This is a genomic window from Glycomyces sp. NPDC050141, from assembly GCF_055586545.1.
The window spans coordinates 1-51,209 of the sequence record NZ_JBVJHZ010000043.1; the positions used below are offsets into that span (position 1 = coordinate 1).

The following is a 51,209-nucleotide window of genomic DNA, read 5'->3' on the forward strand; positions in this document are numbered from 1 at the left end:
CCCCCCCCCCCCCCCCCCCCCCCCCCCCCCCCCCCCCCCCCCCCCCCCCCCCCCCCCCCCCCCCCCCCCCCCCCCCCCCCCCCCCCCCCACTGCCGTGTCCGCGTCCGTCTCCGTTACCGGATCGCGCTGCAACCCCAGGCGCACCACAGGCGTGATGGGAATGCCCATCGCGAATCCGGCACATTCGTTTCCATTTGGCAGACGGAAAACGGAGCACTTCCCCGTGGAACTCAAGCAATCCTTCAAGCAGGCGGGCCTCTTCGGCCTCGCCACGACCGCGGGCCTCCTCGGCTCGCTCGCGATCGCCTCGGCCGCGCAGGCCGCGATCGCCACGATCCCGATCAACGGCGGCAACGTGCCCACGACCGCCGAGGACTTCCAGAACTCCTGCGAGAACCTGCCCGGCGACATCGCGTCCGATGTCGACGGCTGGGTCTTCGTGCTCCCGGCCTCCGCCGGGGTCGAGGAGAACTTCATCTCCGTGACCGCGACCTTCGAGGACGGCAACGGCGACGAGCAGGTCCTCAGCACTGACGGCGACGGCGCGATCGTCTCCGGCTCGGGCGACAACAAGGCCTACATCCTCACTCCCGCGGGCTGGACCCTGCTGGACGCCGAGGCCGAGGTCGAGGACCCCGCCGAGGGCGCGTTCTTCAACCTCACCCACACCTGCCCGGGCACGCCGGGCGAGGAGGAGACCACCCCGGCCGAGGAGCCGTCCTCGCCCGGCGAGGAGTCCTCGACCCCGGGTTCGGAGTCCCCGAGCGAGAGCGGCACGCCCGGCGAGGCCTCGACCTCCCCGGTCGGCTCGAACCTGCCCGTCACCGGCACCCCGCTGACGATCGCCCTGGTCTCGGCCGCGGCGCTCGCCGCGGGCGGTGCCGCGCTGGTCATGTTCCTGCGCCGCCGCCGCGAGGCCCAGGACTGGTAGTCCGCTGAGGCGACCGGGAACCCACGCCCCGGTCGCAGCACCGATCCCTCGATACGACGCCCCCCGGTTCCCGGACCGGGGGGCGTCGTCGTGTTCGCCCGATACGGCAGGGGTTCGTGGCGCAGTTTCGCAGGTCAGCCTTTCGGTCGAGTGGGCAGTCAGCCGAAAAGGATGCAACGCGGCGGCCCTGACCTGCGTGAAGTGAACGCCCATCATCGAATACGGCTCCGCCGTAGGCGAAACGGTTGAAACCGGCGCGTTCGACCGTTCTGCCCGCTCGCATCATCGGAGAGACCCTTGAAATTCACACGCCGCCACAAGACCCTCGCCGCCGCAGCGGGCGCAGGTCTGGCGGGAGCCGTCGCGCTCGCGTTCGCGTTGCCCGCCCTTGCTACTGACTACGACACCATCCCGATCAACCAGGGCAACGTGCCTACGACCGCCGCAGGGTTCGAGAACCAGAGCTGCGACCAGGTCCCCGAGGACACCGCCGACTGGCTCGACGGCTGGGTGTTCGTGCTGCCCGGCAACAACGGCGCCTTCATCTCGGTGACCGCGACCTTCGAGGACGAAGCCGAAGTCGAGCACGTCGAACAGGGCACCGTCGTCACCAACGGAAACAGCGGCAACTACAAGCACGCCTACATCGTCACGCCTGCAGGCTGGACCCTCGTCGGCGCCGAAGCCGAGGTGGACTTCGGGGAAGGTAAGGGGACGGGGAAGTTCAACCTGACCCACACCTGCCCGGCCACTGAGGACGAGCCCGACGAGGAGACCACGAGCGCTGAGGAGACCACCTCGGCTGCGGAGGAGACGACTTCCGCAGAGGAGACGCCGAGCGAGGAGCCCACCACTTCCGCCGAGGAGACCACCTCCGCTGAGGAGACGCCGAGCGAGGAGCCCACCACTTCCGCCGAGGAGACCACCTCCGCTGAGGAGACCCCGAGCGAGGAGCCCACCACCTCTGAGGCGGCGACCACCTCGCCCGCCGTCGAGACCACTTCGCCCGGCGAAGCGTCCTCGAGCCCGGTGGACGAGTCGTCCAGCCCCGCTGAGGAATCGTCGAGCCCGGCCGAGTCGCCGTCCGAGTCCGCGCCGACCACGTCGAGCGCCGCACCGAGCGCGGCCGCGACCACCCCGGCCGGTTCCACGCTGCCGACCACCGGTTCCCCGCTCGTCTGGGTCCTGGCCGCGGCAGGGGTGCTGCTGGTGGCAGGTGCGGTGGTCCTCGTCCTCATCAGCCGCCGCAGCGGAGCCGAAGAGGCCTAGGGCCCGTTACCGAACTGTTATGCAACCGGCCGAGCGGCCGTCGCGTTTAGCAGTTGTCTCAGGGCAGGAAGCCCGATTCGTCGGGAAGAGACGTTGAACTACCGCCCGCTGCTTGACGGTGCGGTCCTTGTCGAGCCCCCGGAATCCTGCCACCGGGGGCTCGACCCTAAGTCGACGCCCCGGAGCCGTCCCCCCCTTGGCTCCGGGGCGTCGCTTGTTTTCCAGGTCATATCGTGCGCGTAAAACTCACATTCGCGGGACCCGAAGACTTTCTTAACCCCGGCGGACCCGGTACATTACCCGCAGGTTCAGTACCTGCCCCGTTACCCTGTTTCCCGAGGTGCCAGCTGCCCGGCATCGCACCACGCCCGCACAGGAGTGCCCGCCACATGGCAACTGACGCCACAGAAGAGAAGAAGGACGCGCCGCAGCCCGGCCGCCTCGACCAGTTCTTCGGGATGACCGAGAACAAGACCAACTGGAAGCGCGAGGTCCTCGCCGGGACCACGACCTTCCTCGCGATGGCGTACATCCTCGCCGTCAACCCCGGCATCCTCAGCTTCGCGCTGTCCGGTGCGGGCTTCGACGCGCCGAACCCGGGCGCGGTGTTCACCGCGACCGCGCTCGCCTCCGCGCTCGGCTGCCTCGTCATGGGCCTGTGGGCCCGCTACCCGATCGCGACCGCGCCGGGCATGGGCCTGAACGCGTTCTTCGCGTTCACCGTGGTCATGACGCTCGGCATCCCGTGGCAGACCGCGCTGACCGGCACGCTCGTCTCGGGCGTGCTGTTCTTCGTCCTCGCCGTCACCGGTGCGCGCGAGGCGATCGTGAACGCGATCCCGGCGCAGCTGAAGCTCGCGGTCGGCGCGGGCATCGGCCTGTTCATCGCGTTCATCGGCCTCAAGGGCGGCGGCCTCGTGGTCGCCAACCCCGACACGTTCGTGAGCATCGGCGACTTCTCCGACGGGGCCGTGCTGCTCACCGTGTTCGGCCTCATCGTGACCGCCGTGTTCATGGTCCTGGGCTGGAAGGGCGGCGTGTTCTACGGCATGCTCGCCACGCTGCTGGTCGGCGTCCTCACCGGCGTCATCGACTTCGAGCTCGCCGAGGGCTTCAGCCCGAACCTCGACTCGTTCGGCGCGGCCTTCACCGGCTTCGAGGACGCCTTCACCGTCCACATGATCGCGGTCATCCTGACCATGCTGTTCGTGGACTTCTTCGACACCGCCGGGACGCTGTTCGCCGTCGCGGGCCAGGCCGGTCTCGTCAAGGAGGACGGCAAGCTGCCGCGCGCGGGCCGCGCCCTCGCCACCGACTCGATCGCGACCACCGCCGGTGCCGTGTTCGGCACCTCGACGACGACCGCGTACATCGAGTCCACCGCGGGCGTCTCGGTCGGCGGCCGCACCGGCCTCACCGCCGTGACCACGGGCTTCTGGTTCCTCGTGTCGCTCGTGGCGTTCCCGGTGTTCGGCCTGGTGGCCAACAACCCCGAGGTTACCGCGCCCGCGCTCATCGTCGTGGGCGTGCTCATGGCGAAGGCGCTCGGCCAGATCGTGTGGGACAAGCTCGAGTACGCGATCCCCGCGTTCCTCATCGTGGCCGTGATGCCGCTGACCTACTCGATCTCGAACGGCATCGCGATGGGCCTGGTGTTCTTCCCGGTCATGATGGCCGCCAAGGGCCGCTGGAAGGAAGTGCACCCGATCGCCTGGGTGCTCATGCTCGCCTCGGTGGGCTACTTCCTGTTTTTGACTGAGTAGCGCTTGACTGAGTAAGCAGGACAAGCAGAAGGGCCCGGGATCGCCTCCCGGGCCCTTTCGCGTATCCGCTTACGCCGCGCGGCGCAGCGCCTCCGTCAGCTTCAGGCGCGAACCGGTGTAGAGCACTGAGCGCTTGTACAGCTGCGCGCCGAGCGCGAGGGCCCCGGCGGCGGCGAGCACGAGGAGCGCGATCGAGAGGGCGATCTCCCAGGCCGGGACCGTGCTGATCGCCATGCGGGTGGGCATGCAGATCGCCGAGAACGGCGGCACGATCGACAGGACCTGGGCGAGGGTGCTGCTGGGCGCGTTGAGCAGGAAGATCGACCCGACGTAGCTCAAGGTGAGCGACATGATGAGCGGGGTCAGGACCGATCCGGCCTCTTCTTGGCGGGAGACGAGCGAGCCGACGCCGCCCGCGAGCGTCCCGAAGAGGACGAGCGCGATGAGCCACCAGCCGATCGTGGAGACCGCCGCGGAGGCGGTGCCCGGCGGCAGGTCGCTGAGGACGCCGGTGGAGGCGGAGACGGCGAGGCCGACGCCGACCATCGCGACGAGGTTCACGAGCGAGATCACGCCGAGGCCGATGACCTTGCCGCCCAGGAGCTGCCAGGGCTTGAGGCTGGTCAGCAGGATCTCGACGATGCGGCTGGACTTCTCCTCGACGACGCCCATGGCGATGTACTGCACCGGGGTCATGAGCATCATGAACATGATGATGGAGATGACCAGGCCCGTGAGGTAGCTCGTGCCCTGGTCGACGTCGCCTTCGAGCGACACGGCCTCGAGCGGCTTCGTGGTGAGCGCGGTCGCGATCTCGGCGTCGCTGAGCCCGGCCGCCGAGAGGTTGGTCTGGATCGTCGCGGCCTGCCAGGCGGCGTCGAGCTGGCTTTCGAGCGAGGTGTCGACGGCGTCCTCGCTGTAGAGCGTGCCGTCGGCGACGGCCGCGTCCACGTCGCCGTCCTTGACGCCGGCCTCGGCTTCCGCGGCCGTGTCGTACATGGTGATGTCGAAGCCGCCCATGGCTTTCAGCTGGGCTTCCATGGCGGGCGCGGCGGTCCCGGCGAGGCCGATCTTCTCGTCGCTGCTGCCGCCGCCGAAGCTGTTGAGGATGGTCGGCAGGGCCGCGAGCGCGCCGACGATGACGACGGTGACGATGAGGCTGATGATGTTCGACTTCGCGAGGCCGCGCACGCGGATCTCGCGTCCGGCCACGAGCATGAGCCCGCGCATGCGGGAGGCCTCGGGGATCTGGGCGCTCATCGGGTCACGGCCTCTCGGAAGATCTCGGCGATGGTGGGCTGGTCGTACGCGAAGTGGGTGACGCGCCCGGCGGCGGCGGCGATGCGCAGCACCTCCTGGTCGTCGCCGTCTTCCACGAGGTAGTCGTCGCCGTCGCGGGTGACGGTGCCGGGCAGCGCCTCCGTGAGGTCCTGGGCGGTCTGGACGCTCACGCGCAACTGCTTGACCTCCTTGGCCTTCAGCTCGTCGACCGATCCGGCGGCGATGATCGTGCCGTTGCCGATGATGACGACGGAGTCGCAGAGCCGCTCGATGAGGTCGAGCTGGTGGCTGGAGAAGATGACGGGCGCGCCGTCGGCGGCGCGGTCCTTCAGTGCGGTGCCCATGACGTCGACGGCGAGCGGGTCGAGGCCGGAGAACGGCTCGTCGAGGATGAGCGCTTCGGGGTCGTGCACGAGGGAGACGGCGAGCTGGACGCGCTGCTGGTTGCCCAGGGACAGGTCCTGTACGAAGTCGCCGGAGCGCTCGGTGAGGTTCAGCTGCTCCAGCAGTGCGGCCGCGGAGCGTTTGGCTTCGGCGCGGGTCATGCCGTGCAGTTCGCCGAAGTACGCGATCTGCTCGCCGGTCTTCATCTTCGGGTACAGGCCTCTTTCCGAAGGCATGTAGCCGAACCGGCGGCGGGCCTCGACGTCAAGCGGCGCTCCGTTGTAGACGATCTGTCCGCTGTCGGCGGCGAGGACGCCCATGGCGATCCGCATGGTGGTGGTCTTCCCGGCGCCGTTCGCGCCGACGAACCCGACGACTTCACCGGGGGCGGCGGTGAGCGAGACCCCGTCGAGCGCAACGGTGTCGCCGAACCGCTTGTGCAGGTCCTTGATTTCGAGCATGCCCCCACCCTAGGACGCGGAGCGGGCCGGTTCCTCCGTCTTGAGAGGGATTCCGGCCCGGCCGCGTTCATTCGCGAGGACTAATCAGGTCGGCTTCGGGACGTTCCGGAACGCCTTGAACGTGAACAGCCCGACCAGGACCGCCGTGACGGCGAGCAGCAGCAGGCCGATCGTGTAGTCCCCGTTGGCCTGGTAGTTCGCGCCCATGATGAGCGGCGGGAAGTAGCCGCCGAGGCCGCCCGCCGCGCCGACGATCCCGGTGACGCCGCCGACGCGGGCCGGGTCGACGAGCTCGGCGACGAGCGCGAACACGCCGCCGGTGCCCAGGCCCAGGAACAGGGCCATGAGGACGAACGAGGTCCCGGCCGGGACCTCAAGGGGCGGTTCGAAAGACAGGAGCACGGCCATGACCGCCGCCCCGAAGAACGAGGTGAGGCAGACCTTGAGCGGCCCGACCTTGTCCGAGAGGATGCCGCCCGCCGGGCGGGCGATGACGGCGGCGAGGCTGAACCCGGCCGTGCGCAGGCCCGCGTCGGTCTGCGAGAGGCCGTACTCGGCCACGAGCATCGTCGGCAGGTAGGTCGAGAACGCGACGAAGCCGCCGAACGCGATCGCGTACAGCAGCGACATCTGCCACGTGACCTTGAGTTTCATGACGGCTTTCAGGCGCGGCAGGGCAGGGTCGCGGGCGGGCCGCCACTGCGGGGCGTTGCGCGCGAACGTCCACGTGACCACGCCCATCACGGCCAGCGCGCCGCACATGAGCAGGTGGGTCGGCAAGAGCCCCATGCCTTCGACGAGCCGGGGCGTGAAGAACGCCGAGAGCGCGGTGCCGCCCATGCCCGCGCCGAAGATCCCGGTCGCGAAGCCGCGCTTCGCGGGCGGGTACCAGGCGTTGACGAACGGGATGCCGACCGCGAACGAGGTGCCTGCGATACCGAGCAGGAACCCCGAGACCAGCAGGGCCGCATACGAGTTGCCGGATAGCCCCACCAGGAGCACGGGGACGATCGCGATGAAGCAGGAGGCGGTGAGCATGACGCGGCCGCCGAGCTTGTCGGTGAGGATGCCGGCCGGGATGCGCCCGACGGCGCCCACGAGCACGGGGAACGCGACGAGGACCGAGACCTGCGTCGGGTCGAGGTCGAGCCGGTCGCCGTAGGTCTTCGACAGCGGCCCGATGAGGTTCCACGCCCAGAACGTCAGCGCGAACGCGGCGGTCGCGAGCGCCAGGTTCCTCCCGGCGCCGCGCTGCACGTCGGTCTGCTGCGCGGCGGTTGCGGCACTGGTCATCGCGGTTCCCTCCCCGTTCAGGGCCTCGGCCGGGCCCGTGCACAGTATGCCGATTCGTCCTCTTCGGAGGCGTGAAAGCGCCTAATCTGGGCCCGGACCGCACCCCGACCCGAGGAGCAGCGATGGCACAGCACCGAGCGGCGGCGCCTGAGCGCGCGGCCGGGAACCTGCTCCTGCGCACGGGCGTCCACCTCACCCGCTCGAAGTCCACTGAGGACATGCGGGCGGTGTTCAAGGAGGGCGGCCGCGAAGGGGACGTGTTCTACCGCGACCGCTGGAGCCACGACAAGGTCGTGCGCTCCACACACGGCGTCAACTGCACCGGCTCGTGCTCGTGGAACGTGTACGTCAAGGACGGCATCATCACCTGGGAGACCCAGGCGACCGACTACCCCTCGGTCGGCCCCGACCGCCCCGAGTACGAGCCGCGCGGCTGCCCGCGCGGGGCCGCGTTCTCCTGGTACACCTACTCGCCCACGCGCGTGCGCTACCCGTACGGGCGCGGCGTCCTCGTCGAGATGTTCCGCGAAGCCAAAGCGCGCCTTGGCGATCCGGTCGCGGCCTGGGCCGAGATCACCACCGACCCCGAGAAGCGCCGCCGCTACCAGTCCGCGCGCGGCAAGGGCGGGCTCGTGCGCATCACCTGGGACGAGGCGGTCGAGATCGCGGCCGCCGCGCACGTCCACACGATCGGCGCGTACGGCCCCGACCGGGTCGCCGGGTTCAGTCCGATCCCGGCGATGTCGCAGGTCTCGCACGGCGTGGGCGCCCGCTTCGTGAACCTCCTCGGCGGCTCGATGCTGTCCTTCTACGACTGGTACGCCGACCTTCCCGTGGCGTCGCCGCAGGTCTTCGGCGACCAGACCGACGTGCCGGAGTCGGGGGACTGGTGGGACGCGGCGTACCTGATGCTGTGGGGCTCGAACGTTCCCGTGACGCGGACCCCGGACGCGCACTGGATGGCCGAGGCCCGCTACCGGGGCCAGAAGGTCGTCACCGTCGCCCCCGACTACAACGACGCCGCGAAGTTCGCCGACGAGTGGCTCAATCCGCACCCGGGCACCGACGGCGCTTTGGCGATGGCGATGGGCCACGTGATCCTCAAGGAGTTCTTCGTCGATCAGCGCACGGAGGCCTTCGACGCCTACGTGCGCAAGTACACCGACCTGCCGTTCCTGGTCGAGCTCGTCGAGCGCGACGGCCGCCTCGTCCCCGGCAAGTTCCTGCGCCGCGACGCCCTGCCCGGCGAGGAGCCGTACGCGGAGTGGAAGCCGGTCTTCATCGACGAGCGCTTCGGGGACCCGCGCGCCCCGCACGGCACCCTCGGCCACCGCTGGGACGAGGAGCGGCCGGGCAAGTGGAACCTCGCCCTGGAGGGCGCCGAGCCGCTGCTGAGCTGCTACGAGGAAGGAGGCGAGACGGCCGCGATCGCGTTGCCGCGCTTCGACGGCAACGGCACCACGACGATGCGCGGGGTCCCGGTCCGGCGGGTCGCGGGCCGCCTGGTCACCACCGTCTTCGACCTGCTGCTGGCCCAGTACGGCGTCGCGCGTCCGGGCCTGCCCGGGCTGTGGCCGTCGGGCTACGACGACGCGTCGCAGCCGTGCACGCCCGCCTGGTCGGAGTCGATCACCTCCGTGCGGGCCGACCGCACCATCCGCATCGCCCGCGAGTTCGCCGCCACCGCAAGGGATTCGGGCGGCCGGGCGATGATCGTGCTCGGCGCGGGCACGAACCAGTGGTTCCACGGCGACACGATGTACCGCGCGTTCCTCACCCTGCTGCTGCTCACCGGCTGCCAGGGCAAGAACGGCGGCGGCTGGGCCCACTATGTCGGCCAGGAGAAGTGCCGGACCCTGACCGGTTGGGCCGCATACGCATCGGCGATGGACTGGACGCGCCCCGCGCGGTTCATGGCCGCGACCCCGTACTGGTACCTGCACACCGACCAGTGGCGGTACGACACCTACAAGTCGGACGCGCTGACTTCGGCTACAGGCCCTGGCCGCCTGGCAGGCACCCACACGGCCGACCTCGTCGCGGCCTCGGCCCGCATGGGCTGGATGCCGTCGTATCCCACGTTCAACCGCAACCCGCTGCTCCTCACCCAGGAGGCCCGCGAGGCCGGGCTCGAACCGGCCGCCTACATCGCCCGCGAGCTCGCCTCCGGCGACCTGCGCTTCGCGTGCGAGGACCCTGACGCGCCCGAGAACTGGCCGCGCGTCCTCACTGTGTGGCGCGCGAACCTGTTCGGCTCCAGCGCGAAAGGCGACGAGTACTTCCTCAAGCACCTGCTCGGCACCCAGGACTCCGTGCAGGGCAGGGAAGCGGGCCCGGCCGACCGCCCCGACGACGTCGTCTGGCACGGGCAAGCGCCCCAAGGGAAACTCGACCTGCTGCTCTCCATGGACTTCCGCATGACGAGCACGACGCTGCTCTCCGACATCGTGCTCCCGGCCGCCACCTGGTACGAGAAGCATGATCTGTCCACAACAGACATGCATCCGTTCGTGCACGCGTTCTCGCCCGCGATCGACCCGCCCTGGCAGGCCCGCACCGACTTCGAGTCGTTCCACGCGCTCGCCCGCCGCTTCTCCGAACTCGCCGAGACCCACCTCGGCACCGCCACCGACCTCGTCGCCGCCCCGCACCAGCACGACACGCCAGGGGAACTCGCCCAGCCCGGCGGCATCGCCCCCGACTGGAAGGCCGCAGGCGTCCCGCCCGTCCCCGGCAAGACGATGCCCGCGATCATCAGCGTCGAACGCGACTACCCGGCCGTCGCCGAGAAGATGGCCGCGCTCGGGCCCCTCGTCAAGACCCTCGGCCTGCCCGTCAAAGGCGTCACCTTCACTCCCGACAAGGAAGTGGACTGGCTGGCCGCCCGCAACATGACCGTCGCCGTCGGCCCCGCCGCGGGCCGACCGCGCCTCGACACCGACGTCAAGGTCTGCGAGACCATCCTGGCGCTCTCCGGCACCAGCAACGGACGCCTTGCCGCCCAGGGCTTCGAACGCCTCGCCGCCCGCGTCGGCACCGACTTCGACGAGTTGATCCACGGCTCCGCCGAGCGCCGCGTCGTCTTCTCCGACACCCAGCACGGGCCCACGCCCGTCGGGTCAAGCCCCGAATGGTCCGGCAAGGAGGCGCACGACCGCCGCTACTCGCCCTTCACCATCAACGTCGAGCACGACAAGCCCTGGCACACCCTCACCGGCCGCCAGCACTTCTTCCTCGACCACGACTGGATGCACGAGTTCGGCGAGGCCCTGCCCGTCTACCGGCCGCCGCTCAACATGGCCGCGCTCTTCGGAGAGCCCGAGATCGGCCCGACAGGGGAGAAGGCCGTCGCCGTCCGGTACCTCACCCCGCACTCCAAGTGGTCCATCCACTCCGAGTACCAGGACAACCTGCTCATGCTCACGCTCTCGCGCGGCGGCCCCAACATCTGGATGAGCCCGCAGGACGCCGAAGCCATCGGCGCCAAGGACAACGACTGGGTCGAAGCGGTCAACCGCAACGGCGTGGTCGCCGCCCGCCTCGTCGTCTCCCACCGGATGCCGCAAGGGACGGTGTACATGTACCACGCGCAGGAACGAGTGGTCGACGTCCCGAAAACGGAAACGACCGGCAAACGCGGCGGCATCCACAACTCCCTCACCCGCCTCCTCGTCAAACCCACCCACCTCATCGGCGGGTACGCGCAGTTCTCCTACGCGTTCAACTACATCGGCCCCACCGGCAACCAGCGCGACGAGGTCACCGTCGTCCGCAAGCGCACCACGGAGGTCCAGTACTGATGGCACAGCGCATCGGCAAAGTCATGGCGCAGGTCGCCATGGTCATGAACCTCGACAAGTGCATCGGCTGCCACACTTGCTCCGTCACCTGCAAGCAGGCCTGGACCAACCGCGGCGGCGTCGAGTACGTCTGGTTCAACAACGTCGAGACCCGCCCCGGCCAGGGCTACCCGCGCCGCCACGAGGACCAGGACCGCTGGCAGGGCGGCTGGAAGCGAACGGCCGCAGGCAGACTCAAGCCCCGCGCCGGAGGCCGCCTCAAGAAGCTCGCGACGATCTTCGCCAACCCGAAGATGCCGTCCATCCAGGACTACTACGAGCCCTGGACGTACGACTACGAGCACCTCGTCTCCGCCCCGCTCGGCGACGACATCCCCGGCGCGCGGCCCCGCTCGCTCCTCACCGGCGACCCGATGCAGATCAAATGGTCCGCGAACTGGGACGACGACCTCGCCGGCGGCGAAGAGCTCGGCTCGCAGGACCCGATCGTGCAGAAGATCGGCGACAAGGTCAAGTTCGAGTACGAGCAGAGCTTCATGTTCTACCTGCCGCGCATCTGCGAGCACTGCCTCAACCCCAGCTGCGTCGCGTCCTGCCCGTCCGGCGCGATGTACAAGCGCGCCGAGGACGGCATCGTCCTCGTGGACCAGGACAAGTGCCGCGGCTGGCGCATGTGCGTCACCGGCTGCCCCTACAAGAAGGTCTACTTCAACCACAAGACCGGCAAGGCCGAGAAGTGCACGCTCTGCTACCCGCGCGTCGAGGTCGGCATGCCCACGGTCTGCTCCGAGACCTGCGTCGGGCGCCTGCGCTACCTCGGCGTCGTCCTCTACGACGTCGAACGCGTCGGCAAAGCGGCCGCTGTGAAGGACGAGCAGGACCTCTACCCGGCCCAGCTCGACGTCTTCCTCGACCCCGACGACCCCGAAGTGCAGGCAGCCGCCCTGCGCGACGGCATCCCGCAGCGCTGGATCGACTCGGCCCGCCGCTCACCGGTGTACATGCTGGCCAAGCGGTTCCGCGTCGCCCTGCCGCTCCATCCGGAGTACCGGACGATGCCGATGGTCTGGTACATCCCGCCGCTCTCGCCCGTCGTCGACGCCCTGAGCGAGACCGGCCACGACGGCGAGGACGCGGCCAACCTCTTCGCCGCCGTCGACACGCTGCGCATCCCGGTCGAGTACCTGGCTGAGCTGTTCACCGCAGGCGACGTCGAACCCGTGAAATCGGTGCTGAACAAACTGGCGGCGATGCGCGCGTACATGCGCCGCCTCAACCTCGGCGAGCAGCCCGACGAGACCATCGCCGAAGCGGTCGACCTCACGGGCAAGGACATCGAGGAGATGTACCGCCTCCTCGCCATCGCCAAATACGACGACCGGTACGTCATCCCCACCGCCTACGGCGTGGACGAGGGCGACCGCGGCGTCATCGACGAGATCGGCTGCTCCCTCGACTTCGAGGGCGGCCCCGGCATGGGCGGCCCCTTCGGCGAGGCCTCCGGCACGCCGCAGCCCGCGAGCGTCGAGACGTTCCACGCCCTGCGCGACCGCCAGACCAGCGACGACTCCGCAGGCGCGGCCCGCCGCTTCAACCTCCTCAACTGGGACGGCAACGGCAGACCACCGGGATTGTTCCCGGAACGGGACCAGAAGCGCCGCCCCGACCGCGACCGCCAGGACCAGAACGAGGAGGCGAAGTGAACGAGGCCGTGATCCGCCAGGCCGCCGCGATGCTCCTGTGCTACCCGGACCAGCAGTTCTACAGACACCTCGACCTAGTCGAAAACGCACTGGCAGAACAAGAACCAACGAGCCTCGACGCATTCTGCAAGCACGCCAGGCGAACCGGCGAACTCGACCTCGGCGCCGAATACGTCAGGACCTTCGACCTGAAGCGCCGCAGGGCGCTCCACCTCACCTACTACACCGACGGCGACACACGACGACGCGGCCACGCGCTGGCCCGGATCAAGGAGACCTATGCGGCCTGCGGATGGCACCTCGACCCCGGCGAACTCCCCGACCACCTGGCGGTGGTCCTTGAATTCGCGGCCAGAGGCGATGCCGTCCAAGGACTGCGGCTGCTCCAGTCCTTCCAGCCCGCCGTCGAACTGCTGCGCGCCGCCCTCCACGACTCCGGCAGCGCTTACGCCGCTGTCCTCGATGCCGTGGCCGCAACCCTCCCGCCCTCCGACGAAGCCCGCCGCGAGGCCACGCGAATGGCCGCCGCAGGACCCCCGGTCGAGGACGTAGGGCTCGACCCTTACGGCAGCAAGGTCTCACTCGGTATGCCCGTGGCGATGGGAGCCAAGCGATGAGCGACCCGAAGACCCTCGACTACCTGCTCTGGGGCGCGCTGCCCTACGTCGTGCTCGCGGTCCTGATCGGCGGCACGCTCTGGCGCTACCGCTACGACCGCTTCGGCTGGACCACCCGCTCCTCGCAGCTCTACGAGTCCCGCATCCTGAGGATCGCCAGCCCGGTATTCCACTTCGGACTGCTCGTGGTCATCATCGGCCACGTAGTAGGCCTGCTCATCCCGGAAACCTGGACCGACGCCGTGGGTGTCACCAAGGACATGTACCACTTGACCGCCCTTTCCCTGGGCGCCATCGCAGGCGTGACCACCCTCGGCGGCATCGCCCTCCTCATCTGGCGCCGCCGCACCAACGGCCCGGTCTTCAGTGCCACCACCGTCAACGACAAGGTCATGTACCTCGTCCTCGTCGCCGTGATCCTCGCGGGACTGTCGACAACCCTCCTCTCAGCGGTAGCAGGTCTCAACGGCACCCACGAGGTCGACTACCGCGAGACCGTCTCCCCCTGGTTCCGCAGCATCTTCATCCTCCGACCCGACGTCACCGCCATGACCGCCGCTTCCGGAGCCTTCAAACTCCACGCCCTCATCGGCCTGACCCTGTTCGCGCTCTTCCCCTTCACACGCCTCGTCCACGCCTTCAGCGCCCCCGTCTGGTACCTCTTCCGCCCCTACGTCGTCTACCGCACCCGGGGCAAGGAGCCCACCCCTGCGACCCGCCCCGTCCGCAGGGGCTGGACCTAGCCCGCTACGTTCAACCCCATGCACCGCAACGAACCCGAGCTCTTGCGCCACGTGTACTGGATCGGAGGCGGCAGCGGCGCAGGCAAGTCGACCGTCGCCGCGGCACTCGCCGAACAGTACGGTCTGCGGCTCTACGGGACCGACGAGTCGATGCGGGACCACACCCTGAGGACCACCGCCGCCGAAGCGCCCCGCCTCCACGAGTTCGCGGGCATGACCATGGACGAGCGCTGGCTGGACCGTTCGCCCGAAGTCATGTTCGAGACGTTCCACTGGTTCCGGGGCGAGGCCTTCCACCTGATCGTCGAGGACCTGCTGGCGATGCCGACCGACCGGGGGATCGTCGTCGAAGGCTTCCGGCTCCTGCCGCACCTGGTCGCGCCGCTGCTCGCCGACCCGCGCCGGGCCGTGTGGCTGCTGCCGAGCCCCGAATTCCGCGCCTTCGCGGTCGACAAGCGGTCCAACGAAAACGGACGACCGCGGTTCATCGACCAGACCAGCGATCCCGAACGCGCGGGCCGGAACCTCGCCGAGCGCGAGCGCCTGTTCGCCGACCGGCTGCGGGCCGAGACCCGCGACCTCGGGCTGCAGACCATCACCGTCGACGCGGCTGTGCCCGAAAGCGAATCGGTCCGCCGCACGGCCGCGCTCCTCGGCCTCGCCTGACCCCTTGGAAGGAACCCCATGCCCCAGGTCGTGATCGTCGACATCGACGGGACCGTCGCCCTCCGCCTCGGCGAGAACCCCCGGAAGCCCTACGCGTTCAACAGGGTCGGCGAGGACGCACCGAACCCTGCGGTCATCGCGGTCGTGCAGGCGCTGGCCCAAGCCGGGCACAAGATCGTCTTCCTCTCAGGCCGCGACGAGGTGTGCCGCGCCGACACCCTCACCTGGCTCAAACGGCACATGGCCCTGACCGACATCGAGCTGTACATGCGCAAATCGGGCGACAGCCGCCGCGACGCCACCGTCAAACGCGAGCTCTACGACGCCCACCTCGCCCACCGCGACATCCTCTGCGTCCTCGACGACCGCGACCAGGTCGTCCGCATGTGGCGCGAAGACCTGAACCTCACCTGCCTCCAAGTCGCCTACGGCGATTTCTGACCGCCGCGCTGCCGAATCCGCGAGTGGATTCGGGCCTGGTGGGAATCCGGGTGGGAGGTCCTCGGACGCGGGAGAATGGGGCCGAGTTGCGGGAGGTTGTCGTGGGAAGTGCGCCGTATGTGATCGTCGGGGGCGGCCTGGCCGCGTCGAGGGCTGCGCAGACGCTGCGTGACGAGGGGTTCGAGGGCGGGCTCGTGGTCGTCACGGGGGAGGCGCACCGGCCGTACGAGCGGCCGCCGCTGTCGAAGGACTATCTGCGGGGCGAGGCGGACCGGTCGGCGGTGTTCACCGTTGACGAGAGCTGGTACGAGCAGAACGCCGAGCTGCGGACCGGGGAGCCCGCGACCGGGTTGAACGCCGGGGCGAAGCGGCTGGCGCTGGCGGACGGGTCGACCGTCGACTACGGGAAGCTCTTGATCGCGACCGGGTCGAGCCCGAGGCCGCTGCCGATTCCCGGCGCGGACCTGCAGGGGGTGCACCTGCTTCGCACCGTGGAGCAGTCGGACCTGCTGCACGCCGCGATCAAGGACGCCGAGCGCGTCGCGATCGTCGGCGACGGCTGGATCGGCCTGGAGGTCGCCGCCTCAGCCAGGCAGCTCGGCCGCGAGGTCACCTTGTTCGGGCTCGGCGCGCAGCCGCTCGAACGCGTGCTCGGCCCCGAGATGGGTATGGTCTTCGGCCGCCTGCACACCGATCACGGCGTGGAGCTGCTGCGGCGCACGCAGGTCGCGAAGATCCTCGGCGAGGACGGGAAAGCGGTCGGCGTCGAGACCGAGTCCGGGCGGCGCGTCGCCGCCGACGTCGTGCTCCTGGCGGTCGGCGCGACGCCGAACACCGGCCTGGCCGTCGAGGCCGGGATCAACCTGCGTCCCAACGCACTCGGCGGCGGCATCGCCGTCGACGGGACGCTGCGCACGAGCGCCCCGGCGGTGTGGGCCGCCGGTGACGTCGCGAGCATCCCGTCCGTCCGCTACGGGCGGCCGATCCGCGTGGAGCACTGGCAGACCGCTCTCGACACCGGCCCGCACGCCGCGAAGGCGATGCTCGGCGACGAGACTCCGTACGACAAGTTGCCGTACTTCTACACCGACCAGTACGACCTCGGCATGGAGTACCTCGGGTTCGTGTCCGGCCCCGACGCGTACGACGAGGTCGTGGTGTCCGGTTCGCTCGAGGACCTGGAGTTCGTGGCGTTCTGGACCAAGGGCGGCCGCGTGCTCGCGGGCATGGCCGTGAACACCTGGGACCGGGTCGCCGAGATCGAAGCGCTCATCCGCGGCGGCGAAGCCGACACGGCGGCGCTCGAGTCGTTCCGCTGAAGAACGGCGCATCCGGGCCGTTCGCGGACCGATCCCCGGGCGGGCGGTTAGCCCGCGCCGCCGCAGGGAATCCCACGGTTGCGCGCGGACCACGGGGGTGCGCGCGGCGATGCGAGGGGGATCAGCGATGACACAGTTGCCGGTACGGAGGAGCGCGCTGGAACGGGCCGACCCGATGAGCCTGATAGACGACTTCTCCGCCTACATGAGCCGCATGATGGGCCCGCACTTCTCGCCGCTCGACACCGGCGAGGGAGCCTGGACGCCGCTGGCGGACGTGAGCGAGAACGCCGAGGCGTACCACGTCGACGTCGAGCTGCCGGGTGTCGCCCGCGAGGACATCATGGTCGACATCGAGGGCCAGGAGCTCACGGTGACCGGCGAGTTCCACCGGGAGGACCACGGTGACGGCACCGGCCGCCGCTCGTCGCGGCGCGAGGGCCGCTTCGAGTTCGGGCTGCGCATGCCGCACGCGGTCGACGCCGCGAGGTGCGAGGCCGAGCTGACGGACGGGGTCCTGTGCCTGACGGTCCCGAAGACCGCGTCCGAGGGGCACCGGAAGATCGAGATCAAATGAGTATGCGGGCCGCCCCGGGTGGGGCGGCCCTTTCACGCTTACCCGATCGAGAGCTTGTCGATCGCGGTGAGCTCGTCTTCGCTGAAGCCGAGGCCCTTGATCGCGTCCACGTTGTCTTCGAGCTGCTTGACGCTGCTGGCGCCGATGATGACGCTGGTCATGCGCGCGTCGCGCAGGGCCCAGGCGAGGGCGGTCTGGGCGAGGGTCTGGCCGCGTTCGGCGGCGATCGCGTTGAGGCCGGTGACGCGGTCGAGCGTGGCCTGGTCGAGGCGGTCCTCGTTGAGGAAGTGGCTGGTGGCCATGCGCGAGTCCCCGGGGATGCCCTTGAGGTACCGGTCGGTGAGCAGGCCCTGTTCGAGGGGGCTGAAGACGATGCAGCCCGCGCCGACCTCTTCGAGCGCGTCGAGCAGGTGGTCGTCCTCGATGCGGCGGTCGAACATCGAGTAGCGCGGCTGGTCGATCAGGAGCGGCGTGCCGAGGTCCCTCAGGATCGCGGCGGCGGCCCTGACCTGCTCGGACGTGTAGTTCGAGACGCCCACGTAGAGGGCCTTGCCGGAGCGCACGATCGCGTCGAGCGCGCCCATGGTCTCCTCGAGCGGGGTGTCGGGGTCGGGCCGGTGGTGGTAGAACACGTCCACATAGTCCAGTCCGAGGCGCCCGAGCGACTGGTCGAGCGAGGCGATGAGGTTCTTGCGCGAGCCCCATTCGCCGTACGGGCCCGGCCACATGTAGTACCCGGCCTTGGAGGACACCACGATCTCGTCGCGGTAGGCCTTGAAGTCCTGCGCGAAGATCCGCCCGAAGTTCTCCTCGGCGCTCCCGGCGGGCGGGCCGTAGTTGTTCGCGAGGTCGAAGTGCGTGACGCCGAGGTCGAAGGCGCGGCGCAGGATCGCGCGCTGCGTCTCGATCGGCCGGGTGTGGCCGAAGTTGTGCCACAGGCCGAGGGAGATCGCGGGGAGCTTCAGGCCGCTGCGTCCCGAGCGGCGGTAGGGCATGGTCTCGTAGCGGTCGTCCGCGGCAAGGTAAGTCACGAGTGCAGCCTAACCCGTCTGGAAAGCGGTCTCATACCCTCGGCGACGCTTGCGAGCCGTAAATTTGCAGGGCCTCGGCGAAGGGTGAACGCCGGGTGCCGGGCCAAGGTGAACGCGAGGTGTCTAGGCGTGCGGGTCGAACTTGTAGCCGAGGCCGCGCACGGTGACGAGATGGCGTGGTTTGCCCGGTTCGGGCTCGATCTTGGAGCGCAGGCGCTTGACGTGGACGTCGAGGGTCTTGGTGTCGCCCACGTAGTTCGCGCCCCAGACGCGGTCGATGAGCTGGCCGCGGGTGAGCACGCGCCCGGCGTTGCGCAGCAGCATCTCCAGCAGTTCGAACTCCTTGAGCGGCAGCTGCACGTCGCCGCTGTTCACGGTGACGGTGTGGCGGTCGACGTCCATGCGGACCGGCCCGGCCTCCAGGACGGTGACGATCGGGTCGTCGGGCTCGGCCGAGCGGCGCAGGACCGCGCGGATGCGGGCCACGAGCTCGCGGGACGAGTAGGGCTTGGTGATGTAGTCGTCCGCGCCCAGCTCCAGGCCCACCACCTTGTCTACTTCGGAGTCGCGGGCGGTGACCATGATGATCGGGACGTTCGAGTGCGCCCGCAGCTCGCGGCACACTTCGGTGCCCGACTTCTCCGGCAGCATCAGGTCGAGCAGGACCACGTCGGCCCCGGCGCGCTCGTACTCCTTGATGGCGGCGTCGCCGTCGGCGGCCACGGCCACCTCGAAGCCCTCCTTGCGGAGCATGTAGGAGAGGGCATCGGAGAACGATTCCTCGTCTTCAACTACGAGCACGCGGGTCACGAGTGAACCTTTCTACAGGCCGGCTTGCTGGGTGTTTCCGATTGCATCCGATTCCGGTGCCGTGGCGTCGGACGGAAGGGAACGAGCAGGCAACATCAAGGTAAACACTGATCCGGCTTCGGGCATACTGGACACTTCGACCCTACCTCCGTGATTGACCGCCACGTGCTTGACGATCGCCAGGCCGAGGCCGGTGCCGCCGGTCGAACGCGACCGGGCCGCGTCCACCCGGTAGAACCGCTCGAAGATCCGGTCCAGCTCCTCGGCGGGGATGCCGATCCCCTGGTCGCGTACGGCGATGCACACCATCTTGACACCCGCCAGGTGCCCCGTCGGGGAGGCGATCGAGGTGGACACCTCGACCGTGGTGTCCTCAGGTGAATAGGAGATGGCGTTGCCCACGAGGTTCTTCACCGCGGTGACGAGCTGCGGCTCCGAACCGAGCACTTCCGCGCCCCGAACGCCCGAGTAGGTGAGCTCGATGCCCTTCTCCTCGGCCGAGATGCGGGTCTGGTCGAAGGCCTCGGCGACGATCCGGTCGACCTCCACGGGCTCCGGGTCGGGCAGCTTCTCCGCGCCCTGCAGCCGCGACAGCTCCAGCAGGTCCGTGACCAGGTGGTTCATGCGCTTCGACTCGGACTGGATGCGGGCGGCGAACCGCGCGGACGCGTCCGGGTCCTCCGCGGCGTCCTTCAGCGCCTCGGCGAGGATCTGCATCGCGCCCACCGGGGTCTTCAGCTCGTGGCTGATGTTCGCGACGAAGTCGCGGCGCACCCGCTCGACGCGGTGCAGCTCGGAGATGTCCTGGAACTCGGCCACCGAGACGCCGTCGGGCAGCGGCGTGATCCGCACGCTCACCGCGCTCGGCTCGCCCATGACCTGCTTCGGGACCTCGATCTCGGCGTCCCGGTACCGCCCGGAGCGGCGGGCCTGCGCGAGCAGCGCCCGCAGCGTCAGCGAGACGATCTCGTGGTCGTCCACCAGGCCCAGGTCGCGGGCGGCCCGGTTCGTGTAGAGGACGCGGTTGTGGTCGTCGACCAGGCACACGCCGGTGCGCAGCAGGTCGGTCGCGGCCTCCCACGGGCGGGAGTCGGCGACGGGGGCGGGGCGGACTTCGGGGCGGGGAGTGCCGCGGTGCCGGGTGCGCAGGAGCGCGGAGGCGGCGGCGCCGAAAGCGGCTCCCGCGGCCAGACCGGTGAGGACGCGACCTGCGCTTCTGCGCAGACTGTCCAGCGGCGGCGACGAATCGTTGTGGGCCACGCCCCCAGCGTAAGACCGAAACGGCCCGGCGTCGAACGCCGGGCCGTAACGAATGTCACCCCTTGTTAACGCAGGGTGCACGTTTTGACTTATTTCTTGCCTTGTGCGGCCACCGCGGCCGCCGCTTCGGCCGCGGCCTCGGGGTCGAGGTACTCCCCGCCCTTGACCGTCGGCTTCAGGGTGGTCTCGTCCAGCTCGTACCGCAGCGGCATACCCGTGGGGATGTTCAGCTTCACGACGGCCTCGTCGCTCATGCCGTCCAGGTGCTTCACGAGCGCCCGCAGCGAGTTGCCGTGCGCGGCGACCAGCACGGTCTTCCCGGCGCGCAGGTCCGGGACGATCCCGTCGTACCAGTAGGGGAGCATCCGCTCGAGGACGTCCTTCAGGCACTCGGTGCCCGGCAGGATCTCGGGCGCCAGGTCCGCGTACCGCGCGTCGCCGTCCTGCGCGAACTCCGAACCGGCCTCGATCACGGGCGGCGGCACGTCGTACGAGCGGCGCCAGGTCATGAACTGCTCCTCGCCGTACTCGGCGAGCGTCGCGGCCTTGTCCTTGCCCTGGAGCGCACCGTAGTGGCGCTCGTTCAGGCGCCAGGAGCGCTTCACGGGAATCCAGGAGCGCCCGGCCTCGGCCAGCGCCAGCTCGGAGGTGTTGATGGCGCGGCGCAGCAGCGAGGTGTGCACGACGTCGGGGAGCAGGTCGGCCTCGGCGAGCAGCCGCCCGCCGCGGCGGGCCTCGTCCTCGCCCGACGCCGACAGCTTCACGTCGACCCAGCCGGTGAACAGGTTCTTGGCGTTCCATTCGCTTTCGCCGTGGCGAAGCAGCACGAGAGTAGCGGTCATGCCCCCTATCCTGCCGTGCCGCGCCCTGCCCTGCCGCCCGGTCGGCGCACAGGTGTGGCGGGCGTCGCCCGGTGCCGTTTCGGGCGCCTGCTGCTCCGGTGGCTGTCCGACCGCTCGGTGTCCTTGATCTGACGCCCGCGGCTCGTTCCCCGGTTCCTTTGCGGCGCTTAAAGTCGAGCTGTCGGTCATGTGAGCGTGCCGGAGGAGCGATGCCCATGCGGGAGTTGCGCGGATTCGCGCGGGAGACCTATCAGGGCCTGTTCACGACGCTGCCGTTCCTTCCGGCGAGATGGTCGAGCTACCGGCGGGTCGGGCCGCGCTCCGCTGCGCCGGGGCTCGAACGCCACCTTGCGGCGCTGCGGCGCGACGGGGCGGTGCTGATCCCCGGTTTCCTGCCGCAGGAGACGGTCGCCGCGATGCGCCGGGCGGTTCCCGAGATCGCCGAGTTCTCGGTCTCCCCTGAAGGCGACAAATCGCTCTTCTATCCGGAGGCGGACCGTGTCGAGGGCCTGTCTCCGTTCTTCGGCAACGCGGATGTCCGCGCCATCGCCAAGGCCTACATCTCCTCCGAGGCCTTCGCGCTGCGGCGAACGATCGGGCTGAAGCGCGAGCAAGGCGATCACCTGACCTTTGAGCGGTTCTTCCATATGGACACGTGGAAGCCGCGCATGAAAGCCTTCCTCTACTTGAACGACGTAGGGCCGCAGAACGCCCCGACGGTCTACCTGAGGGGAAGCCACCGGGGATTCTGGCGGAGGCATGCCGAGGCCCGGATCTGGCGCTACTACGTCACGAACGAGGGCGGCTTCGCCGGTGACGACGAACGGTTCTACTTGGGCACCTTCCTGCCCCACCAGGTCGCGCAGCTGCGGCGCGACCACGGATTCGAGGACCTGGTCTGCACGGGTGCCGCTGGCAGCCTGCTGATCTTCGACGGCCGGGGGCTGCATCGCGCATCAGCGCTCGAGGCGGACGAGCGGCTCATTCTGACCAGCTACTGGATCCACCCGGGGCAGCACACCTGAGCGCGGCGTTCAGCGGGGCTTTCTGGCCGCGAGCACGCGCGGAATCCCCGCGTCGTCGGGTTCGAGCGCGATCGCGACGAACCGCTCTTCCGCGTATCGCCCGATCGCGTGCATCTGGCTGGTGGCGGTTTCGAGGAGCAGTGCACCGGCCGGTGCCAATCGCTGCCCGGCCGCGTCGAGTACCTTGCGCGCCAGGCCGAGTCCGTCGGTGCCGGTTCCGAGGATCGCGGCCGGAGGGTCCTGGGAGAGTTCCTGCCAGCGGGCGTTCCGTTCGGGCGCGACGAGATACGGCGGATTGGAGACGATGAGGTCGAACGGTCCCTCGGCGGCATCGAGCACATCGGTGCGCACGAAGTCGATCCGGTCGAGGTGCCCGTATCGGGCCGCGTTGCGCCGGGCGGTGTCGAGCGCTTCGGCGGAGCGGTCGGTCGCCACGACTTCGGCACGCTCGCCGAGATGTTCGAGGAGCACGATCGCGAGGTTGCCGCTGCCGGTGCCGACATCGGCGATCCGCAGGGGCCGGTCCAGGAGGTCCGCGAGTTCGAGCGCGGCGGTGACGGCGCAGCGGGCGAGCGTCAGCGTGGTCCGCTCGCGCGGGACGAAGACTCCCGGGCCGACTTCGAGGTCGAGGCCCATGAACGACACGGTTCCCGTCAGGTGCGCGATGGGTATGCCTTTGCAGCGCAAGCCGAGCAGCCGCCGGAACTCTGCTACCGCGTCCATGGAGGCAGGTGGTTCGCGGAACGGGTGCGCGCGGGGCCAGACCGCCTGGAACAGCGCCATGGCGTCTTCGTCTGCGGTGGCGATGCCGGATCGGTTGATCGCGTCGACGGCTTCGCAATAGAGTTCGGATGCCCAGGAGAGGGTCACACCTCGGCTCATCTGCCGGACTCCTGGACTCGGTGTCCTGACGATCGCGGGCGAGTGCCGCTCCCGGGCATCCGGCTACTCGACGACGGCAAGGCCGTCGAGTTCGATGAGCATGCCCTCCGGCAGTCCGACGTAGACCGTGGTCCGCGCGGGGGCCGTCTCGGGCATGAATTCGGCGAGCACTGAGTTCATGACCGGGAAGTCGGCGGTGTCGGTCAGGTAGATCCGGATCATCACCACGTCCTCGAAGGACGCTCCGGCTTGGTCCAGCACTGCGCGCATGTTCTTGAGCGCCTGCTCGGCTTGCGCCTTGAGGCCTTCGAGCAGGGTCCCGCTGTCGGGATCGATGCCCACTTGCCCGGCGAGCGCGAGGATATTGCCTTTCTTGACCGCTTGCGAGTAAGGTCCTGCCGGCGGCGGGGCTTGCTCGGTCGCGTAACTGACGGATTTCATTTCCCTCCAATGAATGGCAGTGCGAGTATGCGATTGAGTCTAGAGGTCGGTCGACGAGGAATAATGACGGCACTACAGGCGTCGCCACCGCTCAGCGAATGTGTCGGCGATATCCGGCTGTATGGCACGCGGGTACGAAGAGAAATCCTCGAATAGCGATCTTGCCTGACGCGCCTTCTGCTTCCAGTGGGCGCGATCGGCGTTCGCGATGATGTCCTGGAACGCCGTCATGAACTCTTCTATGGTCTTGTAAATGCCCTGGCGGCCGATCAGCGCGTCCTGAGCGAGCGCGATGGCGTCGGCGGTGCCCCGGTCGCCGCTGAAATACGGCTCTCCGTCGATCAGCGCGAATGAATTCGGACCGGCCCGCGCGAACACCTCCATGTTCACGATTGCATTGTCGGAGTTGAAGGCGAGATAGTCCTCGTCGTATACGGTGATGACTTCGATCCCCAGTTCCTCGAAGGAGAAGAGGAGCTTGATGAACTGCGGGTCGTGGATGTCTTCGAGCGTGTAGACGGCGATTCGGCGTGATCGCGTGCGGTAGGCCCGGATGAGCTCCGCCTGGTTGGCGAGGTAGACGAATCCCTCTTTGGAGAACCAGAACGGCATCTCGGACCGGCGTGTCATGGCCTCGAACCGCTCGTGCGGGCTCACGTAATCCGAGCTGTGCGAGCTGTACCAGAGTTCGGAGGCCTCCATGCCGCCGAATGCGGTGGCCACCGTGAGCAGGCTCGACGGGGTTGCGACGCAGAGCGGGTGGAAATCGGCGGAGACGCTGAGTTTGAACTTCCGCATCGACCGCGAGTAGGTCTCCGGGCAGAGCAGGGTCTCTCCGACCGCACGCCCCGGGAGCAGTGCGAAATGGCAGTACATGTCATAGAACACCGGTCGGACGGAATCGTTGAAGGAGCCGACCGTGAGAATGTAGCGCCCCGCTCTTCTGGACCGGATGAGCTCGGTGATCTCGTCGAGCTTCTCGAAATAGCGGTCGGAGGGGAACAGGAGGAGCACTCCGTTGATGATCGGGAGCGATCGGCCTTCGGTCAGCGCGCTGAGATTCCCGATCAGCTGATCATCGGCATCGAGCCCTAGGACGCCGACGCAGGCGATCACGGCTGCTGCCCTGACTCGGTTCTCGGCGCTGGCGCGCTCAGTTCCCGCAATGCCTCGTGCTGCGCGGCGGCTTCTCTTTGCAGGATCTCTCTGTTGATCTCGCGCAACGCGATCCGCTTTGAAAGGCCGTCGAGGTTCGCGATCCTCGCGGACTGCTCCTGAAGGTACAGGACAATGTCATTGTGATGCTGGAGGCTCTCGGTGATCCTGAGGTTTCGCGCGAGAGCGAAGGCGAGCGCGCCGATCGCTCCCGCGATGGTCACTGTGAAACCGTAGACCCGTTCCTGGCCGAGAAGATGGAAGACCGAACTGTCGGGAAGAACAGCTAGGACCGCGCACACTGCGATCATGAATCGGAGCGCCAAGGCGAACCGGTAGAGCCTTGCCGATTTCTTCCTGTATCGCTCCGAGAGCTGGCGGAGCTCTTCGAGTACATCTGGATCCGACACGGATCGCCCCAGGGGTGTAAAGGCTTCGAATACAAGGTTGCGACCGATTCTACGGTATTTCGCGAAAGGCAAGGGAGCTGGACGAGCGGGCTACTTGCTCGTGGCGACGAGGCCGGTCCGGGTTGCCCGGATCATGATCGAGCGGGGGCGCTCGCCGCCGCAAGTCGGCCTCGTGAGGCGGCGGTGTTGAAGAGGACGCCTGCGGCGAGTCCTACCAGGAGCGCCGGAAGCACGTGGAGGGCGTCGCTGTCGGCTCCGTTCACCGGCGGGTTTCCCGCGAGGGCGGTGAACGGCGCGCCTGGGTTCAGGACCAGCAGCGGGACCAGGAGGAAGCCCGCGACCAGGAGCGCGGCGGCGGTCCCCGGGAGCGCCAGCGCGTATCCGAGGAGGCCGCCCGGCGGCGTCCACGCCCGGATCAGGACAGTCCAGAGGAGGATCGCTGTCAGCGGTACCACCGCCCATGCTGCGGCGGGTTCGCCTGGGAACGGCCGCCACATGAGGAAGACCAGTGCGGCGCTGGCGATCAGCGCGATTCCCGCGATGGCGTGCCCGCCAGGCCTACCCGGCGCGGCGGAGGCCCCGCAGCCGAGCGTGAGCACGATCGACAGGCCCGCGCAGACGATCCCGGACCAGAGCAGGCCGGGTTCGGTGTCCGTGGGCGATTGGATCCCGCCGAAGAAGCCGGCGCCGGACGCTGCGACGGATGCCGCGATGACCAGCACCGCCCGGTCGCGCTGCGGCCCGCGGATGCCTCCCGCCGCGCAGGCGGCGGCCGCGACGGTTCCGGCGGGGACGGCGACTTGCCATGTCGCAACGGCGAGGTCGATCCGGTCGAACCAGACGTCGACGCCGATCCAGGTCACGGCGGCGGCCGCGGCGATCGCCGATCGCGTTCGATCCCCCCGGCAGGACCACACGAAGGCGACCAGGACCAGCAGGATCATCGCCCAGCGCACCTCGCGGACCCAGTAGGCGTTGTTGCCCACGGAGAGGACGCCCGGCTGTTCGGCCTCGATGCGCGGTTGCAGTGCCGCTAGCGCGTAACCCCACCAGGCCGCGGCGGCGGCGGCCAGGATCGGCGCCGCGATGCGTTCGCCCCATTTCGACATCGCCCCAACCTAGCGGTGCGATTCCAGCGCAGAGAATGAAGGGCACGCCTCCGGCTGATGGAGGCGGTCCAATGAGTCTCGATGTGGTCAGCGCGCAGGCATCGCCGTCGCCATACTTGAGGTATGCCTTCCCCCTCGCCCTCGCCCTCGCCGCGCCGCTCCGGCAGCCCCCGGCGCACCGCGGTCCTGCTGTGCTTCGTGCTCCTCTTCGGAGGCGCCGCCTGGTACCTCATCGCAGAAGCCAACGCGATCGCCCACACCATCGAATGGACCTGCTTCGCAGGGGAATGCTCGACGAACGACGGCCGCATGGCGCTGTTCGTCTTCGGGTTCCTCGCCCTCGCCGGGTTCCTCTCCACCGCCACGGCCCTGCTGCGGCTCATCGGCTTCGGCTCGGCCGTCGCCCTCGGCCCGCTCGCGGCGGTCTGGGGCTGGCGCGAGGCGGTCGCGGGCGGCCTGCCCGCCGCCGACGTCGCGACCGAGACCAAGATCTGGGGCACGGTCGCCGCGGTCGGCCTCGTCCTCGCGCTCCTCGGCCTGTGGATCGAACTCAAGCTCACCGGCACGATCGCGCTCCTGGCCGGGCGCCGCCGCGCGCCCGCCGTCCTCACCGGGTTCGAACCGAACCGCGCCGACGGCCTCACCGGCTCAGCGGTCCTGGAGTTCCGGGACGAGTCCGGGCACCCGCACCGGGTCGCTATCGAGCAGACGATGCAGTCCTGGGTCGGCATGCCCGTGCTCGCCGTCTACCGCCCCGACGACCCCCGCTCCGCCCGCGTCGGCCTGCCCTGGTTCCGGGTCGCGGCCAAGGCCGCCCCCAAGAAGGACGACAAGCCCGCCGCCGACGAGTCGAGCCTCAGTGAGGAACTCGAACGCCTCGCCGCCCTGCGCCGCGAAGGCATGCTCACCGAGGAGGAGTTCGAGAACGCCAAACGCCGCCTCCTCGAACCCTGATCCGCAGCCCCGCAAGGGGATGCGGCGGTCAACGGGTCGGATCGAACGGCAGGACCTTGCACGGGTCGATGTCGCCGTTGATCGATGCCAGGACGATCAACTGCGCGTTCGTATCGACGTCGAACCGGTCCCGCAGCCCTTTCAGCCGCCGCCGCAGGTGGGTGCTCGACAACCCGAGCCATTCGGCGGCGGCCTCCCGGTTCGGGGCGCAGATGAGGCATGCGAGCAGTCGGATGTCGTCAGGGGTGAAGGTCTCCGGAGTTCCAAGGGGTGCGGTGGTCACACTCGTCTCGCTTCGGTTGGGGCCTACGGGTGGAGGGGCATCGATAGGCAACAACCCAAACGGTAACAGGAAGGCAGCGGAACGTGTGCCCCTGGAACGCGGGGCGGACCGGGCCCCGGACCTCACTACCGGACCGGACCGACCGTGAAGGGACGGAACCGAACATGGTCCTTGTTCGCAGCGACCGCCGTCTATACATTGGGTCCGGAAGGGACGCACAGCCGGTAGCTCCTACACGACCGGCTGTGCGCCATAGCAAGGCCGCGTCAGAAAGGGGAACTCTATGACCAGCGGTCTCAAGAAAATCCTAACCCGGCTGTCGGTGGCGATCGCCGCCGCCGCGTTCGCGATGGCGGGCGCTTTCGCCCTCGCCGCGCCCGCCCAGGCGACCGACTCGACCTCGTACACCATGGAATGCGGCCTCACCTGGTACGCCGCCGAAGACGACGGCGACTTCGCGTACACCGACAAGGCCATCAGCAACATGGGCACCTGCACCAGCAAGTACGCGTGGGTCAACCCGTACCTCAGCAGCGGCTGGTACGGCAAGACCAGCGGCTACGACTTCATCACCATCTACAACTCCACCATTTCGAAGTCCTGGCACTCCGGGTGCCAGTCGGGTTGCCACACGGAGACCCTGTACTAGCGAGAACGGAACCCCGACCTTGCGTCCAGTGCGCCTGACCGCCCTGCTCGCGGTGGTTCTGGCGGGGGGCTGCTCCGCGTCCGGCGACGCGGAGCGGTCCCCCGCTTCACCGTCCGGCATCGGCGAAACCGAAATGCAAGCGGCCGAAGCACTCCGGTCCTCCCTAGCGGAGGACGGCCTCACCGGCGCGGAACTCGAGGAGCTCACCGCGAACGCCGTCGAGTGCATGACCGCCCGCGGGATCGAGGCCCAGAGCGACGGCCTCGAACCCCTCAACCACACCAAAGCCGTGTACTACTACGACGTCCCGCCCGACGGGTCGGTCACCGAGGACGAGATGTTCGCGATCGCCGACGCGTGCACCGCCGCGTACCTGGCCGACCTGCCCGAGCAGTACGTCCGCGAGAACGAGCCCTACATGGCCGAGGACCTGCTGGCCCACACCCTGAACTGCCTCACTGAAAGCGGCGTCGCGATCGAGACGGAGGTTGACGCCATGCACGAACTCGTCCAAGCTGTCGGCACAGGCCGCGAGCAGGCCGCGATCGACTGCGCGGCCGCCGGCCTCGCCGAGCTGTACCCGGACCGGGAGGTGCTGGTCGAATGGTGAACCGACGGGCGGGCCTCGCCGCAGGCGCGGCACTCGCCGCGCTCCTCCTCGCAGCCTGCACCGAGACCGCGCAGGAACCGCTCACCGAAGAGGAGATCGGCAACTACATGGCGGTCTCCAGCGAGAACTCGGCGCTGCGCTGGCAAGTCGAGTACCAGCTCGAGCGGATCGCCCTGCTGTGCATGGAAGAACGCGGATACGACGTCTCGGGCGAGGGCTACGAGGACGCGTTCGTCAGCGCCGAGCCGATGTTCCAGGACCTCGACTCGCAGCTGGCCAGCAGCGGTGTCGCCGTCCTCCCCGACCCGGAGACCGGGTACCTCGTCGACGTCAAACCCTGGCGGATGCAGCCCGCGCAGGAAGGGCTCTCGGAGTTCGACAAGCTCTCCGAGGCCGAGCGGATGGAGTGGCGCGACGCCTGGGGGCCCGAGGACTCGTACGAGAGCATCAACCTCGACAACGGCCAGACCGCCCAGTGGCCCACCGAGGGCTGCCTCGGCGACGCCTACACCGCCCTGTTCGGCGAGGACGGGTACGCCTCCTACATCCAGGAGACCGTCCACGCCCAAGGCGGGCTCTTCGAAGGCTGGTCCTCGGAGGAGGCCGTGGTCCTGGCCCGCAGGGAGTGGACCTCCTGCATGGAGGACGCGGGCTACGACGGCGAGTTCGACTCGCCCGACCAGCTGCGCCGGGAGTCCGCCATGATCGTCTTCTCCGAGGTCGACGAGTCGGTGCCGTCGGCCGAGCCGGAGGACTTCGACGCGGCCGAGCTCGACATGGCGGCGGACGACACGGCCTGCCAGGAGCAGACCGGCGTCACCGAGGCCGAGCAGGACGCCTATGCGCGCCAGCTCGCAGAGGTGCTGCGCGCCAACGAGGAGCAGGTCTTCGCGTACAACGAGACCGTGGACGAGGTCCTGATCCGGGCCCAGGACATCATCGCCGCCGGACACCTCTGAGCAGACCTTCCCGGTTGTGCCGGTTCATAACAGATGGTCCACGTTGTGGGACGGTGTGCCATATCGGCCTCTGGACCTTGTGGACGGCCGAGGCGGCCGATAGCGTCTTGTCAGCGCGCGGTCACAGGCGCCAACCGAGAGACCGCGCGCCGTGAATCACCCTGCCTTGGAAGGAGTCCGAATGAACAGGGGACCTGGGTCCACTCTATCTTCCGTGCTGCGCCGGACCGGAGCGGCGGCCGCGCTGGCCGTGCTCGTGGCGGCCGGTTCGGTCGCGGTGCCGTCGGCGGCGCACGCCGGAGGCGTGAACTACACGATGAGCTGCGACGACTGGTGGGCCGGCATATCGACGACGAACGGCGACGACTACGGCCAGACGCAGCGGTGGATCTCGCGCACGTCCGCGTGCAGCTCGCACTACGCGTGGGTGAACGTCTACTACGCGAACTCCAGCGGCTCGGGCAGCACCGGGAAGCGCCAGTCCTCCAGCCAGGCGACGGTGGGCAACCCGGTGACGGTGCGGTACTACCGCACCGGCGTCTACCAGTCGTGGCACTCGGGCTGCTCGACGGGCTGCCACGTCGAGACCTCGTATGTCTGACCCCCGGGTCCTGAAGGGCCGGGCCGCTATCGGCGTCCCGGCCCTGCTCCTGCTGCTCGCGGCCTGCGCCGAACCGCCGGAGCCGGTCGACCGCGCGACCGCCGAGGCCGTGCTCGCCGACAACCTCGCCTCGGCCGACCAGGTGCAGCAGGCCCTCGACCGGGTCGCGCGGCTGTGCGTCGAGAACGCCGGTTTCACGGTGCACCCCATGCAGACCGAGGTCGAGGAGCCGAACGGCATCGCCGACCTCCTCGGCTACTTCGTCTACTCCGAACCCGATCTCACCCTGCCGCCCACCGAGATCTACGACGTCGAAGTGGACAACCCCGCGATCACCCTCATCTACGGGAACGAGGACGGCGAGGACGTGTACACCGAGCCCGACCCGTTCACCGAACTGCCGCAGGAAGACCAGGATGCCTACTTCGCGGCGCTCTACGGCTCGCCGGGCATGGAGGCCGAGACCGTGATGCTGCCGGACGTCGGCGAGTCCGAGCGTGCCGGAGGCGGGTGCATGAGGGAGGCCGAGGACGCGCTTTCCGAAGGGGCGTACCCGGACTACCTCAACCACGCCGGGCTCGCGGGCGCACGCGGCGGCACCGACTGGGAGTCGGACGATCGCGTGACCGAGGCCCGCGCGGCCTGGGGGGAGTGCATGCAGGGGCTCGGCTACGACTACGGCGAGCCGGTCCATCTGCGCAGCGCCCTGTTCAGCAGGTCCGGCGACTTGAAGGCCGCCTGGCAGATCGACGGCTCTATGTCCCTTGAGGAGGCTGAAGCGGCGCTCGCCGAAGAGGTCCTGGCGACCGCCGGGGACGACGCGGCGTGCCACGCCGAGACGGGCCTCCAAGACGTCCAGGTGGAGGTCTTCTGGGAATACCTGATCGCGTACGTGAGCGGCCACGAGGAGGCGTTCTACTCGTTCCACAAGCGCGCCAACGGGATGGAGGCGCGCGCCCAGGAGATCCTGGCGGACGGGACCCTCTAGTCCTCCGGTTTCAGGTGCTCGAACGCCTCGAGGTTCTTCGTGGACTCGCCGCGCGCGAGCCGCCAGCGCCACTCCTCTTCGATAGAGGACCGGAACCCGAGTTCGAGGATCACGTTGAAGACGGTGTCGGCGGCCTCGAGCACCTGCCCGAGGACGCGGTCCAGTTCCTCGGCGCTGATCGCGGTGAACGGGAGGCGGCCGACGAGGTGGATGTCCTCCGCCTCGTCGGTCGCGAACGCCACGGCGTACAGCTTCCCGTTGCGGCGCAGCAGCTCCGCCCACACCTGCTCGTGGTGCTCCTCGGGCCTGCGGGCGACGAAGGCCTCGACGCGGAGGGCGTGGTCTTCGAGGACGAGCCCGCAGGCGATGCTGAGTTTGCGCTGCCCGGGGAGGCTGACGACGACCGAGCGCGGGGTGTCGGCGCGGTAGTCGGCGCCGATCGCGTCGAGTGCGGCGTGGAGCTGTTCGATCACCGGTTCAGGGTAATGGCCTGGGAGCGTGCGAGGAGCGTGCGCCGGTAGGCGCCGCTGAGGCCTTCGGCGGTGGCCTGCCAGGAGAACAGCGCGGCGTGGGTGCGGGCGCCCGCGGCGAGGCGTTCGCGCAGTGCGCCGTCGCCCATGAGGCGCCCGAGCGCGGCGGCCCAGTCGTCGGAGGAGTGCGAGTCGACGAGGAGCCCGGAGGCGCCTTCGCTGACGGCGGTGGTGAGGCCGCCGACTTTCGCGGCGATGACGGGGGTGCCGGTGGCCTGGGCTTCGAGGGCGACGAGCCCGAACGATTCGTTGTAGGAGGGGACGGCGACGGCGTCGGCGGCCCGGTAGACCTGGGCGAGCGCTTCACCGGAGCGCGGGGTGCGCCACTGTACTTTGTCGCCGAGCCCGAGTTCCCCGGCGAGTTTGGGGAGCCAGTACAGGTCGGTGTTGGAGGGCCCGCCGACGAAGACGGGGACGATGCGCTCGGCCAGCAGCGGGTCGGTCTCCCGCAACCGCGCGAGGCCGCGCAGGAGCACGTCCGGGGCTTTCGCGGGCTGGATGCGGCCGACGAACGCGACGACGAGCGCGTTGTGGGGGAGCCCGAGGGCCTGGCGGGCGGCGTACCGGTCGCCGGGGCGGAAGACGCCGAGGTCGACGCCGGGGTGGATCACTTCGACGCGGCGCTGGTCGGCCCCGTAGTAGCGGTGCAGCTCACCGGCTTCGGCGGCCGTGTTGGCGATGAGGAGGTCGGCTTCGGTCGTGATCTGCTCCTCGCCGACGACGCGGCCGATCGGCTCGGGCGAGTCCCCTTCGGCGAGTTGCGCGTTCTTGACTTTGGCGAGGGTGTGGAAGGTCTGGACGAGCGGCACGCCCCACCGGTCGGCGGCGACCCACGCGGCCTGCCCGGAGAGCCAGTAGTGGGCGTGGATGAGGTCGTAGTGGCCGGGCCGGTTGTGGGCCTCGGCCCGCAGGAGCCCGCCGGTGAACGCGCACAGCTGCGTCGGCAGGTCGTTCTTCGAGAGGCCCTCGAAGGGCCCGGCGGGGAGGTGGTGGACGAGGACGCCGGGCGCCGCTTCCACCGTGGGGGGCTCGTCGGAGCTGGTGGCGCGGGTGAAGACCTCGACCTCGACGCCGGAGCGGGCCAGCTCGCGGGCGGTGTTGAGGACGTAGACGTTCATGCCGCCCGCGTCGCCCGTGCCCGGCTGCGCCAGAGGAGAGGTGTGCACGGAGACCATCGCCACGCGACGGACGGTCTGCTTTCGGCATCGTGCCCTGAAGGCCGGCGTACGCCGCTGCTGCATGTGTAGTCCTCTCTCGCGCCTCTTGGCGAAGCTTGCGAGCCATAAATCTGCGCTGCTTGTCCCCTGAAGCAACGCGCAAAACCCTCGCAATCCTTCCGTGTCCGGGTGTTCACACACAACCGCCGCAACCGTGAGAGTGACGAACTCCGCATCGAGTCAAGCCGTTTCACGACATGACGGTCGAGACCGCCCAGTCGCCCTGCGAAGGGTGAAGTTGGAATTTCCCTCGCGACACGACCGGGAATGAGCCTCAAATCCGGGCAAGTCGTCCATGATGGGGAGACTTGTCATCACAGGGGGGAGACAACACCATGAGCACTGCAACCGTGCCCGCCGCGAGGCAGCCCACGATGTCACCGGTGTCCAAGTTCGGCGCCACGCACTCGCTGCGGCGCCTGCCGGTCCAGGAGCGTTCCGCCGCGCGCGTGCGCCGGATGCTCGACGCCGCCGCGGACCTGATCGAAGAGGTCGGCTACGACCGGCTCTCGACCACCGCCATCGCACAGCGCGCCGACGTCGCCATCGGCTCGGTCTACCAGTTCTTCGGGGACAAGCGCTCGCTCGCCGAAGCCCTGAGCCAGCGCTACATCGACCTGTACTTCGAGCGCCTCGCCGCCCGCTTCGACGCCGAACCGCCCGCCGACTGGCGCGGCGGGGTCGAGGCCGCCATCGACGAGTACGTGCAGATGTATCGGACCGCGCCCGGCTTCCGCGTCCTCCACCTGGCCGACGCCATCGACCCGGGCCGGGCCGACGCCGTCACCACCGGCGGCGACGTGATCGCCGACCAGATCCTCGCCGGGCTCGCCCAGCGCTTCGGCATCGGCGGCGACGACGAGCTCAACAAGACCGTCACCGTCGCCGTCGAGACCGGGCAGGCCCTGGTCCGCCTCGCGTTCCGCCGCGACCCGGAGGGCTGCGCCGCCTCGATCGCCGAAGCCGGCGACGTCGTCTGCGACTACCTCGGCCGCCGCCTGCCGTAAGCGGGTCCCAGGCCACTCAAACCACCGCGCCGGGGCATGCGACCGCACTGGGCCGACTAGTCTCAATAGTCGACCCGGTGCGGTCTCTGACTTTCGAGGAGCAGCATGGCGAACACCCTTGCCGACATCCAGACGGTGCTGCGAATCCGCCCGTTCAGACGCCTGTGGACCGTCCTCGGACTGGCCTCCTTCGGCGACTGGCTGGCCATCTTCGCCACCGCCGGATTCGCGCAGTCCCTGTTCGACGACCCCGCGGCCAAGGGCGCGGCGTTCTCGGCCACCATCGTCCTCAGGCTGCTGCCGTCCCTGGTGCTCGGCCCCGTCGCGGGCGTCTTCGCCGACCGGTTCGACCGCCGCAAGACCATGGCCGCCTGCGACACCGCCCGCTTCCTCCTCATCGCCTCCGTCCCCACGGTCTACCTGATCACGAACAACACCGCGGTCACCGTCGCCTGGCTGGCCATCGCCCAGCTCTGCATCGAAGGCGCCGTCCTCATCTGGTCCCCGGCCAAGGAAGCGGCCGTCCCGAACCTCCTCCCGCCCGAGAAGTACGAGGCCGCCAACCAGCTCTCCCTCGCCACCACGTACGGCATCGCCCCGCCCCTCGCGTTCGCCGTCCTCGCGGTCCTCGAACGCGGCTCGGGCGTCTGGACCAACCTCGGCACCTGGGCCGAGCCCATGGTCATCGCGCTCTACCTCACCGCCGCGATGTTCGCGACCCTCGCCATCACCGTCTACTTCTTCATCCCGCAGATCTCCGGCCGCTACGGCAAGGTCGCCGCCAAGACCTCCAGCGTCTGGAACGACTTCGTCGAGGGCTGGGCCTACCTGCGCACGTCCGAACGCGTGCGCGGCCTCATCGTCGGCATGCTCGGCGCGTTCAGCGGCGCGGGCATCCTCATCGGCGTCGGCACCGTCTACGCCGCGACCCTCGGCGCCGGCGAAGCCGCGTTCTACACCCTCGCCGTGTTCCTCTTCCTCGGCCTCGGCTCCGGCATCGCCTTCGGCCCCAAGCTCATCGGCGAACTCTCCCGCCTGCGCTGGTTCGGCATGAGCATCGTCCTCGCCGGTGCGGGCCTCGCGCTCGACGCCGTCGCCCCGCACATGGTGTTCTCGCTCATCGGCTCCGTCGTCATCGGCCTCGGCGCCGGCATGGCCTTCCTCGCCGGGATCACCCTCCTCCAGCGCGAGACCGAGGACGAGATCCGCGGCCGCATGTTCGCGTTCATCGCCGTCTCCGCCCGCGTCATCCTCATGGCCTCCATGACGATCGCCGCGCCCCTCGCGGGCTGGCAGGCCGCCCGCCAGCTCGACCTCGGCTTCACCGAGGTCGAGGTCTCCATGAGCCGCATCCTCCTGTTCATCGGCGGCGCCCTCGTCGTCTGGCTCGGCGTCACCGCGTTCCGCTCCATGGACGACAAGCCCGGCGTCCCCGTCTTCGCCGACCTCTGGTCCTCCCTGCGCGGCCGCCCCCTCTCCGCCGTCGACCCCGTCGCCGGGACCGGCTTCTTCGTCGTCTTCGAAGGCGGCGAAGGCGCCGGGAAGTCCACCCAGTCGGTGAAACTCGCCGCCTGGCTCAAACTCCGCGGCTACGAAGCGGTCCTCACCCGCGAGCCCGGCGCCACCGACATCGGCATGCGCATCCGCTCGCTCGTCCTCGACTCCGGCGGCGAGTCCGCGCCCGCGCCCCGCGCCGAAGCGCTCCTGTTCGCCGCCGACCGCGCCCAGCACGTCGACAAGGTCATCCGCCCCGCCCTCGAACGCGGCGCCGTCGTCGTCTCCGACCGCTACATCGACTCCTCCATCGCCTACCAGGGCTCCGGCCGCGCCCTCGGCAAGGACGAGATCGCCTGGGTCTCCGCCTGGGCCACCGGCGGACTCAAGCCCGACCTCACCGTCCTCCTCGACGTCGACCCCGCCAACGGCCTCCACCGCGCCAAGGCCGGAGGCACCGGCGACCGCCTCGAACAGGAAGAGCTCGAATACCACGAGAAGGTCCGCGAGACCTTCCTCCAGCTCGCCGCCGCCGACCCCGGCCGCTACCTCGTCATCGAAGCCGGAGGCACCCCCGACGACATCGCCGCCGCCGTGCGCGCGGCCGTCGCCGAACGCCTCGACATCCGCACCCAGACCGCCCGCACCGAGACCGGCTGGCCCGGCCTCGACAGCGACAACTCGGGCCGCGGCACCGGGACCGACGGCCCCGCCGCGCCCGAAGGCCCTGCCCCATCAAGCGGCACTGCCGAATCCACCAAGGACTACGGCTGGGACACCGTCACCGAAGAGGCCGGCCGCCCGTGACCGTCGCCGCCGCCGGAGTGTTCAGGGAGCTCGTCGGTCAGGACGAGGCCCAGCGCATCCTCGCCGAAGCCGCCCGCGGCACCGGCATGACCCACGCGTGGCTCTTCACCGGCCCGCCCGGCTCCGGCCGCTCCACCGCCGCCGTCGCCTTCGCCGCCGCACTCCAATGCGACCAGGGCGGCTGCGGCGAGTGCCATTCCTGCCGCACCGTCCTGGGCGGCACGCACTCCGACGTCACCCGCGTCATCCCCGAGGGCCTGACCCTCGGCGTCGACCAGGTCCGCCGCCTCATCCTCGAAGCGAGCCGCGCACCCACGTCGGGGCGCTGGCAGATCCTCGTCGTCGAGGACGCCGACCGCCTGACCGAGGCGGCCGCGAACGCGCTGCTGAAAGCGGTCGAGGAACCGCCGGAGCGGACCGTGTTCCTGCTCTGCGCGCCGTCGACGAACCCGGCGGAGATCTCGGTGACGATCCGGTCCCGCTGCCGCGTCCTGGGGCTGCGGCAGCCGCCTTCGGAGGCGATCGCGGACCTGCTGGTCAGCCGCGACGGCCTGCCACGGCGAGAAGCCGAACTGTATGCCGCTGCGGCCCAAGGGCATGTGGGCCGGGCCCGGCGGCTCGCCACCGACGCGGAGGCGCGCGCGAAACGCCACGACGTGCTGCAGATCCCGCGCCGCCTCACCGGTCTGGGCGCGTGTTTCACCGCCGCGGTGGAGCTGATCGAGGCCGCCGAGGCCGAGGCCTCGGGGGTGTACACGGACCAGTCGGCGGCGGAGAAGGAAGCGCTGGAGACCGCGCTCGGCAAGGGCGGCACAGGCAAAGGCGCGTCGAAGGCCGCCCGCGGCTCGGCGGCGGCGCTGAAGGAGCTGGAGAAGCGCCAGAAGACCCGCGACACGCGGGCGCAGCGCGACTCCCTCGACCGGGCCCTCGTGGACCTGGCGGCGTTCTACCGCGACGCCCTCGCGGCCGGGTTCGGCGCCCGTGTGGACCCCATCCACATCGACATGGCCGACACGACCAGAGCGGCGGCCGCGAAGCTCAGCGCCGAATCGCTCCTGCGCCGCATCGACGCGATCCTGGAGTGCCGCAGGGCGATCGAGTTCAACGTCCGGCCGAGGATCGCCGTAGAGGCGATGATGACGAGGCTCTGGCAGTCGTTATTGCGTCCACAGGTGGTGGATGAACGCGTCCTGCGCCTTCGGGATCGTGCCCGTCCGCTGCCACCGGTACCACGCCCGCTCCTCGACGACCCGCACGCAGAAGTCCCCGTCGAGCTCGAAAGCCTCTGAGACGCAACGGAAGTCGTCCCGGAACACCGCGTCGGTCCAGTACCAGACGCGCCGCCCGATCAGCCCCGGCACATCGGAGGCCGGGTACGGCCGCCTCACCGGCGGCGAGTCGGGGTCGGAGAGCCGCTCGATCAGGTACCCCGGCCGCGGCGAGCCCGTGCCGGGCTCGGGCCGCTGCACGTACACGTCCTCAGCCGGCACGAGGCTCGCGTACGCGTCCCCGTCGCCGTCCACCGCCCGGTAGTAGTCGGCCTCGGATATCAAGGGCACCAGCAGCATCCCGTCGCGCGTCACCGGGTCGTCGGCCCGCAGGTCGAACTGCCAGCCCGCGCCCGCCGCGCCCGCCACAACCCTTGAGGAGTGCATGTCGAACGCCCGCGATGCGGGCACCGGGACCAGCGCAGGAGGCGGCCCGGGGGAGTCGAAAGCGTTGCTGGACAAGCTCAAAGGGAGCTCCAGACCTCGTGTGACGGGCAGATACCAGGGTGACCGGAAGAAAGCATAGGGGGTTGGCACACTCTGGGGATTCACGGCCCTCGCGGCAGCCGTAAAGTTCTTCTCATCAAGCACGGAACACTTCTCAACTAAGGATGAATGCTATGAGCGAGTACGACGAAGCCGCTGTCGAAGAGACCGTCGAAGAGGACTACGCCGCTGAGGAGGAGACCTACACCGACGAGGCTGCCGCCGAGGAATACAGCATGGAAGAGGAGACCTACGAGGAGTCCTACGACGACACCGCGGTCTCCACGGTCACCGAGACCTTCGACGTCGACGGCGACGGCTACGAGGACGCCACCATCTCCTCCGACGGCGTGACCCTGATCGACGCCGACGGCGACGGCGACGCCGAGGCCATCGCGACCGACTACGACAACGACGGCATCTCCGACGAGCTGATGGTCGACGCGGACGGCGACGGCTCGGTCGAGTCCTACGCCGCCGACACCGACGGCGACGGCCTCATCGACACCATCGAGTCGGACACCAACGGCGACGGCTACACCGACCAGGTCTCGGTCGACACCAACGCCGACGGCTACATCGACTCGGTCGCCACCGACTCGAACGACGACGGCTACGCCGACACCGTGATCACCGACTACAACGCCGACGGCCTGGTCGACGAGATCTCCGTCGACTCGGACGCGGACGGCGTCGCCGACACCGTGCTCACCGACACCGACGAGGACGGCTTCCTCGACACCGCCTACACCGAGGCCGTGCCCGAGGGCGACTCGTTCCAGTCGCAGACCGGCCAGGTCATCTAACAACCCAGCGTTCCGATGCCTGGACACCCCTAGGCTCGCTCGCCTCATAGCGAAGGCCGGATGCAGTGCGCATCCGGCCTCTTCGCTTGCCCTGGAACAGGTCAGTTGGTGGTGCCGCGCAGGAGCGACATCGCCTCGGCGCGGGAGCGCGCGTCGGACTGCATGAGGCCGCGCACCGCCGAGGTGACCGTGCGGGAGCCCTGCTTCCTGATGCCGCGCATGGACATGCACGTGTGCTCGCACTCGACGACGACGATGACGCCGCTCGCTTCGAGCGAGTTGTACAGCTGGTCGGCGATCTGGCTCGTGAACCGCTCCTGCACCTGCGGGCGGCGGGCGTACACCTCGACGAGGCGGGCGAGCTTGGAGAGCCCGACGATCTTCCCGGCCGGGCCGGGGATGTAGCCGACGTGGGCGACGCCGGTGAACGGCAGCAGGTGGTGCTCGCAGAAGGACTGCACGTCGATGTCGCGCACGAGCACGAGCTCGTTGTGGTTCTCGTCGAAGGAGGTCTTGAGGACTTCGGCGGGGTCGACGCGCAGCCCGGCGAAGAGTTCGGCGTAGGCGCGGGCGACGCGGCGGGGGGTCTCCTGGAGCCCGGGGCGGTCGGGGTCCTCGCCGACCGCCATCAGGATCTCTCTGACGGCGGCTTCGATGCGCTCCAGGTCCACCGCGTTTTCGACGGGGCTGCCGTTGATGCGGCCGTCGATGAGGCGGGCGGCCAGGTTGTCGAGTTCAGCCATCGCACAAGCTTACGGCTTTCCGCCGACATCCCCAGTGGGCTTCACCACCCTGTGGACACGGAAACGGGCCTCCCGACCAGGTCAGGAGGCCCGTGAAATGTTTCACTCCGGTTTAGGCCTGCGGGGCCTGTCCCTCGGTGGAGGGGCCGACCTCGATACCTTCCTCGATGCCCTCGGCGGGCTTGGAGCCGTTCGGGGTCGAGACGGGCGGCTCGCCGAGCTGGCGGGACGCGGTGCCGTTGAACGGGGACATCGGCGGGCGCTTGACCACGCGGGTCGCGATCCGCTCCAGGTCCTCCTGGTTCAGCGTCTCCTTCTCGAGGAGCTCGACGACCATCTGGTCGAGGACGTCGCGGTACTCGGTGACGATCGCGTACGCCTCGTCGTGGGCGATCTCGATGAGCGCCCGGATCTCGGCATCGACCGTGGCGGCGACGTCGTCGGAGTAGTCCTTCTGGTGCCCGTACTCGCGGCCGAGGAACGGCTCGGAGCCGCTGGAGCCGTACTTGATGGCGCCGAGCTTGGCGGACATGCCGTACTCGGTGACCATCGCGCGGGCGACCTTGGTGGCCTTCTCGATGTCGTTGGAGGCGCCCGTGGTCGGGTCGTGGTAGACCAGCTCCTCGGCGGCGCGGCCGCCGAGCGCGTACGCGAGCGTGTCGATCATCTCCGAGCGCGTCTGCGTGTACTTGTCCTCGGTGGGCAGCACGAGCGTGTGGCCGAGCGAGCGGCCGCGCGGCAGGATCGTGAGCTTGTGGACGGGCGCGGCGTGCGGCAGCGCGTGGGCGACGAGCGCGTGGCCGGCCTCGTGGTAGGCGGTCATCTTCTTCTCGGCGTCGCCCATGACGCGGCCCTTGCGCTCCGGTCCGGCGATGACGCGGTCGATGGCCTCTTCGAGGGCGTCGGCGGAGATCGCCTTCTCGTTGTGGCGGGCGGTCAGGAGCGCGGCCTCGTTGATGACGTTCTCGAGGTCGGCGCCGGAGAAGCCCGGCGTGCGGCGCGCGATGGTCTCGAACTCGACGTTCGGGACGAACGGCTTGCCCTTCGCGTGGACCGACAGGATCGCCTGGCGCCCTTCCTTGTCGGGGGCGTCGACGGGGATCTGGCGGTCGAAGCGGCCGGGCCGCAGCAGGGCCGGGTCGAGGATGTCGGGGCGGTTCGTCGCGGCGATGAGGATGACCCCGCCGCGCGTGTCGAAGCCGTCCATCTCGACGAGCAGCTGGTTGAGGGTCTGCTCGCGCTCGTCGTGGCCGCCGCCCATGCCGGCGCCGCGGTGGCGGCCGACGGCGTCGATCTCGTCGACGAACACGATCGCGGGCGCGTTCTCCTTGGCCTGGGTGAACAGGTCGCGCACGCGGCTGGCACCCACACCGACGAACATCTCGACGAAGTCGGAGCCGGAGATCGAGTAGAACGGGACGCCCGCTTCCCCGGCGACGGCGCGCGCGAGGAGGGTCTTGCCGGTGCCGGGAGGACCGAACAGGAGGACGCCCTTGGGGATCTTCGCGCCCAGCTCCTGGTACTTCTTCGGGTCCTCGAGGAAGTCCTTGATCTCGCGGAGCTCCTCGACGGCCTCGTCGGCGCCGGCCACGTCGTCGAACGTGGTCTTCGGGGTGTCCTTGGACACCATCTTCGCCTTGGACTTGCCGAAGTTGAGGACCCGCGAGCCGCCGCCCTGCATCTGCGACATGAAGAACAGGAGCAGCAGGACGATGAGCACGATCGGGAGGAGGCTCAGCAGGAACGACACGAACACGGAGGTCTCGTTGACCTCGGTGTCGAACTTGACGCCCGCGGTCTCCAGCTCGGTGGCGACCGTCTCCATCATCCCCGCGGGCAGGTAGGCCTCGACCTGCTTGCCGTCGCTGAGGGTGAGCTGGACCAGCTGCTCCTTGTCGAGGAGGTTGGCCTCCTTGACGTTCCCGTCGTTGATGTCCTTGAGGACTTCGGAGGTCGTGGCCTCGTCGTAGTCGGACCCGCCGGACCAGAAGCTGCCGATCAGTACCGCGATGAGGGCGATGAGCACGATCCAGACGAGCGGCCTGCGGAAGAACCGCTTCCGCTCAGGTGTGGGTCTCCCGGCGTCGGCCACTCGTTTCCTCCTGCGTCATTCGCGTTCTCGAGAGCGTTGCTGTCTCTTCCGCGGATCGCACGCTTCACCGCGGCCCCACAGGGTTTCCTGAGCTGCAGGGAGAAGACAACTCGAACGTACACGGTGCGGAGGTTCGACGATTCGCAGCGTCAGGACACCTGGCCCTTCGCGACGGAAACCGCCCTTACCCCGCCCGCTGATAGACCGTAATTAGTACCACGGGCAGGTTGAGTTCGCCCACCCAAGCCAGCGCCGCGGACGATCGGGTGGCACCCTTGTTACATGACGTCGGAGCTTGCCAGCCCACCTTCCGTCCCGTCCGCTGCGGCGCGGGACGCGGTGTTCGATCCTGATTCGTGGTACGCCGAGCAGATCGAGCGCACCATCATCACCGAAGACGAGATCCGAGCGAAGGTCGCCGAGCTCGGCGCCCAAGTCTCGGCCGACTACGCCGGCGGCGTGCTGGAGGACGGCGACGAGCTGCTGCTCGTCGGCGTGTTCAAGGGGGCGGTCATGTTCATGGCCGACTTCGCGCGGGCGCTGAGCGTGCCGGTGAAGATGGAGTTCATGGCGCTGTCGTCGTACGGGAGCTCCACGACCTCGTCGGGGACCGTGCGCATCCTCAAGGACATCGACTCCGATGTCACCGGGAAGCACATCCTCGTGGTCGAGGACATCATCGACTCCGGGCTGACCCTGGACTGGCTGCTGAAGTACCTCGAGGGCCTGCAGCCCGCCTCGGTCTCGGTCGTGTCGATGCTCCGCAAGCCGGGCGTGCAGCGGGTGGACATCCCCGTGAAGTACCTGGGCTTCGACATCCCGAACGAGTTCGTGGTCGGCTACGGCCTCGACTACGCCGAGCGCTACCGGGAGCTGCCGTTCATCGGCGTCCTGAACCCGGCGGTCTACCAGAAGTAAGCACCCGGGGCGCAGCCCCGCAACCTCGTCCCCGACGGCCCGCGCGACAGTGCGGGCCGTCCTCATATCCCGCACAGCGGATCGCAGTTCTCGCGCGCCCGCCGCCCGCCCGCACCGGTCGGCGCGCTCCGCAACCGCTCGTGCTCTCCTTATTTATTTCGCTACAAGCGGAACGCGGTGAGACGCCCATCGCTCCGTCGGACTTCGATGCCTCCAGGGAGGAAGGTCGGGCCCTGGCCTCGCCAGTCCGCTACGAGCGCGTCGACCGCGTCGAGGTGCCGGTGGTTCAGCTCCGCGCCGTCGACTCCCGACTCCAGGACCCACGCCCGCAGCACCCGCTGCCGCACCGGCCCCGCGAGTGCCGCCACCCGCTTCGCGTCAATCTCACTGTTCTCGGTCCGGCACGCTTCCAGCGCCTCCCGGGCCACGCCGTCCAGATAGTCCGTGTCGGCCCCGACCAGCGCCGCCGTCTGCGCGAGGTTCGCCACCACGTCCTCCCCGAGCGTCCCGGCGAGCACGTCCATCGCCGGGCGCAGCGCCGACCGCAGGTACCGCGGGTCGGTGTTGTGCGGGTCGGTCCACGGCTTCAGCCCGCGCTCGGCGCAAGCCGCGTGCGTATCGGCCCGCGCGATGCCCAGCAGCGGCCGCCGGTAGCGACCGCGCACGGCCCGCATCCCCGCGACGCCGCGCGGCCCGCCGCCGCGCGCCAGCGCGAGCAGCACCGTCTCCGCTTGGTCGTCTCTCGTGTGCCCCAACAGGACCGCGCTCGCGCCGTGTCGCCGCGCGGCCGCGTCGAGCGCCGCGTACCGGGCCGTCCGGGCGGCCCCTTCGGGCCCGCCGTCACTGCCGACCTCGACCGCCACCGCCTCCACCGGATCAAGCCCGACAGTGCCCGCCCAACTGGCGACCTCGGCCGCGCGTTCGTCCGAACCCGCTTGCAGCCCATGGTCGACGGTGACGAGTCCGGCCCGCAGCCCCATCCTCGGGGCGCAGAACGCGAGCGTGTCCGCCAGCGCCAGCGAGTCGGGCCCGCCCGAGCAGGCGACGAGCACGAGCGAGTCGGCAGCGAGGTCCGCGAGCGCGTCGCGGACGGCGACGCGCAGCCGCGCCACCGCGGGCGGCAGTTTCGCCATGCGCTCAGCCGCGCCCGGCGCCGAGCCGCTGCGGCGCGGCGCCCTGGCCGCGCAGGACGCGGGCGATCCACCGCTCGGGGTGGTCGATCTCGGCTTCGGTGGGCAGGTGTTCGGGGCGTTCCCAGACGCGGTTGAACCCGGTGACGCCGTGTGCGGCGACGACGTGGTCGACGAAGCGGCGCCCGGCCGCGTACTGGCGCATCTTCGCGTCGAGGCCGAGGAGCTGGCGGAGGAACCGCTGCAGTGTGGTCGGGTTGGCGCGGCGGCGGTCGAAGCGGCGGCGCAGGAGTGCGACGTGGTTGATGGAGGTGCGGCCGACGCCGTCCATGACGGACTCGGCGTGGCCCTCCAGGAGGGTCATGAGCGCCTGGATCTGCGAGATCGCTTCGCGCTGTTCGGGACTGGTGACGGCGGACATGACGTCGGCGCCGGGGATTTCTTCCTGCGGGTCGCCGCGCTCCTCTTCGCGGGCGCTGGCGAGGGCGCGGCGCACGGCGCGGGCGAGGCCGGAGGCGGTGGAGCGGTCGGGTTCGGCGGCGTCGAAGAACGCGTGGATGAGCTGGTGGAAGTGGTCCCGCATCCAGGGGACGGCCGTGAACTGGGTGAGGTGCGCGGCTTCGTGGACGGCGATCCAGAGGCGGAACTCGCGCGAGGGCAGGCGCAGTCGGCGTTCGACTTCGACGATGTTGGGGGCGACGAAGAGCAGGCGGCCGGTGTCGGTGGAGAACGTCTCGAACTGGCCGAGCACCCGGGAGGACAGGAACGCGAGGACGGCGCCGGTCTGGACGCCGGTGAGTTTCGCGGCGGCGGTGGCGGGGGCGTCCGGTCCGGGGTCGTCGGCGCCGAGTTCGGTGAGGAGGCGCCGGAATCCGGCGATGTTGACCCGGCTCCAGCGGATGCGGTCGACGACGTCGACGGACACCTCGGTGGCCGGGACGAGTCCGGTGTACTCGGTGACCAGGTCGATCGCCTTGCGGGCGTGGCGGTGGAGGTCGGCGACGACGTCGAGGGCGCCTTCGGGGCTCATGCGCGGGCCGCCGCGGCTGAACGCCCGTGAGCAGGAGGCGGCGGTCTGCCAGTCGACTGACGGCAGCATCGGGTTTCCTGCGGGCGACGCCATCGGCCAAGCCTATCCATAGCGCACTTGCCGCGCCACTCTCCCGCACAAGTAGGCGCGAACCGGCGCGTTCCGGACCTGGGGTTTCCGGCCGGGCCCGGGCGTTTGCCGCGTTGCCGGGGGCCGCCGGGGACCCGCTCGCGGCGGGATCGGTTTGCGGCGGTTCGCCCGCACCGCAAATCACCTAACGTGACCGCATGGATTCAAATATCGAACATCTTGAAACTATCGGACCATCGATGCTAGGTTCTTCTCAAGTCCGCAACATCTTGCAGTCTTGCGGGCAGGAATTGCAAAGGGAGCAACGATGCCTCACCACCTCCGCCGCCGCGCACTGCCCGCCATCGGCGGTGCCGCGCTCGCGGCCCTCATCGCCGCAGCGGCCGTCCCCGCCGCCGGGCCCCAGAACGACCCCGAACCCCTCGACGCCGCCCCGGTAGCGGCCCTCACCGGCGGCGACTCGATCCTCAACATGTTCGAGTGGAACTGGAACTCCATCGCCGCCGAATGCGCCGGATCGCTCGCCGACTCCGGCTACACCTACGTCCAGACCTCCCCGCCGAACGAGCACATCCTCGGCGAAGACGCCACCTCCGGCGAAGAGAACGCCTGGTACATCCACTACCAGCCCGTCAGCTACGAGCTCGAGTCCCGCCTCGGCACCCGCGCCGAATACGCGAGCATGGTCGCCACCTGCGAGGCCAACGGCATCGGCGTCATCGCCGACGTCGTCATCAACCACATGGCCGCAGGCTCCTCCACCGAGACCCGCTACGGCTGGAACGGCAGCGAATACCGCCAGTTCTACTACCCCGACGCCGGATACGACGCCTCCGACTTCCACAACACCGGCAGCGCCTACTGCGAGATCGCCGACTACACCGACCGCACCGAAGTCCAGGAGTGCCACCTCGTCGGCCTCAACGACCTCGACACCTCCCAGGCCGACGTCCGCGAGACCATCGCCGCCTACCTCAACGACCTCACCGGCCTCGGCGTCGCAGGCTTCCGCGTCGACGCCGCCAAGCACATCTCCGCGACCGACCTCGACGCCATCATGGACCTCGCCACCGGCGACCCCTACATCGTCCAGGAAGTCATCGGCGCCTCCGGCGAACCCGTCACCGAAGCCGAGTACACCGGCATCGGCGACGTCCAGGAGTTCAGCTACGCCTACGACCTCAAGAGCCACATCAACGGCTCCTCCGAGGCCCGCTACCTCACCACCATGGGCACCAGCTGGGGCTACACCTCGCCCGCGGGCGTCTTCGTCGCCAACCACGACACCGAGCGCGGCTCCCTCACCATGAACTACAAGTACGGCCAGGACTACCTCCTCGCCGAAGCGTTCATGCTCGCCTACCCGTTCGGTACCCCCGCGTCCTACACCGGCTACGAGTTCACCACCGGCCACGCCGCCCCGCCGCTCAACTCCGACGGCTCCGTCGCCGACGCCGTCTGCGGCACCGGCGCCTTCACCTGCGTCCACCGCTCCCCGTACATGAGCGGCATGGCCGGCTTCCGCGCCGCCACCGCCGGCGACGCCGTCGTCAACACCTGGGGCTCGGGCGACGCGCTCGCCTTCGGCCGCGGGGACACCGGCCACGTGGTCGTCAACGCCGGGTCCTCCTCGATCACCCAGACCTTCACCACCTCGCTGCCGAACGGCTCGTACGTGGACGTCATCTCCGGCGCCACCGTCACCGTCTCCGGCGGCACCTTCACCGCCACCGTCGCGGCCAAGGCCGCGCTGGCGATCTACGTCGGCAACGAGTCCGGCGGCGGTGGCGGCGACACCGGCACGGACGACTGCGTCACGGTGAACGCCACGGTCTCGGGCACCTCGGTCGGCGACGAGGTGTACGTCGTGGGCTCGGTCTCCCAGCTCGGCAACTGGACCGCGATCAGCTCGGCCCACCTGTCGGGTACGACCTACCCGGTCTGGAAGGGCACGATCAGCATCCCGGCCGGCACGACCTTCCAGTACAAGTACGTGATCGTGAGCTCCTCGGGGACTTACACGTGGGAGTCGATCGGCAACCGGACGGCCACCGTGCCCGCTTCGGGCTGCCTGACGCTCACGCAGACCTGGAACGTCGCCTAACCGCAAGCGCCGCAAAGCAAGGGGCCCCGGGCTTTCACCCGGGGCCCTCGATGTCTCTCGACCGCTAGCAGCCGCACTGGGAGACGGCCGTGGTGATCTCGTCCATCGCCGCCTCGACCGCTTCGCCCGACGGGGTGTCGGTCCCGTGGCCGTTGCTGATGAGCGAGAAGATCAGCTGCCTGCCGGCCGCCGTGGTCAAGGTCCCGGTCAAGGAGATGACACCGATGGGCTCGGTGAGGGTCCCGGTCTTGCCCCGCACGACGCCCATGCCCGCCTCGGCGGTGCCGAAGCGGTCGCCGAGGGTGCCGGAGTACCCGGCCACGGGCAGCGACTCGAACACCGACGACGCCGGCGTCCCGGTCGCGCCGAGCAGCATCTGCGTGAACGCGTTCGCGGTCATCCGGTCGTCGGGCGAGAGCCCGGAGCCGTCGTGGAACACGAGCCCGGCCGTGTCCACGCCGAGGCCCGCGAGCGTCGACGTGTGCACCGTGGACATCGCGGCCCAGGTCATCTCGCCCTCGACGGCCAGCGCGGTCTGCAACGCGACCGCGTCCGACAGCAGGTTGTCCGAGGTGAGGATGAACGAGTCGACGAGCGCCGACAGCGGCGCGGAGTGCACCACGGCGAGCTCGGCCGCGCCCGCCGCGGCGGTCCCCGCCTCGACTGTGGTGGCGCCCAAGAGTTCCGCGAACTGCTGCGCGGCGGCCGTCGCCGGGTCGGCGTGGTGCGGGGAGTACTTCAGGGTGTTGTCCGTGCGGCCGCCGTCGACCATGAACGGCGCCATCGGCGCGGTCGAGGTGTCCAGTTCGGCCGCCCCGACGCCAGCGGCGGCGACGGTGTCGGTGAACACGCTCGTGTCGAGATAGACCGTGGTCGGGGCGGTGCCGCCGCGCGCTTCGAGGACGAGGTCGGCGAGCTCGGTGAGGCTGGCGCCCGCCGCATACTGCGTGTAGTAGCCCTCGCCGTCCACGGTCAGGGTCGGGTCGCCTCCGGCGACGAGCACGACGCTGTCCTCGGTCGGGCCCTCGACGACGGTGGTGGGGATGCGGTACTCGGCGCCGAGGTGCTGGAACGCGGCCACGGCAGTGACCACTTTCATGGAGGACGCGGGCGCGAGCGGCGTCGCGCCCTCCTGCTCGAAGAGGACGTCCCCGGTCAGGGCGTCGGCGAACGACGCCGAGAGGCTCCCGGTCAGGCGCGGGTCGGCGAGGAGGCCCGGCAGGACCGCGGCGAGGTCGGGGACCGGCGCGTCGGCGTCCGACCCGGCGAGGACGGGCGCGGCCTCGGCCGGGGGATAGGCCTCCGGGGCGGTGAGCGTCCCGGTCCTGGGGCTGGTGACGGCCGAGATCTGCCACACCAGGCCCCCTGCGGCGGCTACGGTGACCACGATGGCGAGGGCCGCCAGGACCCGGGTGAGCGCCCGGCGACGACGTGCCCCGCCCGGCTGCGGGGCGGGTGCTGCGTGTGGCGTACTACTCGCGACCTTGGGGTCGGCGTTGTCGCTGAGGGACATGCACAGAGACTAGGCCATCAAGAGCACTGCAATTGAGCCTGGAGGAGGTCGGCCGATGGAGTTCGACGTGACCGTGGAGATCCCGAAAGGGTCTGCCAACAAGTACGAGATCGACCACGAGACCGGACGTATCCGTCTGGACCGGACGCTGTTCACCGCGACGGTGTACCCGGCCGACTACGGCTTCATCGACGACACGCTGGGCCAGGACGGCGACCCGCTGGACGCACTGGTCCTGGTGGAGCCGACGTTCCCCGGTTGCGTGATCCGCGCGCGTGCCATCGGCATGTTCCGGATGCGCGATGAGAAGGGCGTGGACGACAAGGTTCTGTGCGTCCCGGCCGAGGACCCCCGCAAGGACCGGTTCAAGGACATCGCCGACGTTCCCGAGTTCGACCGCCTGGAGATTCAGCACTTCTTCACGGTCTACAAGGACTTGGAGCCCGGCAAGAGCGTCGAGGGCGCGACCTGGACCGGACGGGCCGAGGCCGAGGAGGAGGTGCGCCGCTCGTTCGAGCGCGCCAAGACCCACGGGTACAAATCGAACCACTAGCAAGACGAGACGGCGGCCCGGACACCTCGTGTCCGGGCCGCCGTTTTGCCTTCAGCCTGCCTTCAGGTTCCCGCAGGCACCATGTAGGCCAGGGGACCCGAAAACGAACGCGAGGGTAGCTCCGGGCCGACTTCAGCTCCGCTTCAGGTTCCCGCGGGCCCCCTTGCAGTAGGGGCGCACGCTACTTGACGCGAGGGTAGCTCCCGGCCGTTCAGGCGCTGACGATATCGAGCTGCCACGGCTTGGAACGCGTGGCCGGTTCGCTGAGTTCGACCTTCCACCCCTGGTCGGCGAGGAAGTCCGCGAGGTCCGCTGCGGACTCGGGTCGGGCGCCCCCGGCGAGGAGCGCGCGGGCGACCTCGCCCCGGGTCGCCTTGGCCATGTGGGTGACCACGCTGCGGCCGCCGTCGGCGTCCTCTTTGAACACCCGCACGGCGACGCCGCGGTCCTTCGGCCCCCACACCTGGGCGTACGTGCTCGAGCGCAGGTCGACGATGAGTTCGTCGCGCGCCTCGAGCACTCCGGCCACGGCCGGGCGCCACAGCTTCGCGAGCGGTTCGAGCCCGTCGAACCGGGTGCTCATCGGCATCCGGTACGGCGGCACCCGGTCGGAGGGTCGCAGGAGCCCCCACAGCGGCGACGCGATGAAGACCTGCTCGCCGTCGGGGAGGTCCCCGAGTCCGAGCCGGTCGTAGAGGACGCCGTTGTACAGCTCCCAGGCGGCGAGGGTCGGGGCGGTCTTGAGCGCACGGCCGGCCTGGACGTAATGGCGTCCGCTGGCGGGGAGCTTGAGCGCCTTCACGGCGGCTTCCTCGTCGGCGCACAGCTCGACCAGGCGGTCGACGAGGAGTTCGCGGATGGGGTTCAGCGCGGGTGAGGAGAGTCGGCCGAGGTCCAAGGGCGGACCGTCGCCTTGACCGGCCTTTCCTTCTGACGGCGGCAGCAGTATGAGCACAGCAGGCGAGTCTACCTGCCCGTCCGTCTGGTGCCGCCGGGGCCGTGCCGGGCGGCGGGCGCGTTCTCCAGTTCCCTTGGGAATTCACCCGACCGGGTGTGTGCGGGCTCGACGCGATGGTTTATAGTACATATGTTCGATCAAGCGGGAGCGGGTCCGACCCCACCGAGGACTGCGTGCGACGCTGATCGAATAGGCGCGGCGGCGGCTCTCCGCGACTGCCGCCGCGCCGTCCACCAGCGGCGGTGCGAAGCCCACACCGCCCGCCGCGGACTTCACCGCCACCGGCCCGGCGGTGAAGTCTGGCCTCGCACCAGCGACTCCGCCCCTCGCACCAGAGATTCCGCACTGTCCACAGGCTGTGGACGACACGCCTCCCGCGACTATCGCACCAGCCACCGACAATCCGAGTGCCGCAGGCCATCCGGCCCCCGCCACCCGCACCGCCGCTGCTCCGATGCGGTAATCTCCCCGTTGGGTCTATAGCTCAATTGGCAGAGCTGCGGACTTTTAATCCGTAGGTTGTGGGTTCGAGTCCCACTGGACCCACCACGTGAGATCCGCCGCCGACCAGGTGCGACACCGGTCGGCGGCGGATTTTTTCTGTGCGGACGCGCTTGCGGTGCAACGGGTGTGACCTGGTGCATGATCGGCACCCTGGTGTTCACGGGACTTGTCCGAGGGTTTCCTGGGGCGTAATGAGCCGGTGACAACGGCCGGTCAGAGTAGTGGCCGAGGCCCCGGAACCGACCGCGGGGAGGAGCCGCTCCGGCGGCTCCCGGACGCGGGGCGGGCCTCACCGCCGCACCGGCGCGGCACGCATCTCGCATCACCGCCCGGAAGGAAACACCGATGGACCCTTACGCGATCTTGGCAATCCAGATGAGCAAGACCGAGGCGCACTCGGCGCTCCCCGACGCGCCCGTCGTCCCCGACCGTCCCACGCTGCTCGGTCGGATCGCCGGCGGCATCACCGCCGCCCGGCGCGGCCTCATCGCCCGCGACCTGCGGGTCGCCTCCGAGGCCGCGCTGCCCAAGCGGGCCGATGTCCGCAGGGCCGCTTAAGCCAGACAAGGCGACGGGCCGGGGAGCGCGCTCCCCGGCCCGTCGCCTTGTCCTAACCTTGATTGGGGGGATGACGACATCCCCAGCACACCAGCCCCCGGTACCCCTGACACGTCCTCCCCTCGCGTCGACCTCTTCCCCCC

At 69.6% G+C, this 51,209-nt stretch carries 47 protein-coding genes and 1 tRNA gene; 27 read left to right on the forward strand and 21 right to left on the reverse strand.

Annotation, left to right across the window (positions count from 1 at the left end):
* Positions 1–224: 224 nt before the first annotated feature.
* The 3 genes from ACZ60M_RS21305 (at position 225) to ACZ60M_RS21315 (ending at position 3,964) form a co-directional block, all read left to right on the forward strand.
* Positions 225–932 carry a hypothetical protein gene (locus ACZ60M_RS21305; RefSeq protein WP_465420596.1) on the forward strand — a complete coding sequence of 236 codons (708 nt, stop codon included), beginning with the start codon at positions 225–227 and terminating at the stop codon, positions 930–932.
* A 297-nt stretch (positions 933–1,229) separates the two neighbouring features.
* The gene (locus ACZ60M_RS21310) at positions 1,230–2,201 is read left to right on the forward strand and encodes a hypothetical protein (RefSeq protein WP_465420598.1); all 972 of its coding nucleotides are present in this window, start codon (positions 1,230–1,232) and stop codon (positions 2,199–2,201) included.
* Between the two features lie 389 nt (positions 2,202–2,590).
* Positions 2,591–3,964 (forward strand): NCS2 family permease, encoded by a 1,374-nt coding sequence (locus ACZ60M_RS21315; RefSeq protein ID WP_465420600.1) that lies wholly within the window; start codon positions 2,591–2,593, stop codon positions 3,962–3,964.
* Positions 3,965–4,033: 69 nt separating this feature from the next.
* Here the strand turns inward: ACZ60M_RS21315 and ACZ60M_RS21320 are convergent, their stop codons facing one another.
* The 3 genes from ACZ60M_RS21320 to ACZ60M_RS21330 all read right to left on the reverse strand — a co-directional run bounded on the left by ACZ60M_RS21320 (position 4,034) and on the right by ACZ60M_RS21330 (position 7,383).
* Positions 4,034–5,224 (reverse strand): ABC transporter permease, encoded by a 1,191-nt coding sequence (locus tag ACZ60M_RS21320; protein WP_465420602.1) that lies wholly within the window; start codon positions 5,222–5,224, stop codon positions 4,034–4,036.
* Complete coding sequence (locus ACZ60M_RS21325) at positions 5,221–6,090, reverse strand: ABC transporter ATP-binding protein (protein ID WP_465420604.1); 870 nt, start codon at positions 6,088–6,090, stop codon at positions 5,221–5,223. Before ACZ60M_RS21325 ends, ACZ60M_RS21320 begins: the two co-directional genes overlap by 4 nt.
* An 84-nt stretch (positions 6,091–6,174) precedes the next feature.
* A complete protein-coding gene (locus tag ACZ60M_RS21330) occupies positions 6,175–7,383 on the reverse strand; it encodes a nitrate/nitrite transporter (protein ID WP_465420606.1) in 1,209 nt (402 codons plus the stop codon).
* Positions 7,384–7,505: 122 nt separating this feature from the next.
* Here ACZ60M_RS21330 and ACZ60M_RS21335 point away from each other — a divergent pair, with 122 nt between their 5' ends.
* The 8 genes from ACZ60M_RS21335 (at position 7,506) to ACZ60M_RS21370 (ending at position 17,249) form a co-directional block, all read left to right on the forward strand.
* Positions 7,506–11,183: a nitrate reductase subunit alpha gene (locus tag ACZ60M_RS21335; protein ID WP_465420608.1), complete on the forward strand. Its 3,678-nt coding sequence runs from the start codon at positions 7,506–7,508 to the stop codon at positions 11,181–11,183.
* Complete coding sequence (narH, locus tag ACZ60M_RS21340; RefSeq protein ID WP_465420610.1) at positions 11,183–12,886, forward strand: nitrate reductase subunit beta; 1,704 nt, start codon at positions 11,183–11,185, stop codon at positions 12,884–12,886. Before ACZ60M_RS21335 ends, narH begins: the two co-directional genes overlap by 1 nt.
* Positions 12,883–13,503 carry a nitrate reductase molybdenum cofactor assembly chaperone gene (narJ, locus tag ACZ60M_RS21345; protein ID WP_465420612.1) on the forward strand — a complete coding sequence of 207 codons (621 nt, stop codon included), beginning with the start codon at positions 12,883–12,885 and terminating at the stop codon, positions 13,501–13,503. The genes narH and narJ overlap by 4 nt, the downstream gene beginning before the upstream one ends.
* Positions 13,500–14,246, forward strand: coding sequence for a respiratory nitrate reductase subunit gamma (gene narI / locus ACZ60M_RS21350; protein WP_465420614.1), 747 nt, complete (start codon positions 13,500–13,502; stop codon positions 14,244–14,246). The genes narJ and narI overlap by 4 nt, the downstream gene beginning before the upstream one ends.
* Before the next feature lie 18 nt (positions 14,247–14,264).
* Positions 14,265–14,912: a hypothetical protein gene (locus ACZ60M_RS21355; RefSeq protein WP_465420616.1), complete on the forward strand. Its 648-nt coding sequence runs from the start codon at positions 14,265–14,267 to the stop codon at positions 14,910–14,912.
* A gap of 18 nt (positions 14,913–14,930) precedes the next feature.
* The gene (locus ACZ60M_RS21360; RefSeq protein ID WP_465420618.1) at positions 14,931–15,353 is read left to right on the forward strand and encodes a phosphatase domain-containing protein; all 423 of its coding nucleotides are present in this window, start codon (positions 14,931–14,933) and stop codon (positions 15,351–15,353) included.
* Positions 15,354–15,454: 101 nt separating this feature from the next.
* The gene (locus tag ACZ60M_RS21365; protein ID WP_465420619.1) at positions 15,455–16,672 is read left to right on the forward strand and encodes an NAD(P)/FAD-dependent oxidoreductase; all 1,218 of its coding nucleotides are present in this window, start codon (positions 15,455–15,457) and stop codon (positions 16,670–16,672) included.
* A 175-nt stretch (positions 16,673–16,847) separates the two neighbouring features.
* Positions 16,848–17,249 (forward strand): Hsp20/alpha crystallin family protein, encoded by a 402-nt coding sequence (locus ACZ60M_RS21370; RefSeq protein ID WP_465420621.1) that lies wholly within the window; start codon positions 16,848–16,850, stop codon positions 17,247–17,249.
* A 38-nt stretch (positions 17,250–17,287) separates the two neighbouring features.
* Here ACZ60M_RS21370 and mgrA read toward each other — a convergent pair whose 3' ends face one another.
* From mgrA to ACZ60M_RS21390, 4 genes are all read right to left on the reverse strand, one after another.
* Complete coding sequence (gene mgrA / locus ACZ60M_RS21375; protein WP_465420623.1) at positions 17,288–18,280, reverse strand: L-glyceraldehyde 3-phosphate reductase; 993 nt, start codon at positions 18,278–18,280, stop codon at positions 17,288–17,290.
* Between the two features lie 123 nt (positions 18,281–18,403).
* On the reverse strand, positions 18,404–19,090 hold the full coding sequence (locus ACZ60M_RS21380) for a response regulator (RefSeq protein WP_465420625.1): 687 nt from the start codon (positions 19,088–19,090) through the stop codon (positions 18,404–18,406).
* Between the two features lie 12 nt (positions 19,091–19,102).
* Positions 19,103–20,350 (reverse strand): sensor histidine kinase, encoded by a 1,248-nt coding sequence (locus tag ACZ60M_RS21385; RefSeq protein WP_465420627.1) that lies wholly within the window; start codon positions 20,348–20,350, stop codon positions 19,103–19,105.
* Positions 20,351–20,439: 89 nt separating this feature from the next.
* Entirely contained in the window at positions 20,440–21,192 is a 753-nt protein-coding gene (locus tag ACZ60M_RS21390; protein ID WP_465420629.1) for a phosphoglyceromutase, read from the reverse strand.
* Positions 21,193–21,407: 215 nt separating this feature from the next.
* Between ACZ60M_RS21390 and ACZ60M_RS21395 the strand changes: the two genes are divergently transcribed.
* A complete protein-coding gene (locus ACZ60M_RS21395) occupies positions 21,408–22,217 on the forward strand; it encodes a phytanoyl-CoA dioxygenase family protein (protein ID WP_465420631.1) in 810 nt (269 codons plus the stop codon).
* 9 nt (positions 22,218–22,226) lie between these two features.
* On the opposite strand, the gene ACZ60M_RS21400 is transcribed toward ACZ60M_RS21395, so the two are convergent.
* The 5 genes from ACZ60M_RS21400 to ACZ60M_RS21420 all read right to left on the reverse strand — a co-directional run bounded on the left by ACZ60M_RS21400 (position 22,227) and on the right by ACZ60M_RS21420 (position 26,214).
* Positions 22,227–23,099 carry a N5-glutamine methyltransferase family protein gene (locus ACZ60M_RS21400; RefSeq protein WP_465420633.1) on the reverse strand — a complete coding sequence of 291 codons (873 nt, stop codon included), beginning with the start codon at positions 23,097–23,099 and terminating at the stop codon, positions 22,227–22,229.
* A gap of 63 nt (positions 23,100–23,162) precedes the next feature.
* A complete protein-coding gene (locus ACZ60M_RS21405; RefSeq protein WP_465420635.1) occupies positions 23,163–23,540 on the reverse strand; it encodes a RidA family protein in 378 nt (125 codons plus the stop codon).
* A 72-nt stretch (positions 23,541–23,612) separates the two neighbouring features.
* Complete coding sequence (locus tag ACZ60M_RS21410; protein ID WP_465420637.1) at positions 23,613–24,656, reverse strand: hypothetical protein; 1,044 nt, start codon at positions 24,654–24,656, stop codon at positions 23,613–23,615.
* Positions 24,653–25,105: a hypothetical protein gene (locus ACZ60M_RS21415; protein WP_465420639.1), complete on the reverse strand. Its 453-nt coding sequence runs from the start codon at positions 25,103–25,105 to the stop codon at positions 24,653–24,655. Before ACZ60M_RS21415 ends, ACZ60M_RS21410 begins: the two co-directional genes overlap by 4 nt.
* A 131-nt stretch (positions 25,106–25,236) precedes the next feature.
* Positions 25,237–26,214, reverse strand: coding sequence for a hypothetical protein (locus ACZ60M_RS21420; protein ID WP_465420641.1), 978 nt, complete (start codon positions 26,212–26,214; stop codon positions 25,237–25,239).
* Between the two features lie 123 nt (positions 26,215–26,337).
* Between ACZ60M_RS21420 and ACZ60M_RS21425 the strand changes: the two genes are divergently transcribed.
* Complete coding sequence (locus tag ACZ60M_RS21425; RefSeq protein ID WP_465420642.1) at positions 26,338–27,168, forward strand: SHOCT domain-containing protein; 831 nt, start codon at positions 26,338–26,340, stop codon at positions 27,166–27,168.
* Positions 27,169–27,196: 28 nt separating this feature from the next.
* On the opposite strand, the gene ACZ60M_RS21430 is transcribed toward ACZ60M_RS21425, so the two are convergent.
* Positions 27,197–27,451, reverse strand: a complete 255-nt coding sequence (locus ACZ60M_RS21430; protein WP_465420644.1) for a LuxR family transcriptional regulator — start codon at positions 27,449–27,451, stop codon at positions 27,197–27,199.
* Positions 27,452–27,734: 283 nt separating this feature from the next.
* Between ACZ60M_RS21430 and ACZ60M_RS21435 the strand changes: the two genes are divergently transcribed.
* From ACZ60M_RS21435 to ACZ60M_RS21455, 5 genes are all read left to right on the forward strand, one after another.
* Positions 27,735–28,100, forward strand: coding sequence for a hypothetical protein (locus ACZ60M_RS21435; RefSeq protein ID WP_465420645.1), 366 nt, complete (start codon positions 27,735–27,737; stop codon positions 28,098–28,100).
* 28 nt (positions 28,101–28,128) lie between these two features.
* Positions 28,129–28,710 carry a hypothetical protein gene (locus ACZ60M_RS21440; protein ID WP_465420647.1) on the forward strand — a complete coding sequence of 194 codons (582 nt, stop codon included), beginning with the start codon at positions 28,129–28,131 and terminating at the stop codon, positions 28,708–28,710.
* On the forward strand, positions 28,704–29,669 hold the full coding sequence (locus tag ACZ60M_RS21445) for a hypothetical protein (RefSeq protein WP_465420648.1): 966 nt from the start codon (positions 28,704–28,706) through the stop codon (positions 29,667–29,669). Before ACZ60M_RS21440 ends, ACZ60M_RS21445 begins: the two co-directional genes overlap by 7 nt.
* A gap of 181 nt (positions 29,670–29,850) precedes the next feature.
* Positions 29,851–30,270 carry a hypothetical protein gene (locus ACZ60M_RS21450; RefSeq protein WP_465420650.1) on the forward strand — a complete coding sequence of 140 codons (420 nt, stop codon included), beginning with the start codon at positions 29,851–29,853 and terminating at the stop codon, positions 30,268–30,270.
* Positions 30,263–31,258 carry a hypothetical protein gene (locus ACZ60M_RS21455; protein ID WP_465420652.1) on the forward strand — a complete coding sequence of 332 codons (996 nt, stop codon included), beginning with the start codon at positions 30,263–30,265 and terminating at the stop codon, positions 31,256–31,258. Before ACZ60M_RS21450 ends, ACZ60M_RS21455 begins: the two co-directional genes overlap by 8 nt.
* Here the strand turns inward: ACZ60M_RS21455 and ACZ60M_RS21460 are convergent.
* Positions 31,255–31,731: a type III secretion system chaperone family protein gene (locus ACZ60M_RS21460; RefSeq protein ID WP_465420654.1), complete on the reverse strand. Its 477-nt coding sequence runs from the start codon at positions 31,729–31,731 to the stop codon at positions 31,255–31,257. The genes ACZ60M_RS21455 and ACZ60M_RS21460 overlap by 4 nt on opposite strands.
* Positions 31,728–32,963 carry a D-inositol-3-phosphate glycosyltransferase gene (mshA, locus tag ACZ60M_RS21465; RefSeq protein WP_465420679.1) on the reverse strand — a complete coding sequence of 412 codons (1,236 nt, stop codon included), beginning with the start codon at positions 32,961–32,963 and terminating at the stop codon, positions 31,728–31,730. Before mshA ends, ACZ60M_RS21460 begins: the two co-directional genes overlap by 4 nt.
* A 377-nt stretch (positions 32,964–33,340) precedes the next feature.
* Here mshA and ACZ60M_RS21470 point away from each other — a divergent pair, with 377 nt between their 5' ends.
* The 4 genes from ACZ60M_RS21470 (at position 33,341) to ACZ60M_RS21485 (ending at position 38,873) form a co-directional block, all read left to right on the forward strand.
* Positions 33,341–34,012, forward strand: coding sequence for a TetR/AcrR family transcriptional regulator (locus ACZ60M_RS21470; protein WP_465420656.1), 672 nt, complete (start codon positions 33,341–33,343; stop codon positions 34,010–34,012).
* A gap of 105 nt (positions 34,013–34,117) precedes the next feature.
* The gene (gene tmk / locus ACZ60M_RS21475) at positions 34,118–36,313 is read left to right on the forward strand and encodes a dTMP kinase (RefSeq protein WP_465420658.1); all 2,196 of its coding nucleotides are present in this window, start codon (positions 34,118–34,120) and stop codon (positions 36,311–36,313) included.
* Positions 36,310–37,602 carry a DNA polymerase III subunit delta' gene (locus ACZ60M_RS21480; protein WP_465420660.1) on the forward strand — a complete coding sequence of 431 codons (1,293 nt, stop codon included), beginning with the start codon at positions 36,310–36,312 and terminating at the stop codon, positions 37,600–37,602. Before tmk ends, ACZ60M_RS21480 begins: the two co-directional genes overlap by 4 nt.
* Before the next feature lie 599 nt (positions 37,603–38,201).
* Positions 38,202–38,873 carry a hypothetical protein gene (locus tag ACZ60M_RS21485; RefSeq protein ID WP_465420662.1) on the forward strand — a complete coding sequence of 224 codons (672 nt, stop codon included), beginning with the start codon at positions 38,202–38,204 and terminating at the stop codon, positions 38,871–38,873.
* 101 nt (positions 38,874–38,974) lie between these two features.
* Here the strand turns inward: ACZ60M_RS21485 and folE are convergent, their stop codons facing one another.
* Together folE and ftsH are read right to left on the reverse strand one after the other, a co-directional pair.
* Positions 38,975–39,616, reverse strand: coding sequence for a GTP cyclohydrolase I FolE (gene folE / locus ACZ60M_RS21490; protein ID WP_465420664.1), 642 nt, complete (start codon positions 39,614–39,616; stop codon positions 38,975–38,977).
* Between the two features lie 112 nt (positions 39,617–39,728).
* Positions 39,729–41,645: an ATP-dependent zinc metalloprotease FtsH gene (ftsH, locus tag ACZ60M_RS21495; RefSeq protein ID WP_465420681.1), complete on the reverse strand. Its 1,917-nt coding sequence runs from the start codon at positions 41,643–41,645 to the stop codon at positions 39,729–39,731.
* A 345-nt stretch (positions 41,646–41,990) separates the two neighbouring features.
* On the opposite strand from ftsH, the gene hpt reads away from it, so the two are divergent.
* Positions 41,991–42,626, forward strand: coding sequence for a hypoxanthine phosphoribosyltransferase (gene hpt, locus ACZ60M_RS21500; protein WP_465420666.1), 636 nt, complete (start codon positions 41,991–41,993; stop codon positions 42,624–42,626).
* Between the two features lie 161 nt (positions 42,627–42,787).
* Here hpt and tilS read toward each other — a convergent pair whose 3' ends face one another.
* Positions 42,788–43,759, reverse strand: a complete 972-nt coding sequence (tilS, locus tag ACZ60M_RS21505; protein WP_465420667.1) for a tRNA lysidine(34) synthetase TilS — start codon at positions 43,757–43,759, stop codon at positions 42,788–42,790.
* A 4-nt stretch (positions 43,760–43,763) separates the two neighbouring features.
* On the reverse strand, positions 43,764–44,879 hold the full coding sequence (locus tag ACZ60M_RS21510) for a zinc-dependent metalloprotease (protein ID WP_465420669.1): 1,116 nt from the start codon (positions 44,877–44,879) through the stop codon (positions 43,764–43,766).
* 304 nt (positions 44,880–45,183) lie between these two features.
* Here ACZ60M_RS21510 and ACZ60M_RS21515 point away from each other — a divergent pair, with 304 nt between their 5' ends.
* Positions 45,184–46,980, forward strand: a complete 1,797-nt coding sequence (locus tag ACZ60M_RS21515) for a carbohydrate-binding module family 20 domain-containing protein (RefSeq protein ID WP_465420671.1) — start codon at positions 45,184–45,186, stop codon at positions 46,978–46,980.
* A gap of 64 nt (positions 46,981–47,044) precedes the next feature.
* On the opposite strand, the gene dacB is transcribed toward ACZ60M_RS21515, so the two are convergent.
* A complete protein-coding gene (gene dacB / locus ACZ60M_RS21520) occupies positions 47,045–48,493 on the reverse strand; it encodes a D-alanyl-D-alanine carboxypeptidase/D-alanyl-D-alanine endopeptidase (RefSeq protein WP_465420673.1) in 1,449 nt (482 codons plus the stop codon).
* 55 nt (positions 48,494–48,548) lie between these two features.
* Between dacB and ACZ60M_RS21525 the strand changes: the two genes are divergently transcribed.
* Positions 48,549–49,046 (forward strand): inorganic diphosphatase, encoded by a 498-nt coding sequence (locus ACZ60M_RS21525; protein WP_465420675.1) that lies wholly within the window; start codon positions 48,549–48,551, stop codon positions 49,044–49,046.
* 211 nt (positions 49,047–49,257) lie between these two features.
* On the opposite strand, the gene ACZ60M_RS21530 is transcribed toward ACZ60M_RS21525, so the two are convergent.
* Positions 49,258–50,001 (reverse strand): YaaA family protein, encoded by a 744-nt coding sequence (locus tag ACZ60M_RS21530; RefSeq protein ID WP_465420676.1) that lies wholly within the window; start codon positions 49,999–50,001, stop codon positions 49,258–49,260.
* Between the two features lie 476 nt (positions 50,002–50,477).
* On the opposite strand from ACZ60M_RS21530, the gene ACZ60M_RS21535 reads away from it, so the two are divergent.
* Positions 50,478–50,553 (forward strand) — tRNA-Lys (locus ACZ60M_RS21535).
* Positions 50,554–50,853: 300 nt separating this feature from the next.
* Positions 50,854–51,066, forward strand: a complete 213-nt coding sequence (locus ACZ60M_RS21540) for a hypothetical protein (protein ID WP_465420677.1) — start codon at positions 50,854–50,856, stop codon at positions 51,064–51,066.
* Positions 51,067–51,209 lie beyond the last annotated feature (143 nt).

Coding starts and splice junctions, on each gene's coding strand:
- ACZ60M_RS21315 (WP_465420600.1), top strand. CDS start 2,591: ATGGCAACTGACGCCACAGAAGAGAAGAAGGACGCGCCGCAGCCCGGC.
- ACZ60M_RS21320 (WP_465420602.1), bottom strand. CDS start 5,224: ATGAGCGCCCAGATCCCCGAGGCCTCCCGCATGCGCGGGCTCATGCTC.
- ACZ60M_RS21325 (WP_465420604.1), bottom strand. CDS start 6,090: ATGCTCGAAATCAAGGACCTGCACAAGCGGTTCGGCGACACCGTTGCG.
- ACZ60M_RS21330 (WP_465420606.1), bottom strand. CDS start 7,383: ATGACCAGTGCCGCAACCGCCGCGCAGCAGACCGACGTGCAGCGCGGC.
- ACZ60M_RS21335 (WP_465420608.1), top strand. CDS start 7,506: ATGGCACAGCACCGAGCGGCGGCGCCTGAGCGCGCGGCCGGGAACCTG.
- narH (WP_465420610.1), top strand. CDS start 11,183: ATGGCACAGCGCATCGGCAAAGTCATGGCGCAGGTCGCCATGGTCATG.
- narI (WP_465420614.1), top strand. CDS start 13,500: ATGAGCGACCCGAAGACCCTCGACTACCTGCTCTGGGGCGCGCTGCCC.
- ACZ60M_RS21355 (WP_465420616.1), top strand. CDS start 14,265: ATGCACCGCAACGAACCCGAGCTCTTGCGCCACGTGTACTGGATCGGA.
- ACZ60M_RS21360 (WP_465420618.1), top strand. CDS start 14,931: ATGCCCCAGGTCGTGATCGTCGACATCGACGGGACCGTCGCCCTCCGC.
- ACZ60M_RS21370 (WP_465420621.1), top strand. CDS start 16,848: ATGAGCCTGATAGACGACTTCTCCGCCTACATGAGCCGCATGATGGGC.
- ACZ60M_RS21390 (WP_465420629.1), bottom strand. CDS start 21,192: ATGACCGCTACTCTCGTGCTGCTTCGCCACGGCGAAAGCGAATGGAAC.
- ACZ60M_RS21395 (WP_465420631.1), top strand. CDS start 21,408: ATGCGGGAGTTGCGCGGATTCGCGCGGGAGACCTATCAGGGCCTGTTC.
- ACZ60M_RS21400 (WP_465420633.1), bottom strand. CDS start 23,099: ATGAGCCGAGGTGTGACCCTCTCCTGGGCATCCGAACTCTATTGCGAA.
- ACZ60M_RS21405 (WP_465420635.1), bottom strand. CDS start 23,540: ATGAAATCCGTCAGTTACGCGACCGAGCAAGCCCCGCCGCCGGCAGGA.
- ACZ60M_RS21420 (WP_465420641.1), bottom strand. CDS start 26,214: ATGTCGAAATGGGGCGAACGCATCGCGGCGCCGATCCTGGCCGCCGCC.
- ACZ60M_RS21425 (WP_465420642.1), top strand. CDS start 26,338: ATGCCTTCCCCCTCGCCCTCGCCCTCGCCGCGCCGCTCCGGCAGCCCC.
- ACZ60M_RS21435 (WP_465420645.1), top strand. CDS start 27,735: ATGACCAGCGGTCTCAAGAAAATCCTAACCCGGCTGTCGGTGGCGATC.
- ACZ60M_RS21445 (WP_465420648.1), top strand. CDS start 28,704: ATGGTGAACCGACGGGCGGGCCTCGCCGCAGGCGCGGCACTCGCCGCG.
- ACZ60M_RS21450 (WP_465420650.1), top strand. CDS start 29,851: ATGAACAGGGGACCTGGGTCCACTCTATCTTCCGTGCTGCGCCGGACC.
- ACZ60M_RS21455 (WP_465420652.1), top strand. CDS start 30,263: ATGTCTGACCCCCGGGTCCTGAAGGGCCGGGCCGCTATCGGCGTCCCG.
- mshA (WP_465420679.1), bottom strand. CDS start 32,963: ATGGTCTCCGTGCACACCTCTCCTCTGGCGCAGCCGGGCACGGGCGAC.
- ACZ60M_RS21470 (WP_465420656.1), top strand. CDS start 33,341: ATGAGCACTGCAACCGTGCCCGCCGCGAGGCAGCCCACGATGTCACCG.
- tmk (WP_465420658.1), top strand. CDS start 34,118: ATGGCGAACACCCTTGCCGACATCCAGACGGTGCTGCGAATCCGCCCG.
- ACZ60M_RS21485 (WP_465420662.1), top strand. CDS start 38,202: ATGAGCGAGTACGACGAAGCCGCTGTCGAAGAGACCGTCGAAGAGGAC.
- folE (WP_465420664.1), bottom strand. CDS start 39,616: ATGGCTGAACTCGACAACCTGGCCGCCCGCCTCATCGACGGCCGCATC.
- hpt (WP_465420666.1), top strand. CDS start 41,991: ATGACGTCGGAGCTTGCCAGCCCACCTTCCGTCCCGTCCGCTGCGGCG.
- tilS (WP_465420667.1), bottom strand. CDS start 43,759: ATGGCGAAACTGCCGCCCGCGGTGGCGCGGCTGCGCGTCGCCGTCCGC.
- ACZ60M_RS21510 (WP_465420669.1), bottom strand. CDS start 44,879: ATGGCGTCGCCCGCAGGAAACCCGATGCTGCCGTCAGTCGACTGGCAG.
- ACZ60M_RS21515 (WP_465420671.1), top strand. CDS start 45,184: ATGCCTCACCACCTCCGCCGCCGCGCACTGCCCGCCATCGGCGGTGCC.
- dacB (WP_465420673.1), bottom strand. CDS start 48,493: ATGTCCCTCAGCGACAACGCCGACCCCAAGGTCGCGAGTAGTACGCCA.
- ACZ60M_RS21525 (WP_465420675.1), top strand. CDS start 48,549: ATGGAGTTCGACGTGACCGTGGAGATCCCGAAAGGGTCTGCCAACAAG.
- ACZ60M_RS21540 (WP_465420677.1), top strand. CDS start 50,854: ATGGACCCTTACGCGATCTTGGCAATCCAGATGAGCAAGACCGAGGCG.